A 57671-nucleotide genomic window follows, 5' to 3' on the forward strand; every position below is an offset into this window, starting at 1 on the left:
CATGAGAAATTACTATAAAAATTTGTAATATTAGTAAAACACGTTATTTTTATGCATGTTTTGATTCGTCATACAATTATATAACCAGTCCCCGGTATCTCTCTATGTTGGCGAGATCCACTATTTTTCTTTGCATTTCAGGAGTACATGTATGAGGATTTGCAGCAACCAACCTTGTATAGTTTTATTAACTGAAAAAGATGTCTGGCTAAGAGTGAATGGGAAAGAGCCTATAAGTTTGAAGGCTAACCATATGGCGTTATTAAGTTGTGAAAATAATATTATCGACGTCTCCTCTCTGAATAACACTTTGATTGCGTATATTAGCCTCGACATCATCAAAGATTATCTCCGTTTTCTGAATAAAGATCTCTCGAAAATACCGGTCTGGCAACGTAGCGCCACACCGATTATTTCCCTGCCATGCCTTACACCAGAGGTGTTTCGCGTTGCGGCGCAACATAGCACAGCGCCTGCTGAAACAGAGTCGGAAAAAGAACGAACACGTGCATTATTATTCACTGTGCTCTCTCGCTTTCTCGACAGTAAAAAATTCCTTTCTCTACTTATGTATATGTTACGTAATTGTGTTAGCGACAGCGTTTATCAAATCATTGAAAGCGATATCCATAAAGACTGGAATCTTAGTATGGTAGCCAGTTGTTTATGTCTTAGCCCAAGTTTGTTAAAGAAAAAGCTGAAAAGCGAAAACACCAGTTATAGCCAAATAATAACCACCTGCCGGATGCGTTATGCTGTTAATGAATTAATGATGGATGGAAAAAATATCTCACAGGTGTCACAGTCCTGTGGCTACAACAGCACGTCTTACTTTATTTCTGTATTTAAAGACTTCTATGGCATGACGCCACTCCATTATGTTAGCCAACACAGAGAACGTTCTGTCGCCTGATTTATAACCTTTACGAAGAGATATATTAATAACGGCATCAGCGATAACCCGACTGACGATAATTCAATGCGCGAATGCAGGCGTATGATATGACGTAATTTATTGTCACGAAGCTCGCCTTCGCAGGAGTTTAATTATGTCTTCGGATGCTGATGCTCACAAAGTGGGCTTAATCCCCGTTACTCTGATGGTGTCGGGGAATATTATGGGGTCAGGTGTATTTCTGTTACCTGCAAACCTGGCCTCAACTGGCGGTATTGCCATATATGGTTGGTTGGTGACGATTATCGGTGCTTTGGCTTTATCGATGGTCTACGCCAAAATGTCGTTCCTCGATCCCAGCCCTGGCGGTTCATATGCCTACGCGCGCCGCTGTTTCGGTCCTTTTCTCGGATATCAAACCAACGTTCTCTACTGGCTGGCCTGCTGGATTGGCAATATCGCCATGGTGGTCATTGGCGTAGGATATTTGAGCTATTTCTTCCCGCTCCTCAAAGATCCGTGGGTATTAACCATCACCTGTGTAGTGGTGCTGTGGATCTTCGTTCTGCTTAATATCGTCGGTCCGAAAATGATCACCCGCGTGCAGGCCGTCGCTACCGTGTTGGCGCTGATCCCAATCGTCGGGATTGCCGTATTCGGCTGGTTCTGGTTCCACGGAGAAACCTATATGGCGGCATGGAACGTCAGCGGCCTGGGCACCTTCGGCGCGATTCAAAGCACCTTAAACGTTACGCTGTGGTCATTTATCGGGGTGGAAAGTGCGTCTGTTGCAGCGGGTGTGGTTAAAAACCCGAAACGCAACGTCCCTATCGCCACCATTGGCGGGGTATTGATTGCCGCCGTTTGCTATGTGCTCTCGACCACCGCGATTATGGGGATGATCCCCAACGCCGCACTGCGCGTTTCCGCCTCACCTTTCGGTGATGCTGCACGGATGGCGCTGGGTGATACCGCAGGGGCCATTGTCTCCTTCTGTGCGGCGGCTGGTTGCTTAGGTTCGCTGGGCGGCTGGACATTACTGGCCGGGCAAACGGCGAAAGCCGCTGCTGATGACGGTCTGTTCCCACCGATTTTTGCCCGCGTCAACAAAGCTGGCACACCGGTAGCTGGGTTGATTATCGTCGGTATCCTGATGACTATCTTCCAGTTCAGCAGCATTTCGCCAAACGCAACCAAAGAGTTCGGTCTGGTCTCTTCCGTATCGGTAATCTTTACCCTGGTGCCTTATCTTTATACCTGTGCAGCTTTACTGCTTTTAGGCCACGGTCACTTTGGTAAAGCGCGTCCGGCGTATCTGGCCATCACCACTATCGCCTTCCTTTACTGCATCTGGGCGGTGGTCGGTTCTGGCGCACAAGAGGTTATGTGGTCATTCGTCACGCTGATGGTGATCACCGCAATGTACACGCTGAACTACAACCGACTGCATAAAAACCCCTATCCTTTAGATGCACCAATAAGCAAAGATTAAGCCCCCTTAATCCAGCAAACATAAAAGCCAACCTTAAGAACTTAAGGTTGGCTTAACTTTGCTTTGCGAGCATATGCGCACTTTGTTCGATGGAAACACCGTGATGTTGAAGCGCCTTCTAAAAAGACCCTCTTTGAATTTACTCGCCTGGCTATTGCTGGCCTCTTTTTATATTGCTATCTGCCTGAACATTGCCTTTTTTAAACAGGTGTTACAGGCGTTACCGCTGGATTCAATGCATAACGTACTGGTTTTCTTATCGATGCCGGTCGTCGCGTTCAGCGTGATTAATATTGTCCTGACGCTAGGCTCTTTCTTATGGCTTAATCGTCCACTGGCCTGCCTGTTTATTCTTGTCGGCGCGTCTGCACAATATTTCATAATGACTTATGGCATCGTCATCGACCGTTCGATGGTTGCCAATATCATGGATACCACACCTGCGGAAAGCTACGCGTTAATGACACCGCAGATGTTATTAACTCTGGGATTAAGCGGGGTTCTTGCTGCGCTGATTGCCTGCTGGGTAAAAATCAAACCCGCAACCTCACGCCTGCGTAGCGTTCTTTTCCGTGGGGCCAATATTCTGATTTCTGTACTGCTGATTCTGCTGGTCGCCGCGTTGTTTTATAAAGACTACGCCTCGCTGTTTCGCAACAACAAAGAGCTGGTGAAATCCTTAAGCCCCTCCAACAGCATTGTTGCCAGTTGGTCATGGTATTCCCACCAGCGACTGGCAAATCTGCCGCTGGTTCGCATTGGCGAGGATGCACACCGCAACCCATTAATGCAAAAAGAGAAGCGTAAAAATCTGACCATCTTGATCGTCGGCGAAACCTCGCGGGCAGAGAATTTCTCACTCAACGGCTACCCACGTGAAACCAATCCGCGTCTGGCGAAAGATAACGTGGTCTATTTCCCCAATACCGCGTCTTGCGGCACGGCAACGGCTGTTTCTGTGCCATGCATGTTCTCGGATATGCCGCGTGAGCATTACAAAGAAGAGCTGGCACAGCACCAGGAAGGCGTGCTGGATATCATTCAGCGAGCGGGCATTAATGTGTTATGGAATGACAACGACGGTGGCTGCAAAGGTGTCTGCGACCGCGTACCACACCAGAATGTCACCGCGCTGAACCTGCCCGGCCAGTGTATCAACGGCGAATGCTATGACGAGGTGCTGTTCCACGGGCTGGAAGAGTACATCAATAACCTGCAAGGTGATGGCGTGATTGTCTTACACACCATCGGTAGCCACGGACCGACCTATTACAACCGCTATCCGCCGCAGTTCAGGAAATTTACCCCCACCTGCGACACCAACGAGATCCAGACCTGTTCCAAAGAACAACTGGTGAACACTTACGATAATACGTTGCTCTACGTCGACTATATTGTTGATAAAGCAATTAATCTGCTGAAAGAACATCAGGATAAATTTACCACCAGCCTGGTTTATCTTTCTGACCATGGTGAATCGTTAGGTGAAAATGGCATCTACCTGCACGGCCTGCCTTATGCCATCGCACCTGACAGCCAAAAACAAGTACCGATGCTGCTGTGGTTATCGGAGGATTATCAAAAGCGGTATCAGATTGACCAGAGCTGCCTGCAAAAACAGGCACAAACGCAGCACTATTCACAGGACAATTTATTCTCAACCCTGTTGGGATTAACCGGCGTCGAAACGAAGTATTACCAGGCTGCGGATGATATTCTGCAAACTTGCAGGAGAGTGACTGAATGAAAATTCTGATTGTTGAAGACGATACACTGTTATTGCAGGGGCTGATTCTGGCGGCGCAAACCGAAGGCTACGCGTGTGATGGCGTTACGACCGCGCGGATGGCGGAGCAAAGCCTTGAGGCCGGTCATTACAGCCTGGTGGTGCTGGATTTAGGGTTACCCGACGAAGATGGACTGCATTTTCTCGCCCGTATCCGGCAGAAAAAATATACCCTGCCGGTACTGATCCTCACCGCTCGCGACACCCTGACCGACAAAATAGCGGGGCTGGATGTCGGTGCCGATGACTATCTGGTAAAACCTTTTGCGCTGGAAGAGTTACACGCCCGCATCCGCGCCCTGCTGCGACGCCATAATAATCAGGGCGAAAGTGAGCTGATTGTTGGCAATCTGACGCTGAATATGGGTCGCCGTCAGGTATGGATGGGCGGCGAAGAGTTGATTCTGACGCCCAAAGAATATGCTCTGCTCTCGCGGCTGATGCTCAAAGCAGGCAGCCCCGTGCATCGGGAAATTCTCTACAACGATATCTACAACTGGGACAACGAACCCTCGACCAACACCCTGGAAGTGCATATCCACAACCTGCGCGACAAAGTGGGCAAAACACGTATCCGCACCGTGCGCGGCTTTGGCTATATGCTGGTCGCGAATGAGGAAAACTAATTGAATCTGATGCGTTTTCTGCGCCGCCCAATGTCGCTGCGTCAACGGCTGATATTGACCATCGGCGCCATTCTGCTGGTTTTTGAGCTGATTAGCGTCTTCTGGCTATGGCATGAAAGTACCGAGCAAATTCAGCTCTTTGAGCAGGCGCTACGTGACAATCGCAACAACGATCGCCACATCATGCGTGAGATCCGCGAAGCAGTCGCCAGCCTGATTGTTCCCGGCGTATTTATGGTCAGCCTGACACTATTTATCTGCTATCAGGCGGTGCACCGCATCACACGCCCGTTGGCGGAACTGCAAAAAGAGCTGGAAGCGCGCACCGCTGACAACTTAACGCCCATAGCCATTCACAGTGCCACCCTCGAAATCGAAGCGGTGGTTTCGGCGTTGAACGATCTGGTCAGTCGCCTGACCAGCACGCTGGATAACGAAAGGTTGTTTACCGCTGACGTCGCTCACGAACTGCGAACGCCGCTGGCGGGGGTGCGTTTGCATCTGGAACTGCTGGCGAAAACGCATCACATTGATGTAGCGCCGTTAGTCGCACGGCTTGATCAGATGATGGAGAGCGTCTCCCAGTTGTTGCAACTGGCACGCGCCGGACAGTCATTTTCTTCCGGTAATTATCAACATGTAAAACTGCTGGAAGATGTGATCCTGCCCTCCTATGACGAACTCAGCACCATGCTCGACCAGCGTCAACAAACCCTGCTGTTACCAGAGAGCGCCGCCGACATCACCGTTCAGGGCGACGCGACCCTGCTGCGGATGTTATTGCGTAACCTGGTAGAAAACGCCCATCGCTATAGTCCAGCAGGCAGCAACATTATGATTCAGCTGCAAGAAGATGGCGGTGCGGTAATGGCGGTTGAAGATGAAGGGCCTGGCATTGATGAGAGTAAATGCGGAGAGTTGAGCAAAGCGTTTGTACGAATGGACAGCCGTTATGGCGGGATTGGTCTGGGATTAAGCATTGTCAGCCGCATCACACAGTTGCATCACGGGCAGTTTTTCCTGCAGAACCGGGAAGAGGCTTCCGGCACGCGCGCCTGGGTACGGCTGAAGAAAGATCAGTACGTGGCAAACCAGATATAGAGAAAGCTGCTGACTACCAGCACGCTAAACACAGTCGTTAAACTTTCATAAACACGGTTTTTCATTGCACTCTCCTCCGTTGTCCTGGAGGAGAGTATGCGCGTCAGAGATTAAGTGAACCTTAAGAGTTCGATTGTTGGCCTGATAAGAGAATGTCGCATCAGGCAATCCGTTTCAGCTTACTCATCAATTCGCGGATGTTGCTGCACCAGACGGGTACGTTTCGCCTGCAAATCGGCAATCTCGTGGTCAATATCCTCGATTTTCTGCTCGATATTATCGTAATGCTCGACGAGAATTTCCTTCGCTTCCTGCAAATCTGACGCCGCTGGCGTCGCACCTTTCAGTGGACGATTCGCCGTCTCTTTCATGGTCACGCCGGTAATCAAACCAATCACCGCCACTACCATCAGGTAATAGGCAGGCATCATCAGATTATGCGAGCTTTCCACCAGCCAGGCTGCCAGCGTTGGCGTCAGACCGGCAACCAGCACCGAAATATTAAATGCCGCCGCCAGCGCACTGTAACGAATATGCGTCGGGAACATCGCTGGCAAGGTAGAGGCCATAACACCCGTAAAGCAGTTAAGGATCACCGCCAGCATCAGCAACCCGGCGAAAATCAGGCCGATAATATTACTGTTAATCAGGATAAACGCCGGGATCGCCAGCGCAAACAACGCAACACTGCCGAGGATCACAAACGGACGACGACCAAAACGGTCACTCAGCAAGCCCATCACCGGCTGAACAAACAGCATACCGATCATAATCGCGATAATAATCAGCACCCCGTGGTCTTCGGAGTAATGCAGGTTATGCGACAAATAACTCGGCATATAAGTCAGCAACATGTAGTAAGTCACGTTGGTGGCAATCACCAGACCAATACATGTCAACAGACTGCGCCAGTGTTTGGTGGCAATCTCTTTAAACGAGACTTTCGGGCCATCCTGCAAACCTTCGCGGTCACCCTGTTCCAGTTTCTCAACATGTTGCTGGAACGCTGGCGTCTCTTCTAAAGCATGACGAAGATAAAGCCCAATAATTCCCAGCGGCAGCGCGATAAAGAACGGAATACGCCAGCCCCAGTCAAGGAAATTCTCTTCACCGACGATGGTCGAAATTAACACCACCACGCCCGCACCCAGCACAAACCCGGCAATAGAACCGAAATCCAGCCAACTGCCCATAAAGCCACGTTTACGGTCAGGTGAGTATTCCGCAACAAATATCGACGCTCCGGTGTATTCGCCACCGACCGAGAAACCTTGTGCCATCTTACAAATCAACAGCAGAATCGGTGCCCAAATACCAATAGAGGCATAGGACGGTATTAAACCGATACAGAACGTACTGATCGACATAATCACAATAGTGATAGCGAGGATCTTCTGGCGACCATATTTATCGCCCAACATACCGAAGAAGAGTCCGCCAAGCGGTCGAATCAGAAAGGGAACGGAGAAGGTGGCTAGTGCAGCAACCATCTGCACGCTGGGGTCAGCCCCCGGGAAAAATACTTTACCTAATGCGTAAGCAACAAAGCCATAAACACCAAAATCGAACCATTCCATTGCATTACCCAGCGATGCTGCAGTAATGGCTTTTCGCAGTTTACCGTCATCAATAATGGTGACATCACGAAGGGTTATCGGTTTTACTTTTTTCCTTTTCAGCATAGCTTTCCTCGCAGAGTAAGCCCATTTCCGCACGCGTCAGGCAAATCGACGCGGCGCCCGCAAAAGGGGAGCGGGAATTGCAGGGTGCAATCTCTGTAACAAGCGTAGCTGGTTTGCTTACACGATCCGATTAAGGATTGTACAATCAAACCTGTTGACGCCTGAATTGGGCAGTTAATGACCTTTTTACCCTACCAGTGTTTAAATTTGTGATCAACTTCACACATGGATTTCGTTGAGCACTCATTGATGTAACTGATCATTTACAGTCAATTTACAGAGAAGATTTCCTCAACCATCGCGCCCGCCAGACGCTGTGCTGAACAGAGCCGTGGCATCCCCAGCGCGACGGTTTGCCAGCGTTGGGTTACTGACCAGCAAACGGGCTGCTTATCGGCATCGGACCACTTGCCAAGCCAACTTAAAAAGTCAGCATGATCCCCGCCAGTCGGGGTAGTAGGAGAGGAAAACCACTGATGGTAATAATGGCGAGTAGTCGGTGCCGCATTGATACTTTCAGCCAGATATTGCGTCGCTTTCACGCGTAAATCGTCAAGCAACAACGCCGCTGTTTGTGGGTTTCCCAGACGGCAGGCATCACCAAACGCCCCCCAGCGCAGCTCTTCCAGAGCAATAAAACAACGTCCCGGCAGCGACCAGGCGTTGTACGCACCAGTACACCAGCGGGTAAAAATTTGCTCACTCTGCTCACCTGCCTGAACCAGTAACCCTCGTTGCATTAACGCTTTTTCCTTCCAGCGACAGCGGGCAGAAAACCACTCATACAACGCGGCAATTTGCTGGGGAAGTTCCGGGAAAGCGGAGTGCGAGCGGTGATCCATTTTTTGCAATAGCGCCAGATGTTGCGTGATCTGCGTCAGCGCCAGATGGCCGGGATCCAGCATCGCCGCCAGTTTTTCCACCAATGTCAGGCGCAGGCTAAGTGGCGCATTTAACATTCCGGCATTCGCCCACGCCTGAAGCTGTGCGCGCGCAAGGAGCTCCTGCATCAGTCGTTCACGAAACTGCTGCTGATGGGCTTGTGGATAGCGGGCATCATCGCCCTGCGCCAGATCCACCAAAAAGCGGGGATAAACCGACTCCAGTACGCGACCGGAGCCGTCCAGTAACGTCTTTGTCAATACTGTTCTGCCATGAAAAGAGTTTGAATATCATCGCGTAACAACTGAGAGTCCGTATAAATCCAGCCATGAATCACCACGGTCTGCTGCAATTGCTGCTGCATCATCCTGACCACGGATTCATTTTGTTGACGCAGCGCCAGACTATCGCGTAAACGCGCCTGTAATTCCGTCAAACATAACGCGAAATCAGCGAAAAAAGTGTTCATGCTTGCCGTGACAGAATCATCGACCTGAACCGCCAAAGCTTTAGCCATTTGTTGGCAATAAAGGTCTACTTCTTCGGTTAACGTTCGTTGGAGCGCACTGTAATCAACGGCCTCTGGCGGGGATTTCTCACCACCCCGTCCCCAGTCAGGCTGATTCAGCCAGCGCGAGAACGTCTCACGCACAATGCCAAAACGGCTGCTCTGCTCATCCGTTGCTTCCTGGTGGGATATTGCATCGCTGAACAACTGGCGAGTATTGAAGTGTGGGACTGCGCCATGAAAAGCAGGAAAATGAAAGCCGGGGCGAAACCCGGACTCATTCAATTCTGTTTTTACCCGCTGCTCGATGGGGTGAATAACATCGGTTAACACCCGGCAAAGGGTTGATTCCAGTTCAGCAAAACGCAGCGTAAAATCACGGCTGATTTTGGTCTGCGCCGCCTGTAACAGCGTCTCGCAGCGGGTACGAATCTCGCTTAACGACCATGAATCATGTTGAAAAAGTACAGCTAACTGGGTATTCACCTCATCTTGCTGCTGACGCAGAAAGTCGTTGGCTGATACCAGAGCCACCTCGATTTCATGTTTAATCTCGCCACTCACCTGCACCTGATTGAGCTGCAATAGCTGCATATTTTCTTCAACCTGGCGGATATTTTGCCGCAATTGCTCGCAGACGACGTTCAGCCCGTGTGCGCGAAAATCAAGGTATTCCCGCGCTTGTTGGGCATAATTCAACAACTTATGCGAGGCAGATCGCAGAGCATATAACGACGCGTTGGCGTAGGCAGCATGGAGTAATGCCTGAACCGGTTGCGCGAACAGCGAATCTTCCCACAGTTGATCGGCGGCATGACGAATACGGTCGATATCTGCCAGATCGGCATTGCGCCAGCGCCTGCCAAGCGCGGCATGGGCAAAATCCTCCACCCAGCGTTGTTGCTCCGGCGCAGGCAACTTCCCATTGTTAGCTAACTCATGACGTGCCCGATTCGCCAGATAGCCCCACATCGACGATACCGGAAATATCTGCCCTGGCGTAACACAGCCTTTCATCAGCGTTCCGGAAATCAGCGCCCGCACCTGTTCGGCATCGTCACTGTTACGATCCTGCTGATCGAACTTATTGACGAGCACATACAGCGGTACTGATTTCCCCACCGCTAAAACCGCCTCACGCACCTCTTCATCGGAGATTGACTTCAGTTGCGTATAGTCCAGCACCGCCAGCACTGCGGAGGCGCGCGCCAGTTGCTCGTTAAGCATTTTTTGCAGATGCGGTTGTCCGGCTTCATTCGGTCCGGGGGTATCCAGCAACGTCAATTGACCGGGATAACTCTCCAGCCCCGCCAGATGGACAAACTCCACTTCAATTACTGGAATATGCTCAATGGCGGCGTAAGCAGAAAAAGGAAAATCGACGTCCAGCGCCTTCGCCAGACGCACCAAATCATTCAAACTTTTCAGACAATGAAAAATTGGCTGGGCACCAAGATAATATTTTTCAAAAGCAACGCCATTTTCGATCCGCTGCATAAGCGCACGCATATCTTTATCTATTTCCAGCAGTTCGGTCAGATGCTCAATATCGCAATCGCGCAGGCGTTGTTGTAATTGTTGGATTAAACAGTCGATTGGTGCGACATGTGAAAAATGCAGCACCGGTTCTTTTTGCCCCGGCGTATGGCGAATAAGCGTCGGCAGCGCAGTCATAGGGCGATTGCGATTAGGCAGAACTTCAGTGCCAACAATAGCGTTAATGGTGGTTGATTTCCCTGCTTTCATGGTGCCAATAATCGCCAGCACCATTTCCAGACGGGAAATTTTACGCAGCTCATTATTCAGCATCGCATGACGCTCGGCGATATTAGGCTGACTCCAGGGTAAAGTCAGTGGTGGTGCATCTTCTCCGGGCACAGAGAGCGGCATTTTTTCCAGTAACTGCAACTGTTGTCGGGAAAGCTGTAACAGACGCTCAGCCTCCTGACTTAATTCATATATTGTCTGTGTGTACATGGAAAATTCTTCCTTAAGGCAAATTTCATTATTTTTTATTTAGCCAGATCGTTTTTTAGTTCTGTTGTCGGCTTTTATAATTACTGCAGGAAATAATTTTTATATTTAATATATTGTTTTTATTAGGATGAATAAATCTCTTCCGACAAGTTAAAAGTCAGAAAGATAAAATAACAATTTAATTAAAAAAAGAACAAGAAGAGAGTTAACCTTAACTTAAATAATAAACAGAGGCAAAAAGATTATTTTCTTTTTGCGTTGTCTTTCAAATGAAAACGATCGTCGACTAAAATCAGCAGTACCCCCGACAAACTCAGGGATTTTGTGTATAATTGCGGCCTTTTTCGGCAATCTGCCGTTTTTTGGCGCTTTTGCCCTGCTGACTTTTGAGGAAATCCACATGTCATTACCACACTGCCCGAAATGCAACTCCGAATACACCTACGAAGATAACGGCATGTACATCTGCCCGGAATGCGCCTACGAATGGAACGACGCCGAACCTGCACAGGAAAGCGACGAGCTGATCGTTAAAGATGCTAACGGCAACCTGCTGGCTGACGGCGACAGCGTTACCATCATTAAAGATCTGAAGGTGAAAGGTAGCTCTTCGATGCTGAAAATTGGCACCAAAGTGAAAAACATCCGCCTGGTTGAAGGCGACCATAACATCGATTGCAAAATCGACGGTTTTGGTCCGATGAAACTGAAATCTGAGTTTGTGAAAAAGAACTGATTTCGAATGCCGGGTGCGATACATCCGGCAACGGTGCCAAATGCCTGATGCGACGCTTGCGCGTCTTATCAGGCCTACTCTTCATCTGTACAAAATTCAAACTACACTTAACTGACTTCTCTTAACTGAGGTCACCATCATGCCGTTAAGTCCCTATATCTCTTTTTCCGGTAACTGTGCCGACGCGATAGCCTATTACCAACGCGCGTTAGGCGCGGAACTGCTCTATAAAATCAGCTTTGGGGAAATGCCGAAACCCACGCAAGAAAGCACCGAAGGCTGTCCTTCAGGGATGCAATTTCCCGATACTGCCATCGCCCATGCTAACGTGCGCATTGCCGGAAGCGACATCATGATGAGCGATGCCATACCGTCAGGAAAAGCCAACTACTCCGGCTTTACGCTGGTGCTCGATTCGCAACAGGTCGAGGAAGGGAAACGTTGGTTTGACAACCTTGCCGCCAACGGAAAAATCGAAATGGACTGGCAGGAAACCTTCTGGGCGCATGGCTTCGGCAAAGTTACCGATAAATATGGTGTGCCGTGGATGATTAATGTCGTTAAGCAGCAGTCAACACAATAGCCGGGCTTTAATAGCTGATGGGGAGAATTAGGGGGAGGGGTGATGCCTGCTCCATACCCAACATCACCGCCCATACTCATCTTCCATTCTCCGCTCTTCATCTTCCAGCTGCCGACGCTCCTGATCAAGCTGGCGCTGGCGGTCGTCAAGCTGCCTGCGGCGATCTTCAAACTGGCGGCGGCGGTCGTCATATTGTCTGCGACGATCGTCGCTCACTTGACGCTGCCAGCCGTCGTCGCGCGAATCTTCATAGTCACGCCCACGATCAGGGTTATAAGCGTCGTTAATCGCCTGCTGAATATTACCAATCGTGTCGTCGATAATATCGGCCTGAGCCGGAACGGTGGTCAGCGTGAGCAGGGTGAAAAGAAAGAGCGTGGAGTGGCGTTTCATAAACTCGGCCTCGCAACAAAGTTAATACAAGGTAGGCAAACGTATCTGTCGCGAGTAGCGGAGGATTCTCAATTCTCTTGCCCCAATGCCTGCGCCAGTTGCACGCGGGTAAAAGGTTTGCGCAGCAGCGCCACTTCTGGCAACGCGGGGTTATAGCTGGGGCGTAAATCCTGACCGCTGATAAGCAACAGCGTCAGGTGTGGGTAGCGTTTGCGTGCTGCATTGACCACTTCTGCGCCGCTCATACCGCCTGGGAGCATTAAGTCGCTGATAAAGATATCGATTTCCGCTGATGCCGCCAGCAGATCCAGCGCCTGTTCGCCACTGCTCGCTTCCAGCGTCAAATAGCCCAGTAGGTGCAACTGTTCGCAGATTGTCTGGCGTACCGCAGCTTCATCTTCCAGCACCAACACCAGCTTATCGCCGCTGACGGCTGTCTGTTCTACCACCGCTGACGATACATTTTTCGCCGCCAACAACGCACGGGGAAGCTGTAGTCTGACTGTCGTTCCCTGCCCCGGCGCACTTTCGATTTCCACCCTCCCGCCGGACTGACGCACGAAACCATAGACCATCGACAAGCCCAGCCCGCTGCCGCTCCCCGTCTGTTTGGTGGTAAAGAACGGTTCGAACACCTGGTCTTTCACCTCCTGCGACATTCCACAGCCATGATCGATAACCTCCAGAGCCACCATGTCCTGACGCTGCCCACCGCTACGGGTGACACGCTGGTTCCAGGTGCGGATTTTGAGGGTTCCCGTCAGCCCTTCCATCGCATCACGAGCGTTCATCACCAGGTTGATGATGGCATTTTCCAGTTGGCTGACGTCAATCCACGCAGGCCACGCCGGAGACTGCGCTTCAATCTCCAGCGTCAGCGTTGCCGGTAAGGAGTGGCGCATCAATTCGCTTAACTCTTCCAGCAGTGTTTTCAGTTCAATGGCTTGTGGATGTAAGGACTGCTTGCGGGAAAATGCCAACAGCCGTTGGGTCAGTAGCGCGCCACGTTCGGCGGCTTGCTGCGCCCGCTGTATTCGCGGCGCGTCGGGCGAGTCCGTGTTCACCAGCTCCAGGCTGCCAATAATCACCGCCAACAGATTATTAAAATCATGCGCCAGTCCCCCCGTCAGTTGCCCGACCGCTTTCAGCTTCTGGCTGTGCAATAGCGCCTCTTCCAGCCCCTGCCGCTCGGTTTGGGCAATCTCCATCTGCGTGGTTTTCTCTTTCAGCAGCCGTGACGTCCGTTCAAGCGATGCGGTATTACGGGCGAAGACGTTAAAGGCGCGTGCCAGTTCCCCCAACTCATCGCGCCGCTGTAACGCCGGAAAGCTGACGTCTGCTTCACCGTGCGCCAGACGACTCATGGCGCGAGAAATCGCCGTCAGGTTTGAGCCAAGATTGCGATAGATGTACCAACCTGCAAACGCGGTGATCACCACCGCTAACAGGGCAAAGATCATGATCACTCTCTCGCCGGAGCGCAGATCCTGGTAACTTTGCGCTACCCGCTGACCTGAAAGCATCGCCACCTGTTCGGCATAATGGTTAATATCGCTGTTAAGGATCGCCACCAGAGCTTTGATGTGAAACATATACCAGCTAATCGCCAGATCGCTTTGCTCCAGAGCGGCAGAAAGCGGCGCGAGTTTACGTAGTTCATCATTGAAATCAGTAAGTAGCGTATTTACTAACGGCGTATCACTATGAGTCGGCAGCGCAGACATCACTTCAACCAGTTGATGAATAATCGCCTGCGGTGCTGGAGTGGCAATGGCGGCAACAATCAGCCGGTTCATCTCGTTAAGCAAAATATCATCTTGCGCGTGAGTGACTTTTTGCAGATGCCGCAGATAACTTAAGTTTTGATATAGCGAACTTAACAACGCGTTGCGTTCCAGATGCCGCCTTTGCCCCCGCTCCAGCATTCCGCCGACGCTGGTTTGCAGTTCATTGCTGCGCTGGATGATTCGCGCCACCAGCCCGGCGTCCTGCTGTGCTAAAGGCGCTGTCGCCAGTTGCTCAAGTGAGTTTTTTAACGCCCGCTGTGTCTCCAGCAATCGCTCGGCTTCGCCTTTATATTCCAGCGCCCCCACCACCTGTGACAATCGCACCGCCGCCGTCGCCACGTTTGCCGTGTCGCGCGCCAGATTCAGGCTGCCGGTCATATCATCTACCGTTTGCTGCTGCACCTGCTCCTGCATCTGGCTGGCATGACGAAAGCCCATTACCGCCACGCCGCTGACCATCAGCGTCACTGCTACCACCAGCAAATTTAAAAGCAGCAATCGCCCGCGCGCGCTGGCAAAAAAGTGACGTCCGGGGTGCGCCATATCACGCTCCGTGAAGAAAATTCGCAATATGACAAATATGAACGGCTTCTGACATTTTGCATTTACTTTCCTGTGATGGAGTGCTGATATCGACAACCTCGCAGGAGTCCACCATGAACAGCACGCCAGTTCTGGAGATGCGCAATATTGCCAAAGCCTTCGGCAAATTTTATGCGCTCAAAGGGGTGGATTTGACGGTTTACCCTGGCGAGATCCATGCCCTGATGGGGGAAAACGGCGCAGGAAAAAGCACGCTGATGAAGGTGCTGGCAGGGGCTTATACCGCCACCAGCGGCGAGATCCTGATTGATGGCACCCCCTTTCACATTCGCACGCCAAAAGATGCCTTAAGCGCCGGTATTACGCTGATTTATCAGGAGATGCAGCTGGCACCCAATTTGACGGTGGCAGAGAACATTTTCCTCGGCAGCGAGCTTTCCCACGGCGGGCTGGTGCAGCGTAAAGAGATGCTGGTACAGGCGCAAAAAGTGATCGACCGCCTTGGCGCGCAGTTCAAGGCCAGTGATAAAGTCATGACGCTGACCATTGCCGAACAACAGCAGGTCGAAATTGCCCGCGCGCTGCATCGCAACAGCCGCATTCTGGTGATGGACGAACCCACCGCCGCCCTCTCCTCCCGCGAAACTCACCGCTTGTTTGAACTGATTATGCGGCTGCGCGATGAAGGGATGGCGATTATCTACATCAGCCACCGCATGGCAGAAGTGTATGAGCTTTCCGATCGCGTCAGCGTGCTGCGCGACGGGCAATACGTTGGCAGCCTGACCCGCGACAACCTCAACGCTGCTGAACTGGTGCGGATGATGGTTGGCAGGCCGCTGAGCGATCTGTTCAATAAAGAACGCGATATCCTGCCCGGCAAAGCCCGCCTGAACGTTCACCACCTGACCGACGGCGGCAAAGTGCAGCCGAGCAGTCTGCTGGTGCGTTCAGGCGAAATTGTCGGCCTCGCAGGGCTGGTGGGTGCCGGACGTTCCGAACTCGCGCAGTTAATTTTCGGCGTGCGTAAAGCAACGGGCGGAATGATTGAAGTGGATGGCGAACCGGTGGTGATCCACTCCCCGCGCGAAGCCATCGATCTTGGCATTGGATTTCTGACCGAAAACCGTAAAGAACAGGGGCTGTTCCTTGAAATGGCGGCAGCCGAAAACATCACCATGGCAACCCTGGAGCGCGATGCCAGCTGGGGGATGCTCAACCGCAAAAAAGCGCAAACCATCTCCGATGACGCCATTAAGTTGCTCAACATTCGTGTGCCACATTCCCAGGTGCGAGCGGGCGGGCTTTCCGGCGGTAATCAGCAAAAACTGTTGATCTCCCGCTGGGTGGCGATTGGCCCGCGCATTTTACTGCTCGATGAACCCACGCGCGGCGTGGATGTCGGCGCAAAAAGTGAGATCTACCGGATCATGAACGAGATGGCGCGCAAGGGCGTGGCGATCCTGATGATCTCCAGCGAACTGCCGGAGATAGTCGGGATGAGCGATCGCGTTTATGTAATGCGCGAAGGCAGCATTGCCGGTGAGTTAAACGGCAACAACATCACCCAGGAAAACATTATGACCTTAGCGACCGGCGTCAACGACGCTCATTCCCAGGCGGTGCGCTCATGACAACATCTGCAAAGACCTCTGCCAAAAAAATGTTAATGAGCGATCTGATGCAAACGGTCGGCATTTTGCCGATTCTAATCCTGATCGTGGCAGTTTTTGGCTTTATCGCGCCAAACTTTTTTACCGAAAGCAACCTGCTGAATATTACCCGCCAGGCGTCAATCAACATTGTGCTGGCGGCGGGAATGACCTTCATTATTTTGACCGGCGGGATCGATCTTTCTGTAGGTTCAATTCTTGGCACCACGGCGGTAGCGGCGATGGTCGTCTCCCTTAGCCCGGAGTTCGCCATGCTGTCGATCCCGGCTGCGCTGATGCTCGGCCTGCTGCTGGGGTTGTTCAACGGCGCGCTGGTGGCCTTTGCCGGATTACCGCCGTTTATCGTCACACTTGGCACCTATACGGCGCTGCGCGGGGCAGCGTATCTGCTGGCGGATGGCACTACGGTTATCAACTCCAACATTAATTTCGAGTGGATAGGCAACAACTATCTTGGGCCGATCCCCTGGCTGGTGGTCATTGCGCTGGCGGTAATCGTGCTGTGCTGGTTTATTCTGCGCCGTACCACGCTTGGCGTTCATATCTACGCCGTCGGCGGCAATATGCAGGCGGCACGTCTTACCGGCATAAAAGTCTGGCTGGTGCTGCTGTTTGTTTATGGCATGAGCGGCCTGCTTTCAGGGTTGGGCGGGATTATGAGTGCCTCGCGACTGTACAGCGCCAACGGCAACTTAGGCATGGGTTACGAACTGGACGCCATTGCAGCGGTGATCCTCGGCGGCACTAGTTTTGTCGGCGGCATCGGCACCATCACCGGCACGCTGGTGGGGGCGCTGATTATCGCCACGCTAAACAACGGCATGACCTTAATGGGCGTCTCTTACTTCTGGCAACTGGTGATCAAAGGGGCGGTGATCATCATTGCGGTGCTGATCGACAAATACCGTACCCGACATCATCAAAGCGCATAACAACAATACCCTACACATGAGGAATACAGCATGAGATTGAAGCCCTTAGTGACCGCGCTCTGTGCAGGCGCGCTGCTGGTCGCAGCACCGTTCGCCCAGGCGAAAGAACTGAAATCGATAGGCGTGACGGTGGGCGATCTGGCGAACCCGTTCTTCGTGCAGATAACCAAAGGCGCGGAGCTGGAAGCGCGCAAACTGGCAGGCGATAACGTCAAAGTGACGCTGGTGTCCAGCGGCTACGATCTGGGCCAGCAGGTGTCGCAAATAGACAACTTTATCGCCGCCAACGTCGATATGATCATTTTGAATGCTGCCGATTCAAAAGGGATCGGCCCGGCGGTGAAACGGGCGAAAGACGCCGGGATCGTGGTAGTGGCGGTTGACGTAGCGGCAGAAGGTGCCGATGCCACCATTACTTCCGATAACACCCAGGCGGGCGAAATGGCCTGTAAATACATCACCGATCGCCTGAAAGGCAAAGGCAACGTGGTGATCATCAACGGGCCGCCGGTGTCCGCCGTACAGAACCGCGTCGAAGGCTGCCAGACCGAATTTAAACGCCATCCTGACATCAAGGTGCTCTCTGACAACCAGAACGCCAAAGGCAGTCGTGAAGGCGGGCTGGAGGTGATGACCGGGCTGCTGGCGGCAAATCCGAAGATCGACGGTGTGTTTGCGATTAACGATCCCACCGCGATCGGTGCCGATCTGGCAGCAAAACAGGCACAACGTAACGAGTTCTTTATTGTTGGCGTGGATGGTAGCCCGGACGCCGAAGAGGCGCTGAAGCGTGAGAACTCGTTGTTTGTCGCAACCCCCGCGCAAGACCCACAGGTGATGGCGGCGAAAGCCGTCGAGATCGGCTATGACATTTTGCAGGGCAAGCCCGCGCCGAAAGAGCCGGTGCTAATCCCGGTGACGATGATCGACAAAGACAACGTCGGTAATTACAAAGGCTGGACGGTGAAATAAGTCCGAGGCCGGGCGGCGACGCTGCCCGGCGGTAGCGCATTAGCTAATCCAGGAGCTGGCATGATGGAACGTAAAGGTATTATCGCAGCAGGAAATATGCTGGTTGATCACGTCCACCAGATTATCCAGTGGCCGGAGCGCGGCTGGCTGGCGGAGATCACCCACAGTGAACGCTCTACCGGTGGCGCACCGCTTAACGTCCTGCTGACGCTGGCGAAAATGCGCGCCGGGCTGCCTTTGCAGGCGGTCGGACTAATCGGTCAGGATAGCGATGGCGATTACATTATGGCAATGCTGGAGCAATATCACGTCAACCGCCAGCATGTGCAGCGCACCACCTTTGCGCCGACGTCGATGTCGCAGGTGATGACCGATCCCAGCGGACAGCGCACATTTTTCCATTCACCGGGCGCTAACCGGCTGCTGGATCTCCCGGCGTTCGACCAGCTTGATAGCAGCATGAAAATCTTCCATCTCGGCTATCTGCTCCTGCTCGAAAGCCTGGATATGCCAGACGATGTTTATGGCACTCGCAGCGCCCGCCTGCTGGCGCAGATGCATGACGCTGGCTATGAAACCTGTCTCGATCTGGTTTCCCGCAAGGGCGATCCGCGCTATCAGCCGCTGGTATTGCCCGCGTTGCGTCATCTGGATTATCTGGTGATTAACGAACTGGAGGCTGGGGAATTTAGCGGGCTGGAGATTCGTTTGCCTAACGGCGAGCCACATATCGCGCATATTGCCGCCGCCGCGCGCGAACTGTTAGATGCGGGCGTGCGCCAGCGCGTGGTGATTCACTGCGCGGAAGGCGCATGGGGAGAGACGCCAGAACAGGGCGGCATGTGGATACCCTCACGGAAATTAGAACCGCGCGAGATTATCGGTAGCGTCGGCGCGGGTGATGCGTTTTGTGCCGGATTTTTGTATGGCTGCCACGAACGCTGGACGCTTACCGAGAGCATCAAACTGGCACATGCCTGCGCACGCGCGAGCCTGTTATGCGCCAACGCCATCGACGGGGCAAAAACACTGGAAGAGCTGCAAACAGAAATGTCGGATTAATGCACGTCGGCAGCGAAGACATAACCCAGACCGCGCAGAGTTTTAATCAACATTGGCTGATGCGGGTTCAGTTCGATTTTGCGTCGTAGTCGCATGATTAATACGTCGATGGTGCGATCAAACACCTCTATGCTGTCACTATGGGTAAACTCCAGCAACTGCTCGCGGCTCAATACCCGACGGGCGTTTTGTGCCAGAGCCAGCAACAAGCCATATTCGCCCTGAGTCAGCTCAACAAGTTGCTGTCGCGGATTGTGTAGCTGGCAGCGTGTGGTATCGAGATACCAGCCATTAAATGACAGCCCGGCATTTTTCTCCTCATTGACCGCCAGCACGCCAACGCGCCGTAACACCGCTTTTAGTCGCGCGACCACTACCCGTGGGGTAAATGGCTTGCAGATGTAATCATCCGCGCCCATTTCCAGCCCGACCACCACATCAGACTCACTGCCCAGACCGGTCAGCATCACCACCGGCAATGCAGGACGCATTTTCTGTAGTTGTTGTAATACCATCAGGCCGTTGGTATCAGGCAACATCATATCCAGCACCACCAGCGCAATATCAGGATCGCCTTCAATACACGATATTGCCTCCTGTCCGGTATGGCAGACTGAAACCGTAAAGACATGTTCGCTTAACACGTCCTGCAACAGTGCACAGATAGCCGCGTCATCATCCACCACCAGCACCACGGGTTTCATGGTTACACTCCGCATTATTCACCTGATTAATCATTGTGCGTACTTCCTGGCGAAGTGAAAGAGGAAAGCAATATATATAATGAAAATATAATTCATGTCACATTATTGATATTGTTAATAGATATGCCGTACTTTTTCACCTTCAGCACAAATGCCTAATAAAATGGCTCGTTCCGCTCACACTTCCGTTTATTAAAGTCGTCGTTTCCCAATTATGATAACGCCAGCTTTAAATGACGTATTTTGCATGGATTACATATTTACGACATAAATGATAAATGGAGATTTATATGAATAACTCTCAGTTATTCCGTTTGAGCAGGATTGTTATTGCCTTAACCGCCGCCAGCAGCATGATGGTAAATACCGCTTACGCAACAGATGAAGCGAAAGCCGCCACTCAATATACGCAACAGGTAAATCAGAATTACGCCAAATCATTACCGTTTAGCGATCGTCAGGATTTTGACGATGCCCAGCGTGGATTTATCGCCCCGCTGCTCGATGAAGGTATTCTGCGTGATGCGAATGGCAAAGTTTACTACCGCGCGGACGATTACAAATTTGATATTAATGCCGCTGCGCCGGAAACGGTAAACCCCAGCCTGTGGCGTCAGTCGCAGATCAACGGTATTTCTGGCCTGTTCAAAGTCACCGATAAAATGTATCAGGTGCGTGGTCAGGACATCTCCAACATTACGTTCGTGGAAGGCGAGAAAGGCATTATTGTTATCGACCCGCTGGTGACGCCGCCAGCCGCAAAAGCCGCACTTGACCTTTACTTCCAGCATCGTCCGCAAAAACCGATTGTTGCGGTTATCTACACCCATAGCCACGCCGACCATTATGGCGGTGTGAAAGGCATTATCTCTGAAGCTGATGTTAAATCGGGAAAAGTTCAGGTGATCGCTCCGGCTGGCTTTATGGACGAAGCCATCAGCGAAAACGTACTGGCGGGTAATATTATGAGCCGTCGTGCGCTCTACTCTTACGGCCTGTTACTGCCGCACAACGCGCAGGGTAACGTGGGTAACGGCCTCGGCGTGACGCTGGCAACCGGTGACCCAAGCATTATTGCGCCAACCAAAACTATCGTCAGAACTGGCGAGAAGATGATTATCGACGGTCTGGAGTTTGACTTCCTGATGACCCCTGGCAGCGAAGCGCCAGCGGAAATGCATTTCTATATTCCGGCACTGAAAGCCCTGTGTACCGCCGAGAACGCTACTCATACCCTGCACAACTTCTACACCCTGCGCGGCGCGAAAACCCGCGATACCAGCAAGTGGACCGAGTATCTGAACGAAACGCTGGATATGTGGGGTAACGAAGCGGAAGTCCTGTTTATGCCGCACACCTGGCCGGTATGGGGCAATAAGCATATCAATGATTATATTGGTAAATATCGCGATACCATCAAGTACATTCACGATCAAACCCTGCACCTGGCAAACCAGGGCTACACCATGAATGAAATCGGCGACATGATTAAGCTGCCGCCAACGCTCGCCAATAACTGGGCCAGCCGTGGCTATTACGGTTCTGTCAGCCACAACGCCCGTGCGGTATATAACTTCTATCTCGGCTATTACGACGGTAACCCGGCAAACCTGCATCCGTATGGACAGGTGGAGATGGGTAAACGTTATGTGCAGGCGCTGGGCGGTTCCGCACGCGTCATCAACCTGGCGCAAGAAGCGAACAAGCAGGGTGATTATCGCTGGTCGGCAGAACTGCTGAAACAGGTGATTGCCGCCAATCCTGGTGATCAGGTAGCGAAGAATCTGCAAGCCAATAACTTTGAACAGCTTGGTTATCAGGCGGAGTCCGCCACCTGGCGCGGTTTCTACCTGACTGGCGCGAAAGAGCTGCGCGAAGGGGTACATAAGTTCAGCCATGGCACCACCGGTTCCCCGGATACCATTCGCGGTATGTCGGTCGAAATGCTGTTCGACTTTATGGCTGTTCGCCTCGATAGCGAAAAAGCCGCCGGGAAGAATATCAGCCTGAACTTCAATATGAGTAACGGCGATAACCTCAACCTGACCCTGAACGATAGCGTGCTTAACTACCGTAAAACGCTGCAACCGCAAGCCAATGCCTCTTTCTACATTAACCGTGAAGATCTGCACGCCGTGCTGACCGGACAGGCGAAAATGGCGGATCTGGTAAAAGTGAAGAAAGCCAAAATTATTGGCAATGGTGCGAAACTGGAAGAAATTATTGCTTGTCTGGATAATTTTGATTTGTGGGTGAATATCGTAACCCCGAATTAATTCCACTCATTTTCGGGGGCATTCAAGCCCCCGAAAGTATTTATATTAAAAATATGTACAGAAAATTAATACACAATATATATAAGTTATGAATGCGGTGGCTGAATAAAGCTATTTTTATTCATCAAGAAAATAGCCATACTGACGCCTTCAATGGATATTGATATTCACTACAGATATTGTTCGCAGCAGACAGGATGTATTTAATATGCCAACAGTTCTCTCTCGCATGGCGATGCACCTCAAAAAAACAGCCTGGATAGTTCCCGTCTTCATGGTTTCGGGATGCTCATTATCTCCGGCAATCCCGGTGATCGGCGCTTATTATCCCAGCTGGTTTTTCTGCGCCATTGCCAGCCTTATTTTGACGCTCATCACGAGGCGAATTATTCAGCGGGCAAATATCAATCTGGCATTTGTCGGAATTATTTATACCGCCCTTTTTGCTCTCTACGCCATGCTGTTCTGGCTGGCATTTTTCTAATCTATTTGAGATGCGCTCATGGAAAGTACGCCGAAAAAAGCTCCTCGCAGTAAGATCCCTGCACTGCTGGTCGTTGCGCTGGCGCTGGTTGCCCTCGTTTTCGTTATCTGGCGCGTAGACAGTGCGCCATCAACCAACGACGCTTACGCGTCAGCAGATACCATCGATGTTGTGCCGGAAGTCAGCGGTCGTATTGTGGAACTGGCGGTCACAGACAACCAGGCAGTCAAACAGGGCGATTTGCTGTTTCGTATCGATCCTCGCCCTTACGAAGCGAATCTGGCGAAAGCCGAAGCCTCCCTCGCCGCACTGGATAAGCAAATTATGCTCACCCAGCGTAGTGTTAACGCCCAACAGTTTGGCGCCGACTCAGTTAACGCCACGGTAGAAAAAGCCCGCGCCGCCGCTAAACAGGCCAGCGATACATTGCACCGTACCGAACCATTACTGAAAGAAGGTTTTGTTTCTGCTGAAGAAGTTGACCGTGCGAGAACTGCACAGCGCGCTGCAGAGGCCGACCTTAATGCCGTATTGTTGCAGGCGCAGTCAGCCGCCAGCGGCGTCAGCGGCGTCGATGCACTGGTCGCCCAACGTGCAGCGGTGGAAGCGGATATCGCGCTGACCAAACTGCATCTGGAGATGGCAACCGTTCGCGCACCGTTTGATGGTCGGGTTATTTCCCTCAAAACCTCGGTTGGACAATTTGCCTCCGCAATGCGCCCTATTTTCACGCTAATCGATACCCGTCACTGGTACGTTATTGCCAACTTCCGCGAAACCGATCTGAAAAATATTCATGCCGGTACGCCTGCGACAATTCGCCTGATGAGCGACAGCGGCAAAACCTTCGAGGGTAAAGTGGATTCCATTGGCTACGGCGTGCTGCCGGATGACGGCGGTCTGGTGCTTGGCGGCCTGCCGAAAGTGTCTCGTTCTATTAACTGGGTTCGCGTTGCCCAGCGTTTTCCGGTCAAAATCATGGTCGATAAACCTGACCCGGAAATGTTTCGCATCGGCGCGTCGGCAGTCGCTAATCTTGAGCCGCAATAATGAGCGCCCTCAACTCCCTGCCATTACCGGTGGTCAGGCTGCTGGCGTTCTTTCATGAAGAGTTAAGCGAGCGGCGGCCTGGTCGTGTGCCGCAGACCGTGCAGCTCTGGGTAGGCTGCCTGCTGGTGATTCTGATCTCAATGACCTTCGAGATCCCCTTCGTGGCGTTATCACTGGCGGTGCTGTTTTACGGTATTCAGTCGAACGCGTTTTACACCAAATTTGTGGCGATCTTGTTTGTGGTCGCCACGGTGCTGGAGATCGGCAGCCTGTTTTTGATCTACAAATGGTCATACGGCGAACCATTGATCAGATTGATCATCGCAGGTCCTGTCCTGATGGGCTGTATGTTTTTGATGCGCACCCATCGGCTGGGACTGGTCTTTTTCGCTGTCGCCATTGTCGCTATTTACGGGCAAACCTTCCCCGCCATGCTCGACTACCCGGAAGTGGTCGTGCGTTTAACGCTGTGGTGTATCGTTGTCGGCCTCTATCCAACCTTGCTGATGACGTTAATCGGCGTGCTGTGGTTTCCCAGCCGCGCCATTACGCAGATGCATCAGGCGCTTAATGATCGGCTTGATGACGCGGTACGTCACCTGACAGAAAGTCTTGCGCCGCTACCCGAAACGCGGATTGAAAGAGAGGCGCTGGCGCTGCAAAAACTGAATGTCTTTTGCCTCGCGGACGACGCCGACTGGCGAACCCATAGCGCATGGTGGCAAAGCTGCGTGGCAACGGTAACCTACATTTACTCCACGCTGAATCGCTACGATCCCACCTCTTTTGCTGATTCGCAGGTAATCATTGAGTTTCGGCAAAAATTAGCCGCTGAAATCAACAAGCTGCAACATGCTATTGCCAAAGGGCAGTGCTGGCAAAGCGACTGGCGGCTTAGTGAAGATGAAGCGATGGCGGCACGGGAATGTAACCTGGAGAATATCTGCCAGACACTGTTACAGCTTGGTCAGATGGATCCGCACACGCCGCCAACGCCCGCCGCCAAACCGCCGTCAATGGTCGCCGATGCCTTTACTAATCCGGACTATATGCGTTACGCGGTAAAAACGCTGCTGGCCTGTTTGATCTGTTACACCTTCTACAGCGGCGTGGACTGGGAAGGCATTCACACCTGTATGCTGACCTGCGTGATCGTCGCTAACCCCAATATCGGTTCTTCGTACCAGAAGATGGCGCTACGTTTTGGCGGAGCTTTTTGCGGTGCAATTCTGGCGTTGCTGTTTACGCTACTGGTCATGCCATGGCTGGACAATATTGTCGAATTGCTGCTCGTACTGTCACCGATTTTCCTGGTGGGCGCGTGGTTCGCCACCAGCTCTGAGCGTTCTTCTTATATCGGCACGCAGATGGTGGTGACCTTTGCTCTCGCCACGCTCGAAAACGTCTTTGGTCCGGTTTACGACCTGGTGGAAATACGCGATCGTGCCATCGGCATTCTTATCGGTACGGCGGTATCGGCGGTGATTTACACCTTTGTCTGGCCTGAAAGCGAAGCGCGTGCACTGCCGCAAAAACTGGCCGGCGCGCTGGGTATGTTAGGCAAACTGATGCGTATCCCGCGCCAGCAGGAAGTCACGGCTCTGCGCACTTATCTGCAAATTCGTATAGGTCTACATGCGGCGTTTAATGCCTGTGAAGAAATGTGCCAACGCGTGGCGCTTGAACGTCAACTGGACGGCGATGAACGCGCCTTACTGATTGAACGCTCGCAAACAGTTATTCGTCAGGGACGCGACATTCTTCACGCCTGGGATGCCACCTGGAACTCGGCGCAGGCGCTGGATCACGCGCTCCAGCCGGACAGAGCCAGCCACTTTGCCGATGCACTGGAGAAATACGCTGCCGCTCTGGCAACCGCACTCAGCCATTCTCCCCTGATAACGCTTGAAGAGATACCCGCCTCGCAGGCCATCCTGCCCACCTTATTAAAACAAGAGCAACACGTCTGTCAGCTCATCGCCCGCTTGCCAGACTGGACAGCCCCGGCATTAACGCCCGCCACGGAACAGGCACAAGGAGCCACTCAATGATCAATCGTCAACTTTCATGCTTGTTGTTGTGCAGCATTCTCGGCAGCGCGACGCTGATTTCCGGCTGTGCGTTAGTGCGTAAGGATTCAGCCCCTCATCAACAGCTTAAACCAGAGCAGATCAAACTTGCCGATGATATTCATCTTGCCAGTTCCGGCTGGCCGCAAGCGCAGTGGTGGAGACAGTTCAATGATCCACAACTGGATGCGCTGATCCAACGGACGTTAAGCGGTTCTCACACCCTCGCCGAAGCGAAATTGCGGGAAGAAAAAGCGCAGTCGCAGGCAGATTTGTTAGATGCTGGTTCACAATTGCAGGTGGCGGCGTTAGGGATGCTCAACCGCCAACGCGTCTCTGCCAACGGCTTTTTAAGCCCTTATGCGATGGATGCGCCCGCACTGGGAATGGATGGTCCGTACTACACCGAAGCCACCGTAGGTTTGTTTGCTGGACTGGATCTCGATTTATGGGGCGTACATCGCTCAGCGGTTGCCGCCGCCATTGGCGCGCATAACGCCGCGCTGGCAGAAACTGCGGCAGTGGAACTGTCGCTCACTACAGGCGTAGCGCAGCTTTATTACAGTATGCAGGCCAGCTACCAGATGCTCGATCTGTTAGAGCAAACCCGCAGCGTGATTGATTACGCAGTGAGAGCGCACCAGAGTAAAGTGGCGCACGGCCTGGAAGCGCAAGTACCGTTCCACGGCGCGCGGGCGCAGATTCTGGCGGTCGATAAACAAATTGCTGCCGTCAAAGGGCAAATCACTGAAACGCGAGAATCTCTGCGTGCATTGACTGGCGCGGGCGCCAGCGATATGCCGGAGATCAAACCGGTAGCATTGCCGCAAGTCCAGACCGGTATTCCGCCGACACTCTCTTATGAGTTGCTCGCCAGACGCCCGGATCTGCAAGCCATGCGCTGGTATGTTCAGGCGTCATTAGATCAGGTGGATTCCGCACGGGCGCTGTTCTACCCAAGCTTTGATATCAAAGCGTTTTTCGGCCTGGATTCCATCCACCTGGATACCTTATTCAAAAAAACCAGTCGCCAGTTCAACTTCATTCCGGGTCTGAAATTGCCGTTGTTTGACGGTGGGCGGTTGAATGCCAATCTCGAAGGCACTCGTGCTGCCAGCAACATGATGATTGAACGTTACAACCAGTCCGTGCTGAACGCAGTGCGCGACGTTGCAGTCAATGGCACGCGTCTGCAAACGCTGAATGACGAGCGGAAGATGCAGGCAGAACGCGTAGAAGCGACCCGCTTCACCCAGCGCGCCGCCGACGCCGCCTACAAGCGCGGTTTAACCAGCCGCTTACAGGCAACCGAAGCCGAATTGCCGGTGCTTGCCGAAGAGATGTCATTACTGATGCTGGATAGCCGCCGCGTGATCCAAAGTATTCAGTTGATGAAATCGCTGGGCGGCGGGTATCAGGCGGCTCCCATCACCGAGAAAAAATAAAATGTCTGCCGCGTGATGGCTGTCACGCGGTATTTCGTTTCGTCACGTCAAAACTGACGACAGCCTGTTTTTCGTCAGAGTTTTGAATAAATAGTGCCCGTAATATCAAGGAATGTCCCCAAATAAAATGTGGCATAAAAGATGCATACTGTAGTCGAGAGCGCGTATGCGTGATTTGATTAACTGGAGCGAGACCGATGAAAAAAGTCGTCACGGTTTGCCCATATTGCGCATCAGGTTGCAAAATCAACCTGGTCGTCGATAACGGCAAAATCGTCCGGGCGGAGGCAGCGCAGGGGAAAACCAACCAGGGTACTCTGTGTCTGAAGGGTTATTATGGCTGGGATTTCATTAACGATACCCAGATCCTGACCCCGCGCCTGAAAACCCCCATGATCCGTCGCCAGCGTGGCGGCAAACTCGAACCTGTTTCCTGGGATGAGGCACTGAATTACGTTGCCGAGCGCCTGAGCGCCATCAAAGAGAAGTACGGTCCGGATGCCATCCAGACGACCGGCTCCTCGCGTGGTACGGGTAACGAAACCAACTATGTAATGCAAAAATTTGCGCGCGCCGTTATTGGTACTAATAACGTTGACTGCTGCGCTCGCGTCTGACACGGCCCATCGGTTGCAGGTCTGCACCAATCGGTCGGTAACGGCGCAATGAGCAATGCCATTAACGAAATTGATAATACCGATTTAGTGTTCGTTTTCGGGTACAACCCGGCAGATTCCCACCCGATCGTGGCGAATCATGTGATTAACGCTAAACGTAACGGGGCGAAAATTATCGTCTGCGATCCGCGTAAAATTGAAACCGCGCGCATTGCTGACATGCACATCGCACTGAAAAACGGCTCGAACATCGCGCTGTTAAATGCGATGGGCCATGTCATTATTGAAGAAAATCTGTACGACAAAGCGTTCGTCGCTTCTCGCACAGAAGGCTTTGAAGAGTATCGTAAAATCGTTGAAGGCTACACGCCGGAGTCGGTTGAAGATATCACCGGCGTCAGCGCCAGTGAGATTCGTCAGGCGGCGCGGATGTATGCCCAGGCCGAAAGCGCATCCATTCTGTGGGGCATGGGTGTTACCCAGTTCTATCAGGGCGTGGAAACCGTACGTTCTCTGACCAGCCTCGCAATGCTGACCGGTAACCTCGGTAAGCCACATGCGGGCGTTAACCCGGTTCGTGGTCAGAACAACGTGCAGGGTGCCTGCGATATGGGCGCGCTGCCAGATACGTACCCAGGCTACCAGTACGTGAAAGATCCGGCTAACCGCGAGAAATTCGCCAAAGCCTGGGGCGTGGAAAGCCTGCCTGCTCATACCGGCTATCGCATCAGCGAGCTGCCGCACCGTGCGGCACATGGCGAAGTCCGTGCGGCGTACATTATGGGCGAAGATCCGCTGCAAACTGATGCGGAACTGTCGGCAGTACGTAAAGCCTTTGAAGATCTGGAACTGGTCATCGTCCAGGATATCTTTATGACCAAAACCGCGTCGGCGGCGGATGTTATTTTACCGTCAACCTCGTGGGGCGAGCATGAAGGTGTCTACACTGCGGCTGACCGTGGCTTCCAGCGTTTCTTCAAGGCGGTTGAACCGAAGTGGGATCTGAAAACGGACTGGCAAATCATCAGTGAAATCGCCACCCGTATGGGTTATCCGATGCACTACAACAACACCCAGGAGATCTGGGATGAGTTGCGTCATCTGTGCCCGGATTTCTACGGTGCGACTTACGAGAAAATGGGCGAACTGGGCTTCATTCAGTGGCCTTGCCGCGATACATCAGATGCCGATCAGGGGACTTCTTACCTGTTTAAAGAGAAGTTTGATACCCCGAACGGTCTGGCGCAGTTCTTCACCTGCGACTGGGTTGCGCCAATCGACAAGCTCACCGACGAGTACCCAATGGTACTGTCAACGGTGCGTGAAGTCGGTCACTACTCTTGTCGTTCGATGACCGGTAACTGTGCGGCGCTGGCGGCGCTGGCTGATGAACCTGGCTACGCGCAAATCAATACCGAAGACGCCAAACGTCTGGGTATTGAAGACGAGGCATTGGTTTGGGTGCACTCGCGTAAAGGCAAAATTATCACCCGCGCGCAGGTCAGCGATCGTCCGAACAAAGGGGCGATTTACATGACCTACCAGTGGTGGATTGGTGCCTGTAACGAGCTGGTTACCGAAAACTTAAGCCCGATTACGAAAACGCCGGAGTACAAATACTGCGCCGTGCGCGTCGAGCCGATCGCCGATCAGCGCGCCGCCGAGCAGTACGTGATTGACGAGTACAACAAGTTGAAAACTCGCCTGCGCGAAGCGGCGCTGGCGTAAATCAGTCCCTCTTACAGCCTCCTTTCGGAGGCTGTTTTTTTATCGATTCGAACTCTCTATACTGACTATTCCCTACCCAATCGTATTATCAAAATGAAAAAAATTATCGCATTGATGTTGTTTTTGACATTCTTTGCCCACGCAAACGACTCCGAACCCGGCAGCCAGTATGTAAAGGCAGCAGAGGCCGGAGATAAACGCGCACAATATTTTCTTGCCGATAGCTGGTTTAGCTCCGGCGATTTGAGCAAAGCCGAATATTGGGCACAGAAAGCCGCTGACAGCGGTGATGCCGATGCCTGCGCGCTGTTAGCGCAGATCAAAATCACCAATCCGGTCAGTCTGGACTATCCACAAGCAAAAGTTCTTGCCGAGAAAGCGGCACAGGCGGGCAGTAAAGAAGGTGAAGTGACGCTGGCGCATATTCTGGTTAATAGCCAGGCGGGTAAACCAGATTATCCGAAGGCGATTTCGCTGTTAGAAAACGCCTCGGAAGATTTAGAGAATGATACTGCCGTTGATGCCCAGATGCTGCTTGGCTTGATTTACGCCAACGGCGTGGGCATTACCGCTGACGATGACAAAGCAACCTGGTATTTCAAACGCAGCTCCGCGATTTCCCGTACCGGTTATTCCGAGTACTGGGCGGGGATGATGTTCTTAAACGGTGAAGAGGGTTTTATCGAGAAGAACAAGCAAAAGGCGCTGCATTGGTTGAACCTGAGCTGTATGGAAGGGTTTGATACCGGGTGTGAAGAGTTTGAGAAATTAACCAACGGTTAAGCCAGGCCTGATAAGACGCGTTAAGCGTCGCATCAGGCATCACACATTGCCGGGTGGATATAACCCTCCGGCAATCTTCAATTATTGATCCGCAGTCTTATCAAATTTGCCCAGCATTTCACGTTCATAGGCCATCGCCTTTTTGCGGTCAAATTTGTGTTCCCACTTGGCAATCACCAGCACCGCCAGCGCATTACCCACCACGTTCAGCGCGGTACGCGCCATGTCGAGGATACGGTCAACACCGGCAATAAACGCCAGGCCTTCCAGCGGAATACCCACGCTCCCCAGCGTTGCCAGCAGCACCACAAACGACACGCCCGGCACGCCTGCAATCCCTTTCGAGGTCACCATCAGCGTCAGCACCAGAATGATTTCCTGCCAGATGGAAAGGTCAATTCCATACAACTGCGCGATAAAGATAGCGGCAATACTTTGATACAGCGTCGAACCATCGAGGTTAAAGGAGTAACCGGTCGGCACCACGAAGCTGGTGATCGACGCCGGTGCACCGTAGGCTTCCATCTTCTCAATAATTCGCGGCAGCACGCTTTCAGAGCTGGCAGTGGAGTACGCCAGAATCAGCTCATCTTTCAGAATGCGAATCAGGATCCAGACGCTCAACCCGCACAGACGCGCCACAATTCCCAGCACCACCAGCGCGAAGAACAAAATAGCGAAATGCACCAGCAGCACCAGCTTCGCCAGCGGCCACAGGGAAGAGAAACCGAAGTTAGCCACCGTCACCGCAATCAACGCGAACACCCCAATCGGCGCGTAACGCATCACCATGTGAGTCACTTTAAACATGGTTTCAGAGATGGAGCGGAACACAGTCACCAGCGGTTCACGATGCGTCGCTGGCAGGGAGGAAAGCCCCAGACCAAACAGCACCGAGAAGAAGATAATCGGCAGCATTTCACCTTTCGCCATCGACGCCACAATGTTCGTCGGCACCAGCGACAAAATCGTGCCCATAATGCCGTGGGAACTGCTTTGTACCGCTTCCGTAGTGCTCTGATATTTCGAGATATCAACGGTCGCCAGCTGCGACATATCCACCCCGGCACCGGGCTGGAAGACGTTTGCCAGAGTGATCCCCAGAATGATGGCGACGGTGGTGATCACTTCAAAGTAGATAATGGTTTTCGCGCCGATACGCCCGAGCTGTTTAGCATCACCAACACCTGCAATCCCAACCACCAACGTGGAGATAACAATCGGCACAACAATCATTTTGATCAGGTGGATGAAGATATCACCCGCCGGAGAGAGCAAATTGACGACCAGCCATTCGCGACTGTCGCTATGGTAGTGCAGGTAGCTTCCCAGGAGAATGCCCAGCACCATAGCAAACAGAATCTGCCAGGCCAGGCTGAATTTTATATTTTTCATATGAATGACTTCCTCAATGGAGCGCCGTTCCCCGCTCAGAAACGCGAGAACGTGACATACTGCCAGGGCATGAATTGTGTTGCGTTGGTTTGTAGATTTTTTTAACGCTTATGATCAGTATCATTTGCGCGGTATGTTGCGCAACCCTTTAACAACAGAGCTTTTCGCTGCATTAATGCATAATAACGCGAGTTTATGACAGGTTATATGAATAACCATTTGTTATAGAAAGATTTTTATTTGTTTAATCTGCAATAATACTGATTGGTGATTATTTTTGTCATGTGTTCATTCGATTATTTTTTACGCAGCTCAATAACATAATCTGCAATATCGAATGATTAGTCCGATCGCCGTTGAAGGAGTTTTGCCATATTAATCGACTCAACCAACTGTGTCCGGTTGACCCTGGGTGAATTGAGATCCATCACTTTTTGCCATAGTTCGATGGCTCGCGCGTAATTCGCCTGCATAAACGCATCGGAAGCCAGCAGCATCAGGGCGGTGATTTCGTTTTCGTCCAGCGCGAGAGCTTTGTCGATCATCGCGCGAGTCTGGGCGGTCATATGCTGGCTGGCCTGGTAATAAAGCACCGTCGCCAGCGCCGCGTACAGTTCTGCATTTTCACCACGCAGCCGTAGCGCCTGACGGTACGCCAGCAGCGAATTACTGTAATCGTTTTGCCACAGGTAATACTCGCCCAGCAACGCCCATTGTTCGCTGCTTTGCGGGTTGGCGCGGATTTTATCCTGCAATGCCAGAAGCTGTGTCTCTGGTGTTTGCTGGCTGGCAAACTGATGCAACGGATCGCGCTGACGCTGATACTCCGCATGTACCGCCTGCCATTTTGGGGTTAACAGATAACTACCAATACAGACAAATACCATCAAAATCGTGAGTGTTACCAACATTTTTACCGGCATTTTAGGCTTTTTCATCGCTTCACCCTCACCCGCCAGAGGATCAGCACCATCAGCAGTAACAGCACCACTGGCAGCGCCCAAAGGAGCAGAGTCTGACCGGTCAGCGGTGGGTTATAGCGAACAAAATCACCGTAGCGTTCGGTCATCCAGCCAATGATTTCAGCTTCGCTTTTCCCCTCCGCCACCATGCTGTAAACCTGATGACGCATACTGACTGCCACCGGCGCATTAGATTCCAGTAAGTTCTGATTCTGGCACTGCGGACAGCGTAACTGACTGGCAATACTTAACGCCTGTTCCTGTTGTTGCGGATTGGCGAATTGCCAGGTGTCTACGACCTGAGCGTGCACAAAACAGGCGAACAGCAGCAGCAAAGTGAGAAGCCCTTTATTCATCGCGCTTCCTCCCCCGCCATCCGCTTAATAACGCGCCCGCAATCATCAACAATCCTCCCCCCCAAATCCAGCGCACACCGCTTTGTACATACAAACGAAATGCATAGCGATCCGACCCGGTTTTTTCTCCCATGACCGCATACCAGTCATGGATGCCGTTCCAGCGAATTGACGGCTCCATCATTTGCTGGCGACGAGCTTCATAAAAACGCCGCTCCGGCGTTAATTCACCAATACGTTGCTGATGGTCAAACAGCGCCACTATCGCTTTTTCGCTGGTGTAATTGCCTTTGGCTTGTAGATCGAGGCGTTCAAAACGGAAGGTGTATCCTGCCAGCGTCACCTGCTGACCCGGCTGTAAATTCAGGCTGATCTCCTGACGGCTAACGCTGGAAACCACAATCCCGGCGGCAAACAACAGCACGCCCGCATGTGCCAGCTGCGCCGGAAGCTGCGCGCGTTTGCCAGAGACAAGCGTCGCCAGCACAATCACCACCAGCATCAACAGGCCAAATGGTAACGTCGCGCGATTAAAATACGGTGCGCCAACGGAGAGTCGCCCCCAGCCCAGCAGGCCGTAAATCATCGGATAAAGCGTTCCCACCAGCACGATCAGTAGCACCGCGCAAAACAGCAGCAGCGTTGCGAGGATTAACATTTCTCGCGATAACCCCGAAAAACGCCCCGCCGGGTCACCGTCCCGCGCTCGCCAGCCATACAGCACCAGAGACGCAAGGCTAATCAGCGCAAACAGGCTGAATAGCGGCACCGCGCGGACGTTATCCAGCGCGAACGCATGAACCGAAACCAGAATGCCAGAACGGACAATCAACGTGCCCAGCAAGGACAACATCAGGGTAACTATCGCCAGCAGCAGCGACCAGTGGCGGAAAATCCCCCGCTGGCGTGTCAGGGACAAACTGTGCAGCAGCGCAGTGGCAGAAAGCCAGGGTAATAAAGAGGCGTTTTCCACCGGATCCCAGAACCACCAGCCACCCCAGCCCAGTTCGCAATAGGCCCACCAGGAACCGAGGATGATCCCCGCCGTTAATGCGCTCCAGCCAGGTAGTGCCCAGCGCCAGCAAATTCGGGCGCTGGCCGCATCAAGCTCGCCGCGCAGTAAACTCGCCAGCGCCACGCTCGCCGCCACCATCAAACCGCCATAGCCGAGATAAAGCAGCGGTGGATGAAAGATAAGGCCGGGATGTTGCAGCATCGGATTGAGATCGCGACCTTCAATTGCTGGCGGAAATATCCGTACAAAGGGATCGGACCACAGCACCACAAACAGCAACAGTGCGGCGAGCATGAGAGATAAAACGGCTAACGTCAGCGGAAATAACGGATCGGTTTGCTGCCGATAATGCCAGGCAAACAGCGCGCTCCAGGCGGAAAGTAACAACACCCAAAGTAGCAACGAACCTTCATGACCGCCCCACACCGCCGCCAGTTTGAGTTCCCACGACAGCAGGCTGTAGCTATGTTGGGCGACATAAATGACCGAGAAATCGCTGATGAGAAAACAATATGTCAGCACGCCAAAGGCGAGCAGCAGGAGCACGAACTGCGCCAGAATGCCGATGCAAGTGAGTCGCATCATGGCAGGCCAGCGCAACCGCACTCCCGCGAAGGTCGTCAACGGGGTCAACACATTGACCCCAAGACTTAACAACAACGCCAGAAAACCGACTTCAGGAAGGAATACGTCCAGAAACCACCTCTTTTCTGGTTTACGCCACCGTCAACTGTCCGGCGTAGAGAATGAAAAAGCGCAGCATCAATACACCGACCAGGCTGGCTCCACACGCCGCCAGCACGGCAGGAATGCCGGTACTGCGATTCACCCACGGTTTGAGCAGCATTGGCACAATCAGCCCCAGCCCGGCAACACCAAGCCAGAACCACCACGTCCAGAAACCGCCGCCCAACGCCGCCACCAGCGCACGCACTTTACCGTCATCGCCCAGCGCCAGACCGACGAAAAACGCCACCAGCAGGAAGATTTCACCCCATACCACGGGAATTTCCATACGGTGAACAAAGTGCGCTTCCGTAGAATGCGGATTACTGCGCTGGCGTATCGCCATGGCGATCAGCGCCACCGCCGCACCGGACGAGATACCGGAGAACAGGAACAGCACCGGCAGGATCGGGTTATTGAGGAACGGATACGATTTCAGCGCCGACAGCAGAAAGCCGGTATAAACCCCCAACAACACCGCCAGCACCAGCATCAGCGTTTCCAGTCCGCGATGAACGGGCGTCAGCAGGTTCAGAACCTTTTGCACGATCCCCAGCTTCGGCAACCAGCGTTGTTGCAGGGCAAGCAAATCGTGTTCAAAGATTTTCGCCAGCCACAGCACCAGCACCACCATGTAGAGCTGAAACAGCATTACCCCCATCGACATCACCGAGGTAAAACTGTAGTGGAACATCAGCTTCCAGAAGGTCCACGGCCTCGTCAGGTGGAAGACAAGGATCAACAGACCGAGGATCACCGCGCCAGGCCCGACAATCAGCGTGGTTCGCAGCAACGTACTGTCTGCGCCGCCCGCCTGCGGGTAGAAGCGACGCAGCAACACCGCCAGCGTCACCAGCCCGGCAGAAATCCCCACCAAAAACAGATAGATGGCAATCGGCCAGTCCCACACCAGCGATTCAAAATGAAATGCGGAAGCCTGCGTCATTGGCTCACCTCCCCGTATTTAAACGGTACGCGGTACAGCTTCGGTTTGGTTCCCAGCGCCAGCTTGTAGCGGTAAGTGGGCTTCTGGCGCAGCAGTTGCGAAATCTCACTGTTGGGATCGTCCAGATTGCCAAACGTCAGCGCCTTCGTCGGACAAGCCTCGACGCACGCGGGCAGCTTACCGGCCTGCAAATTGGTCTTACGGCAGAAATCACATTTGTCCGCCGTCTTCGTGACCGGATGGATAAAGCGCACGCGGTACGGACAGGCGGCGATGCAGTACTGACAACCGACGCAGAGATCCGGGTTAACATCGACAATCCCGCTGGCGGCATCGCGAAAAGAGGCACCGGTCGGGCAGACGTCAACGCACGGCGCATGGTCGCAGTGCTGGCAAGATTTACGGAAGAAGCGATATTTCACATCAGGAAATTCGCCCTGCGGCTCGCTACGAATAATCGTCAGGCGCGAGACGCCTTCCGGCACCTTGTTCACTTCCCGACAAGCATCCATACAGGCGGTACAGCCGATACATAACGACTCGTCATGCACCATGCCGTAACGCACCCCATTGATATTCAATGTTTTCGCCACCACGCGTCCTGCGGTGCCGCTGACGGCTGCCAGCACGCCGACGCCGGTGAGAAACTGGCGACGAGACCAGGTCATGGCTGCTCCTTAAGCAACGGAACAGACGCCGGGTTAAAGTTCGGATTGGTGCGCTGATCGCTGTGGCAATCGACGCAAATCTTAATCCGTCCTTTGTCACTTAACGTCTGCATCGTATCTTGCTGTGGATGCAGGGAATGGCAGCTGGCGCACGCCACTTTGGTTACGTGGACATCGTGCGGCCAGAACGCTTTTTGCAACTGTTCCGGCAGATGGCAGGACATACAGACGCTGTTCTGCTCTCCAACCTTGTACATCGGCTCGTTAAAGCGCATCACATCTTTCACCCCTTCACGGTGTTGCGGTGACGGCTGGCCGTGACAGTTGGTGCAGGTGACCGGCAGTTTATTATTTGGGTTGATAACGGAAGCATGTTTGCCATGCATACCTTCGGTGTCTGGCTTATGACAGTCCAGACAGGCGGCATCCGGGTTACGCTGCTGGGTAACTTCGTAGCGATCTTCAGATGCCTGCGCCGCAGGGGTAGCGGTAATTCCGTTCAGGCTCCACAACAGGCCCGACGCCAGCACCCCGGCAGTTAATAACGAACGTAATACGCTCATATTCACTCCATTGTGTTTTCCGCCCCTTGCGAGGCGGAACGGGGGTTATTGGCTTAACAGACCGTTTTTACGTGCCTGCTCTTCCCACTGCGGGATCACCGTTTTGATGAAGTCCTGCTTCTCGGCCTTGATTTGCTCCATGTTCAGGCCAATTGCCTGCTGGGCTTTCTCTTTGGTCGAGATATCCGGGATCTGGATTTCATGGGTGATGCCTTTGGTCGCCAGCAAACGCGCCAGTTTGGTACGCGCATCCGCCGCTTTATCCATCGCAGTGCCAAGCATCCGCAGACCTTCTTCCGGCGCGTGCATATGGATGCCGTGGGAAGCGATCGCCAGATCCCAACGCCACTGAGCATGACGGATATCGTCCTGAATCGGCTTCATTTCAGCCTCCGTCGCGCCTGCATCCAGCGCCGCTTTCGCTTCGAAGTGGGCGTGAACCAGTTGATCTTCGGCCTTGATTTTCAGGTCGTTAATCGACTGTTTACGCTCCGCGACCACTTTTTGCAGCGTGGCTTTGTCCTGGGTATGGCAGTTCGCACAGGTCTGGGCAAAGTTATCAAACGGATTGCCAATTTTATGGTCGGTGTAAAGTTTGCCTTCGGCGTTCTGCACTTTCGGCATGTGACAGTCGATACAGGTCACGTTATTTTTGCCGTGAATGCCCGCACTCCAGGTTTCATATTCCGGGTGCTGCGCTTTCAGCATTGGCGTTTTGGACAGGGAGTTAGTCCAGTCAGAGAAGGCAATTTTGTCGTAATACTGCTCCATGTTTTCGACTTTCATGCCGTTATCCCACGGGAATTTAACGGCCTTATCTTTACCGTCAAAGTAATACTCCACGTGGCATTGACCGCAGACCATTGACTGCTGGTCGAAGCGTCCGCCTTTCTCAAAAGGTTTACCAATCGCTTCCATCGCACGAGCCGCATACGGACGTGAAAGGGTTAACTCCGGTTTGCCTTTGGCGAACTCTGGCGAAGCAGTGTTATGGCAGTCAGCACAACCCAAGTTGTTGACGATTTCCGGGCCGCCGCGCGCCCATTTACCGTGGAAGTAGCCATCTTCGCCGTCTTTCTGGATCAGACGCGCCACATCCGGGCTTTTACAACTCCAGCAGGCCATTGGCATCGTGCCATCTTCGGCATTTTTCGGCGCACCGGTACGCAAAGTTTCACGCACATCGGTCACAGCAAAGGCATGTCCGCGCGGCTTGTTGTAATCGCGTGAGAAGGGATATCCCGCCCACAGGATCACCAGACGTGGATCTTCCGCCAGTGCGTCAACACGCTCTGATTGTTCCGAGGTGGCTTTCCAGGAGAGATATTGATCGGGGTGCTGCGGGGCAAAGGTTTCATTCTTCGCTTCCACAGTTACAGGTTTCGCGGGAGCGGCCGTTTGTTCAGCGTGAACAGAAGTGAAAAAGAAAAAAGGAATCAATAAGCTGAAGATACGGCGTGCGTTTATTTTTATCCTTGTCATAGGGGCTTCATCCAAATTTTGCCATTGAGGAAATGGCAGTTTTTATTGTTTTTTCATAACAGTAACCGCACATACACTGTTATGACATTGCTCGCCCCTATGTGTAACAAATAACCACACTCAGAATGTTGTCTTTAATCAATTGTAAGTGCATGTAAAATACCACTTTAGAGTTAGCCAGTATCTTCCTCGTTTTCAACAGCATGCATAACTGCATGTTCCTCAAAGAATTAATCAACTTTTGTTGGTGACCTTCAAAAATTACCCTGCCGTTTATTTGCACAATTCTACTTTTGCGTGATCTGTCGCCCAAATACTAAACAAAACTGCCAATACCCCTACATTTAACGCTTGTGCCACATATTATTAACATCCTACAAGGAGAACAAAAGCATGAGTCAAATTCACAAGCACACCATTCCTGCCAACATCGCAGACCATTGCCTGATAAACCCTCAGCAGTACGAGGCGATGTATCAACAATCTATTAACGCACCAGATACCTTCTGGGGCGAACAGGGAAAAATTCTCGACTGGATCAAACCCTACCAGAAGGTGAAAAACACCTCCTTTGCCCCCGGTAATGTGTCAATTAAATGGTACGAGGACGGCACGCTGAATCTGGCGGCAAACTGCCTCGACCGCCATCTACAAGAAAACGGCGATCGTACCGCCATCATCTGGGAAGGCGATGACGCCAGCCAGAGCAAACATATCAGCTATAAAGAGCTGCACCGCGACGTCTGCCGCTTCGCTAATACTCTGCTCGAGCTGGGCATTAAAAAAGGTGATGTGGTGGCGATTTATATGCCAATGGTGCCAGAAGCCGCAGTCGCGATGCTGGCCTGCGCCCGCATTGGTGCGGTGCATTCGGTGATATTCGGCGGCTTCTCGCCGGAAGCCGTTGCCGGACGCATTATTGATTCTAACTCACGGTTGGTGATCACTTCCGACGAAGGTGTACGCGCCGGGCGCAGCATTCCGCTGAAGAAAAACGTCGATGACGCGCTGAAAAATCCGAACGTCACCAGCGTAGAGCATGTGGTGGTACTGAAGCGTACTGGCGGGAAAATTGACTGGCAGGAAGGGCGCGACCTGTGGTGGCACGACCTGGTTGAGCAAGCGAGCAATCAGCACCAGGCGGAAGAGATGAACGCCGAAGATCCGTTGTTTATTCTCTACACCTCCGGTTCTACCGGTAAGCCGAAAGGCGTGCTGCACACTACCGGCGGTTATCTGGTGTACGCGGCGCTGACCTTTAAATATGTTTTTGATTATCATCCGGGCGATATCTACTGGTGCACCGCCGATGTGGGCTGGGTTACCGGACACAGTTACTTGCTGTACGGCCCGCTGGCCTGTGGGGCGACCACGCTGATGTTTGAAGGCGTACCGAACTGGCCGACGCCTGCCCGTATGGCGCAGGTGGTAGATAAGCATCAGGTCAATATTCTCTATACCGCGCCAACAGCCATTCGCGCACTGATGGCGGAAGGCGATAAAGCGATTGAAGGCACCGACCGTTCGTCACTGCGCATTCTCGGCTCCGTGGGAGAGCCAATCAACCCGGAAGCGTGGGAGTGGTACTGGAAGAAGATCGGCAACGAGAAATGCCCGGTGGTCGACACCTGGTGGCAGACCGAAACTGGCGGTTTCATGATCACGCCACTGCCAGGCGCTACCGAGCTGAAAGCCGGTTCGGCAACGCGTCCGTTCTTCGGCGTGCAACCGGCGCTGGTCGATAACGAAGGTAACCCGCTGGAAGGCGCTACCGAAGGCAGTCTGGTGATCACCGACTCCTGGCCGGGTCAGGCGCGTACGCTGTTTGGCGATCACGAACGTTTTGAACAGACCTACTTCTCCACCTTCAAAAATATGTATTTCAGCGGCGACGGCGCGCGTCGTGATGAAGATGGCTATTACTGGATCACCGGGCGCGTGGACGACGTGCTGAACGTCTCTGGTCACCGTCTGGGAACGGCAGAGATTGAGTCGGCGCTGGTAGCGCATCCGAAGATTGCCGAAGCCGCTGTCGTCGGTATTCCGCACAATATTAAAGGTCAGGCGATTTACGCCTACGTCACGCTTAATCACGGGGAGGAACCGTCACCAGAACTGTACGCAGAAGTCCGCAATTGGGTGCGTAAAGAGATTGGCCCGCTGGCAACGCCAGACGTGCTGCACTGGACCGACTCCCTGCCTAAAACCCGCTCCGGCAAAATTATGCGCCGTATTCTGCGCAAAATTGCGGCGGGCGATACCAGCAACCTGGGCGATACCTCGACGCTTGCCGATCCTGGCGTAGTCGAGAAGCTGCTTGAAGAGAAGCAGGCTATCGCAATGCCATCGTGACCCACAATTGCCGGATGCGGCGTAAACGCCTTATCCGGCCTACATTTGGCAACGGCTGTAGGCCTGATAAGACGCAACAGCGGCGCATCAGGCGATGGGTTACCTGAGCGTTAACCTTCTCCCATAAGGGAGCGGGAATTAAAACAATCCCTACATTACCTCTGGAGAATCTGTGATGAATGGCACTATTTATCAGCGGATAGAAGACAATGCGCATTTCAGGGAGTTAGTCGAAAAACGGCAACGGTTTGCCACCATCCTGTCGATTATTATGCTGGCAGTTTATATCGGCTTTATTTTACTGATCGCCTTCGCGCCCGGCTGGCTGGGCACTCCGCTGAACCCGAACACCAGCGTCACACGCGGGATTCCAGTCGGTGTTGGAGTGATTGTGATCTCCTTTGTTCTCACTGGTATCTACATCTGGCGGGCGAACGGCGAATTTGACCGTCTTAATAATGAAGTCCTGCATGAGGTACAAGCATCATGAAAAGAGTTCTGACGGCGCTTGCCGCCACACTCCCTTTCGCAGCTAACGCGGCGGATGCTATTAGCGGGGCCGTAGAGCGCCAGCCAACGAACTGGCAGGCGATTATTATGTTCCTGATTTTCGTCGTGTTTACGCTCGGTATTACCTACTGGGCGTCAAAACGCGTACGTTCTCGTAATGACTACTACACCGCAGGCGGCAATATCACCGGTTTCCAGAACGGGCTGGCGATTGCGGGTGACTATATGTCTGCCGCCTCATTTTTGGGGATATCCGCACTGGTGTTTACTTCCGGCTATGACGGCTTAATTTACTCGCTGGGCTTCCTGGTGGGCTGGCCGATCATTCTGTTCCTGATTGCCGAACGTCTGCGTAATCTCGGTCGCTATACCTTTGCCGATGTGGCCTCGTACCGTCTGAAGCAGGGACCAATTCGTATTCTTTCGGCCTGTGGTTCTCTGGTGGTCGTGGCACTTTACCTTATCGCCCAGATGGTAGGCGCAGGTAAACTGATCGAACTGCTGTTTGGCCTTAACTATCACATTGCGGTGGTTCTGGTCGGCGTACTGATGATGATGTACGTCCTGTTCGGCGGAATGCTGGCGACCACCTGGGTACAGATTATCAAAGCCGTACTGTTGCTGTTCGGTGCCAGCTTTATGGCCTTTATGGTGATGAAACACGTCGGCTTTAGCTTCAACAATCTGTTCAGCGAAGCGATGGCGGTACACCCGAAAGGTGTCGACATCATGAAGCCTGGCGGACTGGTGAAAGATCCGATCTCCGCGCTGTCGCTGGGGCTGGGACTGATGTTTGGTACGGCTGGCTTGCCGCATATTCTGATGCGTTTCTTTACGGTCAGCGATGCCCGTGAAGCGCGTAAGAGCGTGTTCTACGCCACCGGATTTATGGGTTACTTCTATATCCTGACCTTTATTATCGGTTTTGGCGCGATCATGCTGGTCGGTGCGAATCCGGCCTATAAAGACGCGGCAGGGGCGCTGATTGGCGGTAACAACATGGCGGCGGTTCACCTGGCCAATGCGGTAGGCGGTAACCTGTTCCTCGGCTTTATTTCAGCGGTTGCTTTCGCCACCATCCTCGCGGTGGTTGCGGGTCTGACGCTGGCAGGTGCATCGGCGGTTTCACATGACCTGTACGCCAACGTCTTCAAAAAAGGCGCGACCGAACGTGAAGAGCTGCGGGTATCGAAAATCACCGTGCTAATTTTGGGCGTGATTGCCATTATCCTCGGCGTCCTGTTTGAGAATCAGAACATCGCCTTCATGGTGGGTCTGGCGTTTGCCATCGCGGCGAGCTGTAACTTCCCAATCATTCTGCTTTCTATGTACTGGTCGAAACTGACCACGCGTGGTGCGATGCTGGGCGGCTGGTTAGGATTGATTACTGCGGTGGTACTGATGATCCTCGGCCCGACTATTTGGGTACAGATCCTCGGTCACGAAAAAGCCATCTTCCCGTATGAATACCCGGCGCTGTTCTCGATCACCGTGGCATTCCTCGGCATCTGGTTCTTCTCGGCAACCGATAACTCAGCGGAAGGGGCGCGTGAGCGTGAACTGTTCCGTGCGCAATTTATCCGTTCCCAGACCGGCTTTGGCGTTGAGCAAGGCCGCGCGCATTAACCTCTACCCTTCCCCGGTCGCCTGATCGGGGAATTTCTTCAGAACATCATCCAGGCCACCAGCGGCGACACCAGTACCATCAATACGCCAGAAAGCATCATGACCAGACTGGCAACCACTCCCTCTTGTTGACCCAGTTCATACGATCGCGCAGTCCCGGCGCCATGAGACGCCGCGCCAAATCCAGCACCTTTCGCCATCCCTTCGCGAATAGATAGACGTAAAAACAGCACGTCGCCAATCGCCATACCAAATACGCCGGTGACCACCACAAACAGCGCCACCAGATCGGGCTGTCCGCCGAGCGACTGGCTCGCTGCCAGAGCAAATGGCGTAGTGACCGAACGCACCGCCAGGCTCCGCTGGATCTCATCCGGCAGGGTAAATAATCGCGCCAGCCACACCGAGCTGGTCACTGCCACCACCGTTGCCGTCAGTACGCCCGCCGTCAGCGACATCCAGTGACGTTTAATGATCGCCCGATTGTCATATACCGGCACCGCAAAGGCGATGGTTGCCGGGCCTAATAGCCATAGTAGCCAGTGCGCTTCGCCAATATAGTTTTGCCAGGAAATATTGCCAAAAACCAGCAGCATAACCAGTAGCGCAGGCGTCAGCACCAGAGGCATCAACGGCAGTTTACGAAAGCGGCGATAAAGGCGTTTGTTAAGAAAATAGATAACCAGCGTAATCGCCAGGCAGAGCATACTTAGCTGAAAATTAGTCACGGTTTAACCTGCGCATTTCATAGCGATAGACTTTTTCCACTACCCAGGCGGTCGTGCCCAGAACCATCACCGTGCTCAACGCGATCACCGCAAAAATACGCCAGCCATCCACCAGTAATAGTTGTGCATAGTTCACCACCGCCACTACGGCAGGGACAAAAAACAGCAGCATTTCGGCCAGTAACCAGCGCGCCCCGGCACGTACCCATTGCAGAGGAATAATGCGGCAAACAATCAGCGCCAGCATCAGGATCATCCCCACCAGATTGGCGGGTAGCGGCAAATGCAGCCAGGAGACGAGATATTGCGCAAAAATAAATAAACCTGCATACAGCACAACCTGCACAAATACCTGCATAGATTGCACAACGGCAGGGGTAATGCGGCGAAGCGCCACGGACATGAGGGGATATCCTGAAAATAAAACAGAACGCTAAGTATAGAGAGCCTCATGCCGCTACTGAAATGAATTAAAATCATTGCAGGTATAGTCAAAGGGAATAGTTATGGATATCAGAACGCTGCGTTATTTTGTCGAAGTCGTGCGCCAGCAGAGCTTCACCCGCGCAGCGGAGAAGCTGTTTGTGACCCAGCCCACCATCAGCAAAATGCTGAAGAATCTCGAAGATGAGCTGAACTGTATATTGTTGATCCGCGATGGCCGTCGGCTGCTTCTCACTGATACTGGTCGCGTCGTGTTTGAGCGTGCACTGGCAATTCTTGCTGAGTTTCGGCAACTAGAGGCCGAGCTGGATGATATAAACCAACTCAATAAAGGCATATTGCGGCTGGGAATTCCGCCAATGGTTGGCATGTTAATGGCTGGACCTGTGGGGCTGTTCCGCCAGCGTTACCCCGGCGTGGAACTGAAGATTTCGGAGTTTGGTGGTCTGACGGTACAACAAGCGGTAATGAACGGCGAACTGGATATGGCACTGACCGCCCTGCCAGTAGAAGAAAGTGGCCTGACAACATTATCGCTGTTTAGTCATCCGCTTTGTGTGCTGGCGCCACGTTCAGGTAAATGGCTTGAGCGTGATGCCGTCTCACCAGAGACACTGGCGGAACATCCTCTACTTATCTATAACGAAGATTTTGCCTTAAGTAAGCAATTAATGGCGTTATTCGATGAACATGGCGTTAAGCCGAGGATTGCGGTTCGCAGCGGGCAATGGGATTTTCTCGCCGCGATGGTTCAGGCCGGTGTCGGAATAGCCATTTTGCCGGAACCCATTTGCCAGCGATTAGATAAAAACACCTTAAAATGGCTGCCGCTGGAAAGCGAACTACGCTGGAAATTAGGCATGATTTGGCGTGAGGGCGTTTACCTTTCCCACTGTGCCCAGGCGTGGCTGACCTGTTGTGAAGGATACTGGTTAACCCCAGAGTAAGGCAGGTTGGCGGACTCACCCGCCAACCATGCAGATTATTGATTTTCCTCAATCAACAACGCTTCCAGCAAATCGAGATCGTGCAGTAATTTTTGCAGCGTTTCGTTGCTGATCTCCCGCGTGGCGCGCAGGTGGTAGAGTTCAGCGCGTTCAGAACGCAGCGCCGCCAGACGGAAGCGACGCTCCAGGTTCTCTTCCTGAACTGAACTTTCGACGTCGTTGCGACCATCGGCGCGACGGCGCAGATTACCAATGACGCGAGAGCTGACTTCAGTGAGCAACTGGTTGTCGATATTCTCTTCGGTGTCCGCCGCCAGACGCTCCTCCATTTTCTGGATCGCCACAATCGCCACTTCAGCGGTTGCCGCACGCGCAATTCGCTCCTCTTTCAACTGTTGAGAGTGGTCCGCGACTTCAATGTGTTGCAGCAGAACAGGCAGCATCACTACGCCGACAAACAGCGAAAAGAGAATGACGCCAGCCGCCAGGAACACCAGCTCATAACGCGCCGGGAAGACATTTCCATCCGGCAACAGCAGAGGGATAGAGAGCACACCAGCAAGAGTGATTGCCCCGCGCACCCCAGCGAAAGACGCGATCAGAATTTCTCGTGTAGTCCACGAACCAAACTCCATCGGCTTCTTCTTCAGGAAACGGTTGCTGAACTTTTTCATCGTCCACAGCCAGCCAAAACGTACCAGCATTAGCGCCGCATAAATCAAGATGATGTCGGTAAACAGCATCCAGATTTCGACGTTAGGGTCAATTTCCGCCGCAACCAGCGACGTTTCCAGAATCCCTGGCAGTTGCAGGCCCAGCAGCAAGAACACCATGCCGTTAAAAACAAATTCCAGCATCGCCCAGGTGCTGTTCGCGCGCAATCGCATCGCCAGCGGCGCACGGCGCATCACGCCGGAACGGGTGATGGTCATCCCGGCGGCAACTGCTGCGAGGATGCCGGAAACGCCAATATGTTCGGCAATCAGATAAGAGGCAAACGGCAGCAGGAACAGCAATACGATCTGCGTCGCGGGTTCATCGCCGCCCCAGCGACTGAGGAAACGCAACGAGCGACCATACAGCCAGCTCACCACGAAGCCCGCCAGAATGCCGCCAATGGCCACTTTCATAAATTCGACCGTCGCACCGCCGACGGTGAAGATCATAGTCCCCATCGCAACTGCTACAGCAAACTTCAGCGACACCAGGCCGGAGGCGTCATTCATCAACGCTTCGCCCTGCAAAATGCCCATGATTTTTTTCGGAATGCGCCCTTCGCCAACAATCCCGGAGAGCGCCACGGCATCGGTCGGAGAGAGCACCGCCGCCAGCGCAAAGGCGGGTATCAGCGGGATACCCGGCACCACCCAGTAAATAAGGAAGCCAATGCCGACCACAGTGACCACCACCAGCGCCAGCGCGAGGCCGAATATTTCCCGACCATGTTCGAGAAATTCGCGGGTTGGTGTTTTCCAGCCATCAGCAAATAGCAACGGTGGGATAAACAAGACTAAAAAGAGTTCAGGATCAAACTCCACATGCAAACCAAACGTCGGCCACGCCAGTAGCGCACCGATGGCGATTTGCATAAGCGGAAGCGGGATCTGAAAGGGCATGACACGAGTGACCACCCCGGACAGCGAGACCACGAGGGTCATTATCAGTATGGTGAAGAAGATTTCCATGCGTTCCCTGTTTGCAATGTTTTTTATGATTTGAGAAAGGCGTTATGCCCGGACTCTCAGTTTTTCAGAATATCGCAAAAGCTCACACAATGTACGGAGAAAAATAAAAACGGGCAGCTATTGCCACCCGTTTTCAGAATCTTATTAAGCTTAGATGGCCCAGCCTCCGGCATAGAAGGTGACCAGCGCCACGGCGATAACGACCGTACCGATGTTCAGCTTACGCCATTCGCCAGAAACCAGACGACCAATCACCAGGGTCGCGAAGCCGATCATGATGCCAGTTACGATATTACAGGTCAGCACGATGAATACTGCCGTTACCAGACCCGCCATTGCATCGACGAAATCAGCAAAGTCGATTTTCGCCACGTTGCTCAACATCAACAGGCCAACGTACATCAGCGCCGGAGCTGTTGCGTAACCCGGAACGAGGTAAGAGAGCGGAGAGAGGAACAGAATCAGCAGGAACAGCACGCCAACCGTGATTGCCGTCAGACCTGTTTTACCGCCCGCCGCTGTACCCGCCGCAGACTCAATGTATACCGCAGCCGGAGCCGCACCGACCAGGCCAGAGAAAACACTGCTCAGGGAGTCGGTGGTCAGAGCTTTGCCGCCGTCGATAATCTGCCCGTCTTTATCCAGCAGGTTCGCCTGACCGGCTACCGCACGGATGGTTCCGGTGGCATCGAAAACAGCAGTCATCACCAACGCCAGTACGCTCGGCAGTACCACAGGGTTCAGCGCCCCCATAATATCCAGGCTACCAATTAGCGAATTACCGTTTTCATCGCTCAATGAAGGCATGGCGAAAACGCCAGAGAAGTGGACGTTAGGATCAAAGAGCAGACCCACAATCGAGATGCCGATAATGGTTAACAGGATACCGCCTGGTACTTTCAGTTTTTCCAGGCCGATAATCACCGCCAGACCTACCAGCGACATAATCACCGGGAAGGTCGCGAAATCACCCAGCGCCACAGGCAGACCATCGAGCGGGTTTTTAATCACCAGACCGACACCATTAGCGGCAATCAGCAGCAAGAACAGGCCGATACCAATCCCCGTGCCGTGCGCCACGCCGTGCGGTAAGTTGCGCAAAATCCAGCTACGGATACCCGTGGCAGATATTACCGTAAACAGCACACCCATCAGGAACACGGCACCCAGCGCGACAGGTACGCTAATATGTTGCCCCAGCACCAGGCTGAATGCGGTAAACGCCGTCAGAGAGATGGCGCAGCCGATAGCCAACGGCAGATTGGCCCATAACCCCATCGCGATAGAGCCAATCCCGGCAACCAGACAAGTCGCAACAAAAACTGCCGCTGGCGGGAAGCCCGCTTTACCCAACATACCTGGAACGACGATAACCGAGTAGACCATCGCCAGAAACGTTGTTAACCCGGCAACCACTTCCTGACGGACAGTGCTTCCACGTTGTGAAATTTTAAACCAGGCGTCGAGTGAACCGCCGGTACGCGCTGATGGCGTAGACATAAGAAAACATCCCCTGAGAGTTTATTTTTCGTCAAGATGCGTGGCGGACAATCCCCTGCCAGCGAAACGTTATCTTCCTGCTTCAGGTTTGCGACAATCTGGGGCGTCGCAAAAAAGCAAACGTTTAGCTCCGCGCATACAAAACGGGTGGTAAAAAAAAGCAAACGATTATCCGGCGATCATAGCGGCTTTTTCAACCGAAGTTTGCTGCTTTTTTCCCTTTTCTTGTGCTGACGATGAAAAACCAGGCAATTGATGCGCAAACGTTATCGTTGATGCGCAAAATTACGGCATTTGTAGGCAACTTGTGGCGAAGGTTCGCGGTAAAAAATCACGCAAGATGACAAAAATATTGCGGCTAAAAAGGATCACTTTGCACTGGCGAAGAAACAGCGGTGACATACAATTAAAGTATCAACACTAACCGGAACCTCCACCACGTGCTCGAATGAGGTGTGTTGACGTCGGGGGAAACCCTCCCGTGTACCAGCGGGATAGAGTGAAAGACAAAGACCGGAAAACAAACTAAAGCGCCCTTGTGGCGCTTTAGTTTTGTTCATCTTCCAGCAAGCGTGCGCCGGTGCCTTCTTCCCCTAAGCGGTCGCCGGGGTTACGCAACGGGCAGTCGCTACGCGAAAGGCAGCCGCAGCCAATACAACCGTCCAGTTCATCACGCAGCGCGACTAAGGTATGAATGCGCCGATCCAATTCTTCTCGCCATTGCGAAGATAGCTGTTTCCACTCTTTCGCACTTAACGTATGCCCTTCGGGCAACACACCAAACGCTTCACCAATGGTCGCCAGCGGAATGCCAATGCGTTGAGCAATTTTGATAATTGCGACATATCGCAACACATCACGCTTATATCGCCGCTGATTACCGCTATTGCGGATACTGGTAATCAATCCTTTGCTTTCATAGAAGTGCAGCGCCGATACCGCCACGCCGCTACGTTTCGCCACTTCGCCTGGAGTAAGCAAGGCTTTAATGCGGGGTAATTTCTTTTCCATAAATCGCTTTACCTCAAGTTAACTTGAGGAATTATACTCCCCAACAGATGAATTAACGAACTGAACACTGAAAAGAGGCAGATTTATGTCCCATCAGAAAATTATTCAGGATCTTATCGCATGGATTGACGAGCATATCGACCAGCCGCTGAACATTGATGTGGTGGCGAAAAAATCAGGTTATTCAAAGTGGTATTTACAGCGGATGTTCCGCACAGTGACGCATCAGACGCTTGGCGATTACATTCGTCAACGCCGCCTGCTACTGGCTGCCGTTGAACTGCGCACCACCGAGCGCCCTATTTTTGATATCGCGATGGATCTGGGTTACGTCTCACAGCAGACCTTTTCCCGCGTTTTCCGTCGGCAATTTGATCGCACTCCCAGCGATTACCGCCACCGGCTCTAGGGTTACTGCCCGCGCATGGCGTCATGCGCGGGTAATTGCTCTGCCCATGCCATAAAAACCTGCGGCGGCATCGCCTTTGCAAAGTACCAGCCCTGACAATAGCGCACGCCGCGTTTGCGCAGCCAGTTGACCTGATCCTCAGTTTCCACCCCTTCTGCAATCGTTTTTAGACCCAGACTGTGTGCCAGTTCGATGATGTGTTCCGCTATCAAATGGCTGGTTTTATGCGTGGTCAACGTCTCAACAAACGATTTATCGATTTTCAGGATATCAATATTCAATGAGTTAAGGTTATGCAGGTTGGAGTAGCCAATACCAAAGTCATCGATCGCCACTTCGTAACCAGCCTGACGGAAAGCCAGAATAATCGGCGTCATTTTGGCAACATCAAGAAATGCATGTTCAGTGACTTCAAATTTAATTTGCTGCGGACGCACCGTGAATTGCTCTATTTTTTGATTAGTTAAGGCAATCACCCTTGAAGTATGAAAATCGGAGGCAGACAAATTAATTGAAGTAGATAATTCAGGGTGTTTTTCCAGCCAGGAACCGAGATCGTCAAACACCATATTAATGACATAATCTGTCACCTGCGCAATTAGCCCCTCTTGTTCCGCCAGCGGAATAAACTCTGCTGGCGTCATTACCTGTCCCTGATTCCCCGGCCAGCGTAGCAATGCCTCAGCGCCAATACATTTATTCGTTTTAATATCAATAATCGGTTGGTAATAGAGACAAAGCTGCCGTTTTTCGAGGGCACGTTGCAATTTACGCTTAGGTGACTGGTACTTCTGGTTTATACGCAGCCAGAGTAAAAGCAGCACCAGGCTGCCCATAATGCCTGCCGGTAAGGCAAATACAAGGTGATTATAAAAATGTGACAAAATGCGCTGAGTTGAGGTTGCAACGATAGCAGCAATGGGACGTTTTGTTGAATGGACTATCGCATATAAATAACCGTTATGCTGTACGGTTATTTCCCTTTGATGAATCAATGGTGAAAATTTTTCTGCTGAGGCTTGTTTGCTTAAAGAGAAAAAGGTTTTCGTCACCGTATCATATACCCCCCATTGCAGCGTTGGATCGTCAGACATCACCTCGCTCCAGAATAAAGGGTTAATTACCGCGACATAGTTTCCTCGCTGCATATAAGTCATTTTATAACCGGCAAAAAAAGGAGTGTCGCGATAATAATAGATTGAGACATTAGGTTCACGCTTATAGTTCGCTGGCGGCATCGTATAGCCGTTAACGGGAGCCATTAATGTTGAGCATAAAAAAAGGTTATCGTGGGCATAGATCAATTCGTTGATATAAAGATAACCACGGATAATATTCAGCATTTGTTGTTGATGAGAGGGAGTACAAATTTGTCCCTGATAGCGTTCCGCATCGTCGCTTGCTAAATCTGCCTGGCGAATGACCAGCTCGGATTTCTCCAGTGCCAACAGAGCAAAAGCACGAAGTTGATTATTCGCTTCCGCTTTAGCCCAAAGAAAGGCAATCCATAGCGACAGAATGATGGGAAGGAGGACTACAAAGATAATACCCGGCAACGCCAGCAATTTGTGTCGCACACTATGGCTCATTTCTATCAATTCCCTGCCTGGTTATACCTGGTCATTGCAAGGTGAAAACCCTGACTACCGACGACGTTAGATAAATCTTACGGTATAAATAGCACTTTTGCCTGATTTGAAATTGATACCTTTATAATTGTTGTTTAAATGAAAATAACTCGCTGATATCAAAAGGGCTTTGTTGAAAAAACGCAGGTCAGGCAGGAAGTTACAATATTTCTTTATTGTGCATTGTCTCGATTTCACTGAAAAACCACATAATTAGTGCAGCAATAAAAGTAGCTGCATAATCTGGCTAACAAACGAGCAATTGTGATATAGTTCACAAAAATTTATGAAACAAACTAAGTGTTTCATTTTATGTTCTGAAAGTCCCGCGATAGCCAGAGTGTACCACGCCCCCCGTGAGTAATGCCGCGCTATCCAGGGCTTGGTAATTTTCAGAGGAAATGTTTGATGGCTACCCTCACCACTGGCGTGGTTCTTCTTCGCTGGCAGCTTCTTAGCGCCGTATTGATGTTTCTGGCCAGCACGCTCAACATCCGCTTTCGGCGCTCTGATTATGTCGGGCTGGCAGTGATCAGTAGCGGTCTGGGCATGGTTTCCGCCTGTTGGTTTGCAATGGGGTTGCTTGGCATCACAATGACCGATATTACCGCCATCTGGCACAACATTGAGTCGGTGATGGTGGAAGGGATGAGTCAAACTCCACCACAGTGGCCGATGATTTTGACCTGATATGCAGAAGCCTCCATAACGGAGGCTTCTTTTTTATGACTGGCGGATGCTTTAATCATCCACCTTAAAACAATATAACCTATTGTTTTAATGACAAATCAGAACGGAATGTCGTCATCGAAATCCATCGGCGGCTCGTTAGACGGCGCTGCCGGTGCGGACTGCTGCGGGCGAGACTGAGCACCGCCGCTGAACTGATTGCCACCCTGCGGCTGCTGAGGCTGACCCCAACCGCCCTGCGGCTGGCCGCCGCCGACGTTACCGCCTGCCGGTGCGCCGCCGCCCTGGCGACCACCCAGCATCTGCATGGTGCCGCCAACGTTCACCACCACTTCTGTGGTGTAGCGATCCTGACCGGATTGGTCAGTCCATTTGCGGGTACGCAGCTGACCTTCGATATAAACCTGAGAACCTTTACGCAGATATTCGCTGGCAACTTCCGCCAGTTTGCCGAACAGCACAACACGGTGCCATTCAGTCTGCTCTTTCATCTCGCCGGTCGCTTTATCACGCCAGGATTCGGAAGTAGCCAGCGTAATGTTGGCAACTGCGCCACCATTTGGCATATAGCGTACTTCCGGGTCCTGGCCCAGATTACCAACGAGAATAACCTTATTTACGCCTCTGCTGGCCATGTCGTGTCTCCTGAAAAAAACGTTCTAATAAGTGTAAACGCGCGATTGTAGCATTACCAATAGCGGTTTTACCACGATGTGACCTCGGTTCCGGTAAACAAACATGGCCCGACATTGTTACACAGCACTCCGGGTTTTGCATTCCAATACTGTATATTCATTCAGGTCGATTTGTGTCATAATTAACCGTTTGTGATCGCCGGTAGCGCCATGCCGCCGGGCAAAAAAGTGTTTAATCCGGGAAAGGTGAATGGATAAGATCGAAGTTCGGGGCGCCCGCACCCATAATCTCAAGAATATCAACCTCGTTATCCCCCGCGACAAGTTAATTGTCGTCACCGGGCTTTCGGGTTCTGGCAAATCCTCGCTCGCTTTCGACACCTTATATGCCGAAGGGCAGCGTCGTTACGTTGAATCCCTTTCCGCGTACGCGCGGCAGTTTCTGTCACTGATGGAAAAACCAGATGTCGATCATATTGAGGGGCTTTCTCCCGCCATCTCAATTGAACAGAAATCGACGTCGCATAACCCGCGCTCCACAGTGGGGACCATCACTGAAATCCACGACTATTTGCGTCTGCTGTACGCTCGCGTCGGCGAGCCGCGCTGCCCGGATCACGACGTTCCGCTGGCGGCGCAAACCGTCAGCCAGATGGTGGACAACGTGCTGTCGCAGCCTGAAGGCAAACGTCTGATGCTACTCGCGCCCATCATCAAAGAGCGCAAAGGCGAACACACTAAAACGCTGGAGAATCTGGCGAGTCAAGGTTATATCCGCGCGCGCATTGATGGCGAAGTCTGCGATCTTTCCGATCCGCCCAAACTGGAACTGCAAAAGAAACACACCATTGAAGTGGTTATCGATCGCTTCAAGGTGCGTGACGATCTGACCCAGCGTCTGGCGGAATCGTTTGAAACCGCACTGGAGCTTTCCGGCGGTACAGCGGTTGTTGCGGATATGGACGATCCCAAAGCGGAAGAACTGCTGTTCTCCGCGAACTTCGCCTGCCCGATTTGCGGCTACAGTATGCGCGAACTGGAACCACGCCTGTTCTCGTTTAACAACCCGGCGGGTGCCTGCCCGACCTGTGACGGCCTCGGCGTACAGCAATATTTCGATCCCGATCGCGTGATCCAGAATCCGGAACTGTCGCTGGCTGGCGGTGCGATCCGTGGCTGGGATCGTCGCAATTTCTATTATTTCCAGATGCTGAAATCACTGGCAGATCACTATAAGTTCGACGTCGAAGCGCCGTGGGGCAGCCTGAGCGCAAATGTGCATAAAGTGGTGCTGTACGGTTCTGGCAAAGAAAATATCGAATTTAAATACATGAACGATCGCGGCGATACCTCTATTCGTCGTCATCCGTTCGAAGGCGTGCTGCACAATATGGAGCGCCGTTATAAAGAGACGGAATCCAGCGCGGTACGTGAAGAGTTAGCCAAATTTATCAGCAATCGCCCGTGCGCCAGTTGTGAAGGGACGCGTCTGCGCCGTGAAGCGCGCCATGTTTATGTCGAGAATACGCCGCTGCCTGCAATCTCCGACATGAGCATCGGTCATGCGATGGAGTTCTTCAACAATCTTAAACTCGCCGGACAACGGGCGAAGATTGCAGAAAAAATCCTCAAAGAGATTGGCGACCGCCTGAAATTCCTCGTTAACGTTGGGCTGAATTATCTGACACTTTCCCGCTCGGCAGAGACACTTTCCGGCGGCGAAGCCCAGCGTATCCGTCTGGCGAGCCAGATTGGCGCAGGCCTGGTTGGCGTTATGTATGTGTTGGATGAGCCGTCTATCGGCCTGCATCAGCGCGATAATGAACGTCTGCTGGGTACGCTTATCCACCTGCGCGATCTCGGTAATACCGTGATTGTAGTGGAGCACGACGAAGATGCGATTCGCGCCGCTGACCACGTTATCGACATCGGTCCGGGCGCAGGTGTTCACGGTGGTGAAGTGGTCGCGGAAGGGCCGCTGGAAGCGATTATGGCAGTGCCAGAATCGTTGACCGGGCAGTACATGAGCGGTAAACGCAAGATTGAAGTACCGAAGAAACGCGTTCCGGCAAATCCGGAAAAAGTGCTGAAACTGACGGGCGCACGCGGCAACAACCTGAAAGATGTGACGCTAACGCTGCCGGTGGGTCTGTTTACCTGCATTACAGGGGTTTCAGGTTCCGGTAAATCGACGCTGATTAACGACACACTGTTCCCGATTGCCCAACGCCAGTTGAACGGCGCGACTATCGCCGAACCGGCACCCTATCGCGATATTCAGGGGCTGGAGCATTTCGATAAAGTTATTGATATCGACCAAAGCCCAATTGGTCGTACTCCGCGTTCCAACCCGGCGACCTATACCGGCGTGTTTACGCCTGTGCGCGAACTGTTTGCGGGCGTACCGGAATCCCGCGCGCGCGGTTATACGCCAGGACGATTCAGCTTTAACGTCCGTGGCGGGCGCTGCGAGGCCTGTCAGGGCGATGGCGTGATCAAAGTTGAAATGCACTTCCTGCCGGATATTTACGTACCGTGCGACCAGTGCAAAGGTAAACGCTATAACCGCGAAACGCTGGAGATAAAGTACAAAGGCAAAACCATCCACGAAGTGCTGGATATGACCATCGAAGAGGCGCGTGAATTCTTTGATGCCGTACCGGCGCTGGCGCGTAAACTGCAAACGCTGATGGATGTTGGCCTGACGTACATCCGCCTCGGGCAGTCCGCCACCACGCTTTCCGGTGGTGAAGCCCAGCGCGTGAAGCTGGCGCGTGAGCTGTCAAAACGCGGCACCGGGCAGACGCTGTATATTCTCGATGAGCCGACCACCGGTCTGCACTTTGCCGATATTCAGCAACTGCTCGACGTGTTGCATAAACTGCGCGATCAGGGCAATACCATTGTGGTGATTGAGCACAATCTCGACGTGATTAAAACCGCCGACTGGATTGTCGATCTTGGCCCGGAAGGCGGTAGCGGTGGCGGCGAAATCCTCGTCTCCGGCACGCCAGAAACCGTCGCAGAGTGCGAAGCTTCGCATACAGCGCGCTTCCTCAAGCCAATGCTGTGACTAGTCCTGATATAAGTTGACACTTTTCTGTCTGTAAAACGCCTGATGAACGTCATCGGGCGTTTTGTATTTCAGGGCCAGGTGTGGCCGCTCACAGTTATAAATTGTCACGGACTCTTTTACCATTTCCCGGGCTTGCATCAGGTCTGCAGGACGCGAGAGTAAAAACTCATTTTTCAGGATACCGTTTATTCGCTCAGCCAGTGCGTTCTGGTAGCAGTCATAACCATCAGTCATTGAACAGGTTATTCCGTTTTTCTCATGGACTGACTGATAAAGAGCTGAACAGTATTGCAACCCTCTGTCAGAGTGATGTACCAGAGGACCTGTCGTTTTTCTTCGCCTCAGAGCCTGTCTGAACGCTTTTACCACATTTTCTGTCTGCAGATTTCCCCCGACATGGTAACCCATGATTTTTCTGGAGCAGGCATCAGTGACCAGACTCAGATAAGCCATGCCGCTGAGCAGGGGAAGGTAAGTAATGTCGGCAACCCAGACCTGCTCTGGCTCAAGGGCGGTAACCTGCTCCGGGCCGGGTTTCAGCAGATTGGGATGCCGGTAAAAGCGGTGATGGCTGTTGGTAGTTTTGTGATATGCCCGCTTTACTGGCACCAGGAGCCGGTATTCATCCAGCAGGTTAAACAAACGGTCTCGTCCGATATTCAGCCTTTTATCGGCCTGCGTGTTCAGCAGATAGTGCAGTTTACGCGCACCGATTCGCGGCTGACGACATCTGATACGGGCAACAAAATTAAGAACCTGAGCATGATGTTCCTGCCGTTTTCTGCGCCTTGCGTTGTCCTGATACCATGCCTGTCTGCTGTGCCCCAGGAACTGACATGCACGCGTAACAGTTATTTTTGGGGCCGAACTCTGCGCGAGGACTTGCCGGGCCGCTTTTTTACGATACTCACCCCGTAATCATTTTTCAGGACATTGATAACCGACTCAAAAAACTCAGCTTTCTGGTTCGCCAGCTCAAGCTGCTCTTCAAGTTCTCTGATTCTTTGCTCGGGTGTGAGCGGGATAGTTGTCTGAGTCACAGGCAGTTTCCTCTTCACCAGATCAGGAAGTCCGGGACTCCAGTCAAGCCGGCCATATTTACGCAACCAGACAAGAACGGTGGAGCGCCCCTGAATGCCATACCGCTGCTGAGCCTGTTTATAGGTCATCTCGCCTTTTTCAACCTGCTCAACAACAGCTATTTTAAAGGATAGAGGATAATCACGTTGGGTGCGTTTGAACTCAGTCATCATCACGTTCTCCGGATTTAAGTCTGGAACGTGTCAACGCTATTCAGGACGGGTCACTGTAATCACAAAGGCCGCTTTCTGAGCGGCCTCAGACTGATGACAAAGCTCGGACAGTCCCCTCGCCCCTCCGGGGAGAGGGTTAGGGTGAGGGGAACAGACCAGCACTGGCGTGATTATTTACCCTCACCCCGGCCCTTTCCCTAAAAGGGCGAGGGGGAAAACCGTGCCGCTTTTGACTTTTAAGCCAGTTTTTCAGCAATATCAGGCCGCTTTCTGAACGG

Annotated in this window: 48 protein-coding genes; 25 read left to right on the forward strand and 23 right to left on the reverse strand. The window is 52.5% G+C overall.

Features of this window, described 5'->3' with window-relative positions; all coding sequences use genetic code 11:
- The first annotated feature begins 151 nt into the window (after positions 1-151).
- From adiY to pmrB, 5 genes are all read left to right on the forward strand, one after another.
- Positions 152-913: a DNA-binding transcriptional activator AdiY gene (gene adiY / locus WC5_RS16710; RefSeq protein ID WP_001217092.1), complete on the forward strand. Its 762-nt coding sequence runs from the start codon at positions 152-154 to the stop codon at positions 911-913.
- Between the two features lie 136 nt (positions 914-1049).
- Positions 1050-2387 carry an arginine/agmatine antiporter gene (adiC, locus tag WC5_RS16705; RefSeq protein WP_000093133.1) on the forward strand — a complete coding sequence of 446 codons (1338 nt, stop codon included), beginning with the start codon at positions 1050-1052 and terminating at the stop codon, positions 2385-2387.
- 103 nt (positions 2388-2490) lie between these two features.
- Positions 2491-4134, forward strand: coding sequence for a phosphoethanolamine transferase EptA (eptA, locus tag WC5_RS16700; protein ID WP_010349934.1), 1644 nt, complete (start codon positions 2491-2493; stop codon positions 4132-4134).
- Positions 4131-4799: a two-component system response regulator BasR gene (gene basR, locus WC5_RS16695; protein ID WP_000697918.1), complete on the forward strand. Its 669-nt coding sequence runs from the start codon at positions 4131-4133 to the stop codon at positions 4797-4799. Before eptA ends, basR begins: the two co-directional genes overlap by 4 nt.
- Positions 4800-5900, forward strand: a complete 1101-nt coding sequence (gene pmrB, locus WC5_RS16690) for a two-component system sensor histidine kinase PmrB (RefSeq protein ID WP_001052143.1) — start codon at positions 4800-4802, stop codon at positions 5898-5900. It abuts the gene before it with no gap.
- Here the strand turns inward: pmrB and pmrR are convergent.
- The 4 genes from pmrR to crfC form a co-directional block, all read right to left on the reverse strand.
- The gene (pmrR, locus tag WC5_RS23590; RefSeq protein WP_000797657.1) at positions 5876-5965 is read right to left on the reverse strand and encodes an LpxT activity modulator PmrR; all 90 of its coding nucleotides are present in this window, start codon (positions 5963-5965) and stop codon (positions 5876-5878) included. The two genes, pmrB and pmrR, sit on opposite strands and share 25 nt — an antisense overlap.
- 114 nt (positions 5966-6079) lie before the next feature.
- Entirely contained in the window at positions 6080-7582 is a 1503-nt protein-coding gene (gene proP, locus WC5_RS16685) for a glycine betaine/L-proline transporter ProP (protein WP_010349933.1), read from the reverse strand.
- Positions 7583-7851: 269 nt separating this feature from the next.
- A complete protein-coding gene (locus WC5_RS16680) occupies positions 7852-8724 on the reverse strand; it encodes a diguanylate cyclase regulator RdcB family protein (RefSeq protein WP_000169205.1) in 873 nt (290 codons plus the stop codon).
- The gene (gene crfC, locus WC5_RS16675) at positions 8721-10949 is read right to left on the reverse strand and encodes a clamp-binding protein CrfC (protein WP_000288531.1); all 2229 of its coding nucleotides are present in this window, start codon (positions 10947-10949) and stop codon (positions 8721-8723) included. Before crfC ends, WC5_RS16680 begins: the two co-directional genes overlap by 4 nt.
- 400 nt (positions 10950-11349) lie before the next feature.
- Here crfC and WC5_RS16670 point away from each other — a divergent pair, with 400 nt between their 5' ends.
- Positions 11350-11685 carry a zinc ribbon domain-containing protein YjdM gene (locus WC5_RS16670; RefSeq protein WP_001300891.1) on the forward strand — a complete coding sequence of 112 codons (336 nt, stop codon included), beginning with the start codon at positions 11350-11352 and terminating at the stop codon, positions 11683-11685.
- 139 nt (positions 11686-11824) lie between these two features.
- Positions 11825-12268: a VOC family metalloprotein YjdN gene (gene yjdN, locus WC5_RS16665; protein WP_001131296.1), complete on the forward strand. Its 444-nt coding sequence runs from the start codon at positions 11825-11827 to the stop codon at positions 12266-12268.
- 63 nt (positions 12269-12331) lie between these two features.
- Here yjdN and yjdP read toward each other — a convergent pair whose 3' ends face one another.
- Both yjdP and WC5_RS16655 read right to left on the reverse strand, forming a co-directional pair.
- Entirely contained in the window at positions 12332-12661 is a 330-nt protein-coding gene (yjdP, locus tag WC5_RS16660) for a DDRRRQL repeat protein YjdP (protein ID WP_000820645.1), read from the reverse strand.
- Between the two features lie 68 nt (positions 12662-12729).
- The gene (locus tag WC5_RS16655) at positions 12730-14991 is read right to left on the reverse strand and encodes a hybrid sensor histidine kinase/response regulator (RefSeq protein WP_000940966.1); all 2262 of its coding nucleotides are present in this window, start codon (positions 14989-14991) and stop codon (positions 12730-12732) included.
- A gap of 113 nt (positions 14992-15104) precedes the next feature.
- Here WC5_RS16655 and WC5_RS16650 point away from each other — a divergent pair, with 113 nt between their 5' ends.
- From WC5_RS16650 to WC5_RS16635, 4 genes are read left to right on the forward strand one after another with little or no spacing between them, the layout of a single operon-like run.
- A complete protein-coding gene (locus WC5_RS16650; protein ID WP_001089402.1) occupies positions 15105-16625 on the forward strand; it encodes a sugar ABC transporter ATP-binding protein in 1521 nt (506 codons plus the stop codon).
- A complete protein-coding gene (locus tag WC5_RS16645; protein ID WP_000213465.1) occupies positions 16622-17596 on the forward strand; it encodes an ABC transporter permease subunit in 975 nt (324 codons plus the stop codon). Before WC5_RS16650 ends, WC5_RS16645 begins: the two co-directional genes overlap by 4 nt.
- Before the next feature lie 30 nt (positions 17597-17626).
- Complete coding sequence (locus WC5_RS16640) at positions 17627-18568, forward strand: ABC transporter substrate-binding protein (protein ID WP_001237477.1); 942 nt, start codon at positions 17627-17629, stop codon at positions 18566-18568.
- A 60-nt stretch (positions 18569-18628) separates the two neighbouring features.
- Positions 18629-19630 (forward strand): carbohydrate kinase family protein, encoded by a 1002-nt coding sequence (locus tag WC5_RS16635; protein WP_000970595.1) that lies wholly within the window; start codon positions 18629-18631, stop codon positions 19628-19630.
- On the opposite strand, the gene WC5_RS16630 is transcribed toward WC5_RS16635, so the two are convergent.
- Positions 19627-20334 carry a response regulator transcription factor gene (locus tag WC5_RS16630; RefSeq protein ID WP_000805927.1) on the reverse strand — a complete coding sequence of 236 codons (708 nt, stop codon included), beginning with the start codon at positions 20332-20334 and terminating at the stop codon, positions 19627-19629. The two genes, WC5_RS16635 and WC5_RS16630, sit on opposite strands and share 4 nt — an antisense overlap.
- Before the next feature lie 290 nt (positions 20335-20624).
- Between WC5_RS16630 and yjcS the strand changes: the two genes are divergently transcribed.
- The 7 genes from yjcS to yjcO all read left to right on the forward strand — a co-directional run bounded on the left by yjcS (position 20625) and on the right by yjcO (position 30786).
- The gene (yjcS, locus tag WC5_RS16625; RefSeq protein WP_010351755.1) at positions 20625-22610 is read left to right on the forward strand and encodes an alkyl sulfatase YjcS; all 1986 of its coding nucleotides are present in this window, start codon (positions 20625-20627) and stop codon (positions 22608-22610) included.
- Positions 22611-22818: 208 nt separating this feature from the next.
- Positions 22819-23094 (forward strand): YtcA family lipoprotein, encoded by a 276-nt coding sequence (locus tag WC5_RS16620; RefSeq protein WP_010351753.1) that lies wholly within the window; start codon positions 22819-22821, stop codon positions 23092-23094.
- Between the two features lie 18 nt (positions 23095-23112).
- The gene (gene mdtN / locus WC5_RS16615) at positions 23113-24144 is read left to right on the forward strand and encodes a multidrug efflux transporter periplasmic adaptor subunit MdtN (protein ID WP_000446396.1); all 1032 of its coding nucleotides are present in this window, start codon (positions 23113-23115) and stop codon (positions 24142-24144) included.
- Positions 24144-26195, forward strand: a complete 2052-nt coding sequence (gene mdtO / locus WC5_RS16610) for a multidrug efflux transporter permease subunit MdtO (RefSeq protein ID WP_016231494.1) — start codon at positions 24144-24146, stop codon at positions 26193-26195. The genes mdtN and mdtO overlap by 1 nt, the downstream gene beginning before the upstream one ends.
- Positions 26192-27658 (forward strand): multidrug efflux transporter outer membrane subunit MdtP, encoded by a 1467-nt coding sequence (gene mdtP / locus WC5_RS16605; protein ID WP_016231495.1) that lies wholly within the window; start codon positions 26192-26194, stop codon positions 27656-27658. Before mdtO ends, mdtP begins: the two co-directional genes overlap by 4 nt.
- A 197-nt stretch (positions 27659-27855) precedes the next feature.
- The gene (gene fdhF, locus WC5_RS16595) at positions 27856-30003 is read left to right on the forward strand and encodes a formate dehydrogenase subunit alpha (RefSeq protein ID WP_077629246.1); all 2148 of its coding nucleotides are present in this window, start codon (positions 27856-27858) and stop codon (positions 30001-30003) included.
- A 93-nt stretch (positions 30004-30096) separates the two neighbouring features.
- Complete coding sequence (gene yjcO, locus WC5_RS16590; RefSeq protein ID WP_000719891.1) at positions 30097-30786, forward strand: Sel1 family TPR-like repeat protein YjcO; 690 nt, start codon at positions 30097-30099, stop codon at positions 30784-30786.
- An 81-nt stretch (positions 30787-30867) separates the two neighbouring features.
- Here the strand turns inward: yjcO and gltP are convergent, their stop codons facing one another.
- The 8 genes from gltP to nrfA form a co-directional block, all read right to left on the reverse strand.
- Positions 30868-32181, reverse strand: coding sequence for a glutamate/aspartate:proton symporter GltP (gene gltP / locus WC5_RS16585; protein ID WP_000789604.1), 1314 nt, complete (start codon positions 32179-32181; stop codon positions 30868-30870).
- Between the two features lie 341 nt (positions 32182-32522).
- Entirely contained in the window at positions 32523-33119 is a 597-nt protein-coding gene (nrfG, locus tag WC5_RS16580; protein WP_000743076.1) for a heme lyase NrfEFG subunit NrfG, read from the reverse strand.
- Entirely contained in the window at positions 33116-33499 is a 384-nt protein-coding gene (gene nrfF / locus WC5_RS16575; RefSeq protein ID WP_001032530.1) for a heme lyase NrfEFG subunit NrfF, read from the reverse strand. Before nrfF ends, nrfG begins: the two co-directional genes overlap by 4 nt.
- On the reverse strand, positions 33492-35210 hold the full coding sequence (locus WC5_RS16570) for a heme lyase CcmF/NrfE family subunit (protein ID WP_071987575.1): 1719 nt from the start codon (positions 35208-35210) through the stop codon (positions 33492-33494). Before WC5_RS16570 ends, nrfF begins: the two co-directional genes overlap by 8 nt.
- A 19-nt stretch (positions 35211-35229) precedes the next feature.
- Complete coding sequence (nrfD, locus tag WC5_RS16565; protein ID WP_000189601.1) at positions 35230-36186, reverse strand: cytochrome c nitrite reductase subunit NrfD; 957 nt, start codon at positions 36184-36186, stop codon at positions 35230-35232.
- Complete coding sequence (nrfC, locus tag WC5_RS16560; protein WP_000220281.1) at positions 36183-36854, reverse strand: cytochrome c nitrite reductase Fe-S protein; 672 nt, start codon at positions 36852-36854, stop codon at positions 36183-36185. Before nrfC ends, nrfD begins: the two co-directional genes overlap by 4 nt.
- Positions 36851-37417 carry a cytochrome c nitrite reductase pentaheme subunit gene (nrfB, locus tag WC5_RS16555; RefSeq protein WP_010350662.1) on the reverse strand — a complete coding sequence of 189 codons (567 nt, stop codon included), beginning with the start codon at positions 37415-37417 and terminating at the stop codon, positions 36851-36853. Before nrfB ends, nrfC begins: the two co-directional genes overlap by 4 nt.
- Before the next feature lie 45 nt (positions 37418-37462).
- The gene (gene nrfA, locus WC5_RS16550) at positions 37463-38899 is read right to left on the reverse strand and encodes an ammonia-forming nitrite reductase cytochrome c552 subunit (protein ID WP_000196876.1); all 1437 of its coding nucleotides are present in this window, start codon (positions 38897-38899) and stop codon (positions 37463-37465) included.
- A gap of 393 nt (positions 38900-39292) precedes the next feature.
- On the opposite strand from nrfA, the gene acs reads away from it, so the two are divergent.
- The 3 genes from acs to actP all read left to right on the forward strand — a co-directional run bounded on the left by acs (position 39293) and on the right by actP (position 43387).
- Positions 39293-41251, forward strand: coding sequence for an acetate--CoA ligase (gene acs, locus WC5_RS16545; RefSeq protein ID WP_000078189.1), 1959 nt, complete (start codon positions 39293-39295; stop codon positions 41249-41251).
- A gap of 175 nt (positions 41252-41426) precedes the next feature.
- Positions 41427-41741 (forward strand): DUF485 domain-containing protein, encoded by a 315-nt coding sequence (locus WC5_RS16540; RefSeq protein ID WP_001296646.1) that lies wholly within the window; start codon positions 41427-41429, stop codon positions 41739-41741.
- A complete protein-coding gene (actP, locus tag WC5_RS16535) occupies positions 41738-43387 on the forward strand; it encodes a cation/acetate symporter ActP (protein ID WP_000832546.1) in 1650 nt (549 codons plus the stop codon). The genes WC5_RS16540 and actP overlap by 4 nt, the downstream gene beginning before the upstream one ends.
- Before the next feature lie 38 nt (positions 43388-43425).
- Here actP and WC5_RS16530 read toward each other — a convergent pair whose 3' ends face one another.
- Together WC5_RS16530 and WC5_RS16525 are read right to left on the reverse strand one after the other, a co-directional pair.
- The gene (locus tag WC5_RS16530; RefSeq protein ID WP_000181101.1) at positions 43426-44115 is read right to left on the reverse strand and encodes an LrgB family protein; all 690 of its coding nucleotides are present in this window, start codon (positions 44113-44115) and stop codon (positions 43426-43428) included.
- Positions 44108-44518, reverse strand: a complete 411-nt coding sequence (locus WC5_RS16525; protein ID WP_000109438.1) for a CidA/LrgA family protein — start codon at positions 44516-44518, stop codon at positions 44108-44110. Before WC5_RS16525 ends, WC5_RS16530 begins: the two co-directional genes overlap by 8 nt.
- A gap of 103 nt (positions 44519-44621) precedes the next feature.
- On the opposite strand from WC5_RS16525, the gene WC5_RS16520 reads away from it, so the two are divergent.
- Positions 44622-45506 (forward strand): LysR family transcriptional regulator, encoded by an 885-nt coding sequence (locus WC5_RS16520; RefSeq protein ID WP_000354951.1) that lies wholly within the window; start codon positions 44622-44624, stop codon positions 45504-45506.
- 35 nt (positions 45507-45541) lie between these two features.
- Here the strand turns inward: WC5_RS16520 and WC5_RS16515 are convergent, their stop codons facing one another.
- From WC5_RS16515 to soxR, 3 genes are all read right to left on the reverse strand, one after another.
- The gene (locus tag WC5_RS16515; RefSeq protein WP_000402211.1) at positions 45542-47191 is read right to left on the reverse strand and encodes a Na+/H+ antiporter; all 1650 of its coding nucleotides are present in this window, start codon (positions 47189-47191) and stop codon (positions 45542-45544) included.
- A 150-nt stretch (positions 47192-47341) separates the two neighbouring features.
- On the reverse strand, positions 47342-48691 hold the full coding sequence (gene ghxP / locus WC5_RS16510) for a guanine/hypoxanthine transporter GhxP (RefSeq protein WP_000106865.1): 1350 nt from the start codon (positions 48689-48691) through the stop codon (positions 47342-47344).
- 546 nt (positions 48692-49237) lie between these two features.
- Entirely contained in the window at positions 49238-49702 is a 465-nt protein-coding gene (soxR, locus tag WC5_RS16505; protein ID WP_000412428.1) for a redox-sensitive transcriptional activator SoxR, read from the reverse strand.
- Between the two features lie 85 nt (positions 49703-49787).
- Here soxR and soxS point away from each other — a divergent pair, with 85 nt between their 5' ends.
- On the forward strand, positions 49788-50111 hold the full coding sequence (gene soxS, locus WC5_RS16500; RefSeq protein WP_000019358.1) for a superoxide response transcriptional regulator SoxS: 324 nt from the start codon (positions 49788-49790) through the stop codon (positions 50109-50111).
- Positions 50112-50113: 2 nt separating this feature from the next.
- Here the strand turns inward: soxS and pdeC are convergent, their stop codons facing one another.
- Positions 50114-51700, reverse strand: coding sequence for a cyclic di-3',5'-guanosine monophosphate phosphodiesterase PdeC (pdeC, locus tag WC5_RS16495; protein WP_000019885.1), 1587 nt, complete (start codon positions 51698-51700; stop codon positions 50114-50116).
- A gap of 447 nt (positions 51701-52147) precedes the next feature.
- Here pdeC and WC5_RS16490 point away from each other — a divergent pair, with 447 nt between their 5' ends.
- On the forward strand, positions 52148-52429 hold the full coding sequence (locus WC5_RS16490; RefSeq protein WP_000224318.1) for a YjcB family protein: 282 nt from the start codon (positions 52148-52150) through the stop codon (positions 52427-52429).
- Positions 52430-52527: 98 nt separating this feature from the next.
- Here the strand turns inward: WC5_RS16490 and ssb1 are convergent, their stop codons facing one another.
- Positions 52528-53064, reverse strand: coding sequence for a single-stranded DNA-binding protein SSB1 (gene ssb1 / locus WC5_RS16485; protein ID WP_000168309.1), 537 nt, complete (start codon positions 53062-53064; stop codon positions 52528-52530).
- A 250-nt stretch (positions 53065-53314) separates the two neighbouring features.
- Between ssb1 and uvrA the strand changes: the two genes are divergently transcribed.
- Positions 53315-56137: an excinuclease ABC subunit UvrA gene (gene uvrA, locus WC5_RS16480; protein WP_000357756.1), complete on the forward strand. Its 2823-nt coding sequence runs from the start codon at positions 53315-53317 to the stop codon at positions 56135-56137.
- Here uvrA and WC5_RS24715 read toward each other — a convergent pair.
- A protein-coding gene (locus WC5_RS24715) for an IS3 family transposase (RefSeq protein WP_107164610.1) occupies positions 56138-57393 on the reverse strand; the annotation gives its coding sequence in 2 pieces (ribosomal slippage) (positions 56138-57042 and positions 57042-57393; 1257 coding nt in all). It lies immediately after the preceding gene.
- Positions 57394-57671 lie beyond the last annotated feature (278 nt).

The organism is Escherichia sp. KTE114, assembly GCF_000407765.1.
GTDB lineage: Bacteria > Pseudomonadota > Gammaproteobacteria > Enterobacterales > Enterobacteriaceae > Escherichia > Escherichia ruysiae.

Excerpts from the sequence above, each read along its gene's own strand:
- adiY (WP_001217092.1), top strand. The coding sequence starts at position 152 with ATGAGGATTTGCAGCAACCAACCTTGTATAGTTTTATTAACTGAAAAA.
- adiC (WP_000093133.1), top strand. The coding sequence starts at position 1,050 with ATGTCTTCGGATGCTGATGCTCACAAAGTGGGCTTAATCCCCGTTACT.
- eptA (WP_010349934.1), top strand. The coding sequence starts at position 2,491 with ATGTTGAAGCGCCTTCTAAAAAGACCCTCTTTGAATTTACTCGCCTGG.
- basR (WP_000697918.1), top strand. The coding sequence starts at position 4,131 with ATGAAAATTCTGATTGTTGAAGACGATACACTGTTATTGCAGGGGCTG.
- pmrR (WP_000797657.1), bottom strand. The coding sequence starts at position 5,965 with ATGAAAAACCGTGTTTATGAAAGTTTAACGACTGTGTTTAGCGTGCTG.
- proP (WP_010349933.1), bottom strand. The coding sequence starts at position 7,582 with ATGCTGAAAAGGAAAAAAGTAAAACCGATAACCCTTCGTGATGTCACC.
- crfC (WP_000288531.1), bottom strand. The coding sequence starts at position 10,949 with ATGTACACACAGACAATATATGAATTAAGTCAGGAGGCTGAGCGTCTG.
- WC5_RS16670 (WP_001300891.1), top strand. The coding sequence starts at position 11,350 with ATGTCATTACCACACTGCCCGAAATGCAACTCCGAATACACCTACGAA.
- yjdN (WP_001131296.1), top strand. The coding sequence starts at position 11,825 with ATGCCGTTAAGTCCCTATATCTCTTTTTCCGGTAACTGTGCCGACGCG.
- yjdP (WP_000820645.1), bottom strand. The coding sequence starts at position 12,661 with ATGAAACGCCACTCCACGCTCTTTCTTTTCACCCTGCTCACGCTGACC.
- WC5_RS16655 (WP_000940966.1), bottom strand. The coding sequence starts at position 14,991 with ATGGCGCACCCCGGACGTCACTTTTTTGCCAGCGCGCGCGGGCGATTG.
- WC5_RS16650 (WP_001089402.1), top strand. The coding sequence starts at position 15,105 with ATGAACAGCACGCCAGTTCTGGAGATGCGCAATATTGCCAAAGCCTTC.
- WC5_RS16645 (WP_000213465.1), top strand. The coding sequence starts at position 16,622 with ATGACAACATCTGCAAAGACCTCTGCCAAAAAAATGTTAATGAGCGAT.
- WC5_RS16640 (WP_001237477.1), top strand. The coding sequence starts at position 17,627 with ATGAGATTGAAGCCCTTAGTGACCGCGCTCTGTGCAGGCGCGCTGCTG.
- WC5_RS16635 (WP_000970595.1), top strand. The coding sequence starts at position 18,629 with ATGATGGAACGTAAAGGTATTATCGCAGCAGGAAATATGCTGGTTGAT.
- WC5_RS16630 (WP_000805927.1), bottom strand. The coding sequence starts at position 20,334 with ATGAAACCCGTGGTGCTGGTGGTGGATGATGACGCGGCTATCTGTGCA.
- yjcS (WP_010351755.1), top strand. The coding sequence starts at position 20,625 with ATGAATAACTCTCAGTTATTCCGTTTGAGCAGGATTGTTATTGCCTTA.
- WC5_RS16620 (WP_010351753.1), top strand. The coding sequence starts at position 22,819 with ATGCCAACAGTTCTCTCTCGCATGGCGATGCACCTCAAAAAAACAGCC.
- mdtN (WP_000446396.1), top strand. The coding sequence starts at position 23,113 with ATGGAAAGTACGCCGAAAAAAGCTCCTCGCAGTAAGATCCCTGCACTG.
- mdtO (WP_016231494.1), top strand. The coding sequence starts at position 24,144 with ATGAGCGCCCTCAACTCCCTGCCATTACCGGTGGTCAGGCTGCTGGCG.
- mdtP (WP_016231495.1), top strand. The coding sequence starts at position 26,192 with ATGATCAATCGTCAACTTTCATGCTTGTTGTTGTGCAGCATTCTCGGC.
- yjcO (WP_000719891.1), top strand. The coding sequence starts at position 30,097 with ATGAAAAAAATTATCGCATTGATGTTGTTTTTGACATTCTTTGCCCAC.
- gltP (WP_000789604.1), bottom strand. The coding sequence starts at position 32,181 with ATGAAAAATATAAAATTCAGCCTGGCCTGGCAGATTCTGTTTGCTATG.
- nrfG (WP_000743076.1), bottom strand. The coding sequence starts at position 33,119 with ATGAAAAAGCCTAAAATGCCGGTAAAAATGTTGGTAACACTCACGATT.
- nrfF (WP_001032530.1), bottom strand. The coding sequence starts at position 33,499 with ATGAATAAAGGGCTTCTCACTTTGCTGCTGCTGTTCGCCTGTTTTGTG.
- nrfD (WP_000189601.1), bottom strand. The coding sequence starts at position 36,186 with ATGACGCAGGCTTCCGCATTTCATTTTGAATCGCTGGTGTGGGACTGG.
- nrfC (WP_000220281.1), bottom strand. The coding sequence starts at position 36,854 with ATGACCTGGTCTCGTCGCCAGTTTCTCACCGGCGTCGGCGTGCTGGCA.
- nrfB (WP_010350662.1), bottom strand. The coding sequence starts at position 37,417 with ATGAGCGTATTACGTTCGTTATTAACTGCCGGGGTGCTGGCGTCGGGC.
- nrfA (WP_000196876.1), bottom strand. The coding sequence starts at position 38,899 with ATGACAAGGATAAAAATAAACGCACGCCGTATCTTCAGCTTATTGATT.
- acs (WP_000078189.1), top strand. The coding sequence starts at position 39,293 with ATGAGTCAAATTCACAAGCACACCATTCCTGCCAACATCGCAGACCAT.
- WC5_RS16540 (WP_001296646.1), top strand. The coding sequence starts at position 41,427 with ATGAATGGCACTATTTATCAGCGGATAGAAGACAATGCGCATTTCAGG.
- actP (WP_000832546.1), top strand. The coding sequence starts at position 41,738 with ATGAAAAGAGTTCTGACGGCGCTTGCCGCCACACTCCCTTTCGCAGCT.
- WC5_RS16525 (WP_000109438.1), bottom strand. The coding sequence starts at position 44,518 with ATGTCCGTGGCGCTTCGCCGCATTACCCCTGCCGTTGTGCAATCTATG.
- WC5_RS16520 (WP_000354951.1), top strand. The coding sequence starts at position 44,622 with ATGGATATCAGAACGCTGCGTTATTTTGTCGAAGTCGTGCGCCAGCAG.
- WC5_RS16515 (WP_000402211.1), bottom strand. The coding sequence starts at position 47,191 with ATGGAAATCTTCTTCACCATACTGATAATGACCCTCGTGGTCTCGCTG.
- ghxP (WP_000106865.1), bottom strand. The coding sequence starts at position 48,691 with ATGTCTACGCCATCAGCGCGTACCGGCGGTTCACTCGACGCCTGGTTT.
- soxR (WP_000412428.1), bottom strand. The coding sequence starts at position 49,702 with ATGGAAAAGAAATTACCCCGCATTAAAGCCTTGCTTACTCCAGGCGAA.
- soxS (WP_000019358.1), top strand. The coding sequence starts at position 49,788 with ATGTCCCATCAGAAAATTATTCAGGATCTTATCGCATGGATTGACGAG.
- pdeC (WP_000019885.1), bottom strand. The coding sequence starts at position 51,700 with ATGAGCCATAGTGTGCGACACAAATTGCTGGCGTTGCCGGGTATTATC.
- WC5_RS16490 (WP_000224318.1), top strand. The coding sequence starts at position 52,148 with ATGGCTACCCTCACCACTGGCGTGGTTCTTCTTCGCTGGCAGCTTCTT.
- ssb1 (WP_000168309.1), bottom strand. The coding sequence starts at position 53,064 with ATGGCCAGCAGAGGCGTAAATAAGGTTATTCTCGTTGGTAATCTGGGC.
- uvrA (WP_000357756.1), top strand. The coding sequence starts at position 53,315 with ATGGATAAGATCGAAGTTCGGGGCGCCCGCACCCATAATCTCAAGAAT.